The 56,241-nt window shown below is 48.1% G+C and carries 65 protein-coding genes and 1 pseudogene (2 of these 66 running past the window's edge); 4 read left to right on the plus strand and 62 right to left on the minus strand.

Going from position 1 to position 56,241, the window contains the following annotated elements:
* The 5 genes from ACTOY7_RS05955 to ACTOY7_RS05975 all read right to left on the minus strand — a co-directional run.
* A protein-coding gene (locus ACTOY7_RS05955; RefSeq protein WP_300822790.1) for an amino acid ABC transporter ATP-binding protein crosses the window boundary here: on the minus strand, positions 1–524 show its 5' portion. 223 nt of this gene lie to the left of the window's left edge; 524 of the gene's 747 nt are visible here — the first part of the coding sequence; the start codon lies at positions 522–524; the stop codon falls past the left edge of the window.
* Complete coding sequence (locus tag ACTOY7_RS05960; RefSeq protein WP_160283618.1) at positions 514–1,206, minus strand: amino acid ABC transporter permease; 693 nt, start codon at positions 1,204–1,206, stop codon at positions 514–516. Before ACTOY7_RS05960 ends, ACTOY7_RS05955 begins: the two co-directional genes overlap by 11 nt.
* Positions 1,207–1,251: 45 nt before the next feature.
* Complete coding sequence (locus ACTOY7_RS05965) at positions 1,252–2,076, minus strand: transporter substrate-binding domain-containing protein (RefSeq protein WP_482670578.1); 825 nt, start codon at positions 2,074–2,076, stop codon at positions 1,252–1,254.
* Between the two features lie 301 nt (positions 2,077–2,377).
* Positions 2,378–3,217 (minus strand): undecaprenyl-diphosphate phosphatase, encoded by an 840-nt coding sequence (locus ACTOY7_RS05970; RefSeq protein WP_160283616.1) that lies wholly within the window; start codon positions 3,215–3,217, stop codon positions 2,378–2,380.
* A 31-nt stretch (positions 3,218–3,248) separates the two neighbouring features.
* Positions 3,249–4,094, minus strand: coding sequence for a Cof-type HAD-IIB family hydrolase (locus ACTOY7_RS05975; RefSeq protein WP_160283615.1), 846 nt, complete (start codon positions 4,092–4,094; stop codon positions 3,249–3,251).
* 155 nt (positions 4,095–4,249) lie between these two features.
* Here ACTOY7_RS05975 and ACTOY7_RS05980 point away from each other — a divergent pair, with 155 nt between their 5' ends.
* Entirely contained in the window at positions 4,250–5,446 is a 1,197-nt protein-coding gene (locus ACTOY7_RS05980; protein ID WP_300884328.1) for a cell wall hydrolase, read from the plus strand.
* A 185-nt stretch (positions 5,447–5,631) separates the two neighbouring features.
* Here the strand turns inward: ACTOY7_RS05980 and ACTOY7_RS05985 are convergent, their stop codons facing one another.
* The 32 genes from ACTOY7_RS05985 to ACTOY7_RS06140 form a co-directional block, all read right to left on the minus strand.
* Positions 5,632–6,168 (minus strand): bL17 family ribosomal protein, encoded by a 537-nt coding sequence (locus tag ACTOY7_RS05985; protein WP_160283613.1) that lies wholly within the window; start codon positions 6,166–6,168, stop codon positions 5,632–5,634.
* A gap of 212 nt (positions 6,169–6,380) precedes the next feature.
* A complete protein-coding gene (locus ACTOY7_RS05990; protein WP_004074891.1) occupies positions 6,381–7,340 on the minus strand; it encodes a DNA-directed RNA polymerase subunit alpha in 960 nt (319 codons plus the stop codon).
* A gap of 68 nt (positions 7,341–7,408) precedes the next feature.
* Positions 7,409–8,002: a 30S ribosomal protein S4 gene (rpsD, locus tag ACTOY7_RS05995; RefSeq protein WP_160283612.1), complete on the minus strand. Its 594-nt coding sequence runs from the start codon at positions 8,000–8,002 to the stop codon at positions 7,409–7,411.
* A gap of 34 nt (positions 8,003–8,036) precedes the next feature.
* Positions 8,037–8,432, minus strand: coding sequence for a 30S ribosomal protein S11 (gene rpsK / locus ACTOY7_RS06000; RefSeq protein ID WP_004074888.1), 396 nt, complete (start codon positions 8,430–8,432; stop codon positions 8,037–8,039).
* 204 nt (positions 8,433–8,636) lie between these two features.
* The gene (rpsM, locus tag ACTOY7_RS06005; protein ID WP_004074887.1) at positions 8,637–9,005 is read right to left on the minus strand and encodes a 30S ribosomal protein S13; all 369 of its coding nucleotides are present in this window, start codon (positions 9,003–9,005) and stop codon (positions 8,637–8,639) included.
* 376 nt (positions 9,006–9,381) lie between these two features.
* Entirely contained in the window at positions 9,382–9,495 is a 114-nt protein-coding gene (gene rpmJ / locus ACTOY7_RS06010; RefSeq protein WP_003497809.1) for a 50S ribosomal protein L36, read from the minus strand.
* A 121-nt stretch (positions 9,496–9,616) separates the two neighbouring features.
* Positions 9,617–9,835, minus strand: a complete 219-nt coding sequence (gene infA, locus ACTOY7_RS06015; protein ID WP_004074886.1) for a translation initiation factor IF-1 — start codon at positions 9,833–9,835, stop codon at positions 9,617–9,619.
* Positions 9,836–9,867: 32 nt separating this feature from the next.
* Positions 9,868–10,128, minus strand: coding sequence for a KOW domain-containing RNA-binding protein (locus ACTOY7_RS06020; RefSeq protein ID WP_160283611.1), 261 nt, complete (start codon positions 10,126–10,128; stop codon positions 9,868–9,870).
* Between the two features lie 179 nt (positions 10,129–10,307).
* The gene (locus tag ACTOY7_RS06025) at positions 10,308–10,949 is read right to left on the minus strand and encodes an adenylate kinase (protein ID WP_300884330.1); all 642 of its coding nucleotides are present in this window, start codon (positions 10,947–10,949) and stop codon (positions 10,308–10,310) included.
* A 130-nt stretch (positions 10,950–11,079) separates the two neighbouring features.
* Positions 11,080–12,435, minus strand: coding sequence for a preprotein translocase subunit SecY (gene secY, locus ACTOY7_RS06030; protein ID WP_482672009.1), 1,356 nt, complete (start codon positions 12,433–12,435; stop codon positions 11,080–11,082).
* Positions 12,435–12,875 carry a 50S ribosomal protein L15 gene (rplO, locus tag ACTOY7_RS06035; protein ID WP_004074878.1) on the minus strand — a complete coding sequence of 147 codons (441 nt, stop codon included), beginning with the start codon at positions 12,873–12,875 and terminating at the stop codon, positions 12,435–12,437. The genes secY and rplO overlap by 1 nt, the downstream gene beginning before the upstream one ends.
* Positions 12,876–12,901: 26 nt before the next feature.
* Complete coding sequence (gene rpmD / locus ACTOY7_RS06040; protein ID WP_004074877.1) at positions 12,902–13,084, minus strand: 50S ribosomal protein L30; 183 nt, start codon at positions 13,082–13,084, stop codon at positions 12,902–12,904.
* Positions 13,085–13,151: 67 nt separating this feature from the next.
* Positions 13,152–13,661 carry a 30S ribosomal protein S5 gene (gene rpsE / locus ACTOY7_RS06045; RefSeq protein WP_482672008.1) on the minus strand — a complete coding sequence of 170 codons (510 nt, stop codon included), beginning with the start codon at positions 13,659–13,661 and terminating at the stop codon, positions 13,152–13,154.
* A gap of 15 nt (positions 13,662–13,676) precedes the next feature.
* The gene (rplR, locus tag ACTOY7_RS06050; protein ID WP_004074873.1) at positions 13,677–14,051 is read right to left on the minus strand and encodes a 50S ribosomal protein L18; all 375 of its coding nucleotides are present in this window, start codon (positions 14,049–14,051) and stop codon (positions 13,677–13,679) included.
* A 17-nt stretch (positions 14,052–14,068) separates the two neighbouring features.
* Entirely contained in the window at positions 14,069–14,611 is a 543-nt protein-coding gene (gene rplF, locus ACTOY7_RS06055; protein ID WP_004074871.1) for a 50S ribosomal protein L6, read from the minus strand.
* Between the two features lie 237 nt (positions 14,612–14,848).
* On the minus strand, positions 14,849–15,250 hold the full coding sequence (gene rpsH, locus ACTOY7_RS06060; RefSeq protein ID WP_004074869.1) for a 30S ribosomal protein S8: 402 nt from the start codon (positions 15,248–15,250) through the stop codon (positions 14,849–14,851).
* Positions 15,251–15,300: 50 nt separating this feature from the next.
* A complete protein-coding gene (locus tag ACTOY7_RS06065) occupies positions 15,301–15,486 on the minus strand; it encodes a type Z 30S ribosomal protein S14 (RefSeq protein ID WP_004074866.1) in 186 nt (61 codons plus the stop codon).
* Between the two features lie 11 nt (positions 15,487–15,497).
* A complete protein-coding gene (rplE, locus tag ACTOY7_RS06070) occupies positions 15,498–16,037 on the minus strand; it encodes a 50S ribosomal protein L5 (RefSeq protein ID WP_004074865.1) in 540 nt (179 codons plus the stop codon).
* A gap of 23 nt (positions 16,038–16,060) precedes the next feature.
* Positions 16,061–16,372 (minus strand): 50S ribosomal protein L24, encoded by a 312-nt coding sequence (rplX, locus tag ACTOY7_RS06075; protein WP_125128617.1) that lies wholly within the window; start codon positions 16,370–16,372, stop codon positions 16,061–16,063.
* Between the two features lie 11 nt (positions 16,373–16,383).
* Complete coding sequence (gene rplN / locus ACTOY7_RS06080; RefSeq protein WP_004074863.1) at positions 16,384–16,752, minus strand: 50S ribosomal protein L14; 369 nt, start codon at positions 16,750–16,752, stop codon at positions 16,384–16,386.
* A gap of 39 nt (positions 16,753–16,791) precedes the next feature.
* The gene (gene rpsQ / locus ACTOY7_RS06085) at positions 16,792–17,049 is read right to left on the minus strand and encodes a 30S ribosomal protein S17 (protein WP_004074862.1); all 258 of its coding nucleotides are present in this window, start codon (positions 17,047–17,049) and stop codon (positions 16,792–16,794) included.
* 119 nt (positions 17,050–17,168) lie between these two features.
* Positions 17,169–17,369 (minus strand): 50S ribosomal protein L29, encoded by a 201-nt coding sequence (gene rpmC / locus ACTOY7_RS06090; protein WP_004074860.1) that lies wholly within the window; start codon positions 17,367–17,369, stop codon positions 17,169–17,171.
* Positions 17,359–17,796 (minus strand): 50S ribosomal protein L16, encoded by a 438-nt coding sequence (gene rplP, locus ACTOY7_RS06095; protein ID WP_004074857.1) that lies wholly within the window; start codon positions 17,794–17,796, stop codon positions 17,359–17,361. Before rplP ends, rpmC begins: the two co-directional genes overlap by 11 nt.
* The gene (gene rpsC / locus ACTOY7_RS06100; RefSeq protein ID WP_004074856.1) at positions 17,796–18,452 is read right to left on the minus strand and encodes a 30S ribosomal protein S3; all 657 of its coding nucleotides are present in this window, start codon (positions 18,450–18,452) and stop codon (positions 17,796–17,798) included. The genes rplP and rpsC overlap by 1 nt, the downstream gene beginning before the upstream one ends.
* Before the next feature lie 11 nt (positions 18,453–18,463).
* Entirely contained in the window at positions 18,464–18,850 is a 387-nt protein-coding gene (rplV, locus tag ACTOY7_RS06105) for a 50S ribosomal protein L22 (RefSeq protein WP_004074855.1), read from the minus strand.
* A 29-nt stretch (positions 18,851–18,879) separates the two neighbouring features.
* On the minus strand, positions 18,880–19,161 hold the full coding sequence (gene rpsS / locus ACTOY7_RS06110; RefSeq protein WP_160283608.1) for a 30S ribosomal protein S19: 282 nt from the start codon (positions 19,159–19,161) through the stop codon (positions 18,880–18,882).
* 25 nt (positions 19,162–19,186) lie between these two features.
* Positions 19,187–20,029, minus strand: coding sequence for a 50S ribosomal protein L2 (gene rplB / locus ACTOY7_RS06115; protein ID WP_004074853.1), 843 nt, complete (start codon positions 20,027–20,029; stop codon positions 19,187–19,189).
* 325 nt (positions 20,030–20,354) lie between these two features.
* Positions 20,355–20,654: a 50S ribosomal protein L23 gene (gene rplW, locus ACTOY7_RS06120; RefSeq protein WP_160283607.1), complete on the minus strand. Its 300-nt coding sequence runs from the start codon at positions 20,652–20,654 to the stop codon at positions 20,355–20,357.
* A complete protein-coding gene (gene rplD, locus ACTOY7_RS06125; protein ID WP_160283606.1) occupies positions 20,654–21,274 on the minus strand; it encodes a 50S ribosomal protein L4 in 621 nt (206 codons plus the stop codon). Before rplD ends, rplW begins: the two co-directional genes overlap by 1 nt.
* Before the next feature lie 30 nt (positions 21,275–21,304).
* Positions 21,305–21,988: a 50S ribosomal protein L3 gene (gene rplC / locus ACTOY7_RS06130; RefSeq protein WP_160283605.1), complete on the minus strand. Its 684-nt coding sequence runs from the start codon at positions 21,986–21,988 to the stop codon at positions 21,305–21,307.
* Positions 21,989–22,059: 71 nt separating this feature from the next.
* Positions 22,060–22,377, minus strand: coding sequence for a 30S ribosomal protein S10 (rpsJ, locus tag ACTOY7_RS06135; protein ID WP_016297796.1), 318 nt, complete (start codon positions 22,375–22,377; stop codon positions 22,060–22,062).
* A gap of 286 nt (positions 22,378–22,663) precedes the next feature.
* Positions 22,664–25,267 carry an ATP-binding protein gene (locus ACTOY7_RS06140; protein WP_482671202.1) on the minus strand — a complete coding sequence of 868 codons (2,604 nt, stop codon included), beginning with the start codon at positions 25,265–25,267 and terminating at the stop codon, positions 22,664–22,666.
* Between the two features lie 250 nt (positions 25,268–25,517).
* On the opposite strand from ACTOY7_RS06140, the gene ACTOY7_RS06145 reads away from it, so the two are divergent.
* Complete coding sequence (locus ACTOY7_RS06145; protein WP_482671201.1) at positions 25,518–26,381, plus strand: class I SAM-dependent methyltransferase; 864 nt, start codon at positions 25,518–25,520, stop codon at positions 26,379–26,381.
* 176 nt (positions 26,382–26,557) lie between these two features.
* Here ACTOY7_RS06145 and ACTOY7_RS06150 read toward each other — a convergent pair whose 3' ends face one another.
* The 7 genes from ACTOY7_RS06150 to ACTOY7_RS06180 all read right to left on the minus strand — a co-directional run bounded on the left by ACTOY7_RS06150 (position 26,558) and on the right by ACTOY7_RS06180 (position 33,875).
* Positions 26,558–27,145, minus strand: a complete 588-nt coding sequence (locus ACTOY7_RS06150) for an ATPase (RefSeq protein ID WP_300885977.1) — start codon at positions 27,143–27,145, stop codon at positions 26,558–26,560.
* Positions 27,126–27,347, minus strand: a complete 222-nt coding sequence (locus ACTOY7_RS06155) for a hypothetical protein (protein WP_160282748.1) — start codon at positions 27,345–27,347, stop codon at positions 27,126–27,128. Before ACTOY7_RS06155 ends, ACTOY7_RS06150 begins: the two co-directional genes overlap by 20 nt.
* 29 nt (positions 27,348–27,376) lie before the next feature.
* Positions 27,377–28,300, minus strand: a complete 924-nt coding sequence (gene trxB / locus ACTOY7_RS06160) for a thioredoxin-disulfide reductase (protein ID WP_160282753.1) — start codon at positions 28,298–28,300, stop codon at positions 27,377–27,379.
* A 283-nt stretch (positions 28,301–28,583) separates the two neighbouring features.
* On the minus strand, positions 28,584–30,971 hold the full coding sequence (locus ACTOY7_RS06165; RefSeq protein WP_482671200.1) for a ribonucleoside triphosphate reductase: 2,388 nt from the start codon (positions 30,969–30,971) through the stop codon (positions 28,584–28,586).
* Positions 30,972–31,703: 732 nt separating this feature from the next.
* Complete coding sequence (locus ACTOY7_RS06170) at positions 31,704–32,399, minus strand: anaerobic ribonucleoside-triphosphate reductase activating protein (protein ID WP_300885979.1); 696 nt, start codon at positions 32,397–32,399, stop codon at positions 31,704–31,706.
* A 106-nt stretch (positions 32,400–32,505) separates the two neighbouring features.
* Positions 32,506–33,300: a pyrroline-5-carboxylate reductase gene (proC, locus tag ACTOY7_RS06175; protein ID WP_160282745.1), complete on the minus strand. Its 795-nt coding sequence runs from the start codon at positions 33,298–33,300 to the stop codon at positions 32,506–32,508.
* A gap of 305 nt (positions 33,301–33,605) precedes the next feature.
* Positions 33,606–33,875: an acylphosphatase gene (locus ACTOY7_RS06180; RefSeq protein ID WP_300885980.1), complete on the minus strand. Its 270-nt coding sequence runs from the start codon at positions 33,873–33,875 to the stop codon at positions 33,606–33,608.
* 198 nt (positions 33,876–34,073) lie between these two features.
* Between ACTOY7_RS06180 and ACTOY7_RS06185 the strand changes: the two genes are divergently transcribed.
* Positions 34,074–34,694 carry a M48 family metallopeptidase gene (locus ACTOY7_RS06185; RefSeq protein WP_394684469.1) on the plus strand — a complete coding sequence of 207 codons (621 nt, stop codon included), beginning with the start codon at positions 34,074–34,076 and terminating at the stop codon, positions 34,692–34,694.
* Between the two features lie 182 nt (positions 34,695–34,876).
* Here the strand turns inward: ACTOY7_RS06185 and ACTOY7_RS06190 are convergent, their stop codons facing one another.
* The 13 genes from ACTOY7_RS06190 to ACTOY7_RS06250 form a co-directional block, all read right to left on the minus strand.
* Positions 34,877–35,992, minus strand: a complete 1,116-nt coding sequence (locus ACTOY7_RS06190; protein WP_482671199.1) for an ABC transporter permease — start codon at positions 35,990–35,992, stop codon at positions 34,877–34,879.
* A gap of 46 nt (positions 35,993–36,038) precedes the next feature.
* Entirely contained in the window at positions 36,039–36,956 is a 918-nt protein-coding gene (locus ACTOY7_RS06195) for an ABC transporter ATP-binding protein (protein ID WP_482671198.1), read from the minus strand.
* Positions 36,944–37,798, minus strand: coding sequence for a hypothetical protein (locus ACTOY7_RS06200; RefSeq protein WP_482671197.1), 855 nt, complete (start codon positions 37,796–37,798; stop codon positions 36,944–36,946). The genes ACTOY7_RS06195 and ACTOY7_RS06200 overlap by 13 nt, the downstream gene beginning before the upstream one ends.
* Positions 37,791–38,333, minus strand: a complete 543-nt coding sequence (locus tag ACTOY7_RS06205) for an RNA polymerase sigma factor (RefSeq protein ID WP_482672007.1) — start codon at positions 38,331–38,333, stop codon at positions 37,791–37,793. The genes ACTOY7_RS06200 and ACTOY7_RS06205 overlap by 8 nt, the downstream gene beginning before the upstream one ends.
* 298 nt (positions 38,334–38,631) lie before the next feature.
* Positions 38,632–40,629 carry a glycoside hydrolase family 20 zincin-like fold domain-containing protein gene (locus tag ACTOY7_RS06210; protein WP_482671196.1) on the minus strand — a complete coding sequence of 666 codons (1,998 nt, stop codon included), beginning with the start codon at positions 40,627–40,629 and terminating at the stop codon, positions 38,632–38,634.
* Between the two features lie 60 nt (positions 40,630–40,689).
* Positions 40,690–42,687: a family 20 glycosylhydrolase gene (locus tag ACTOY7_RS06215; RefSeq protein WP_004075511.1), complete on the minus strand. Its 1,998-nt coding sequence runs from the start codon at positions 42,685–42,687 to the stop codon at positions 40,690–40,692.
* A 55-nt stretch (positions 42,688–42,742) separates the two neighbouring features.
* The gene (locus ACTOY7_RS06220; protein ID WP_482672006.1) at positions 42,743–44,506 is read right to left on the minus strand and encodes an ABC transporter substrate-binding protein; all 1,764 of its coding nucleotides are present in this window, start codon (positions 44,504–44,506) and stop codon (positions 42,743–42,745) included.
* A 4-nt stretch (positions 44,507–44,510) separates the two neighbouring features.
* Positions 44,511–44,711, minus strand: coding sequence for a hypothetical protein (locus ACTOY7_RS06225; protein ID WP_160282736.1), 201 nt, complete (start codon positions 44,709–44,711; stop codon positions 44,511–44,513).
* Positions 44,708–45,700: an ABC transporter ATP-binding protein gene (locus tag ACTOY7_RS06230; RefSeq protein ID WP_482671448.1), complete on the minus strand. Its 993-nt coding sequence runs from the start codon at positions 45,698–45,700 to the stop codon at positions 44,708–44,710. The genes ACTOY7_RS06225 and ACTOY7_RS06230 overlap by 4 nt, the downstream gene beginning before the upstream one ends.
* Positions 45,693–46,712 (minus strand): ABC transporter ATP-binding protein, encoded by a 1,020-nt coding sequence (locus tag ACTOY7_RS06235; protein ID WP_482671447.1) that lies wholly within the window; start codon positions 46,710–46,712, stop codon positions 45,693–45,695. The genes ACTOY7_RS06230 and ACTOY7_RS06235 overlap by 8 nt, the downstream gene beginning before the upstream one ends.
* 13 nt (positions 46,713–46,725) lie before the next feature.
* Positions 46,726–47,619 (minus strand): ABC transporter permease, encoded by an 894-nt coding sequence (locus tag ACTOY7_RS06240; protein ID WP_482671446.1) that lies wholly within the window; start codon positions 47,617–47,619, stop codon positions 46,726–46,728.
* Positions 47,620–48,516: an ABC transporter permease gene (locus tag ACTOY7_RS06245; protein ID WP_482672428.1), complete on the minus strand. Its 897-nt coding sequence runs from the start codon at positions 48,514–48,516 to the stop codon at positions 47,620–47,622.
* 137 nt (positions 48,517–48,653) lie between these two features.
* A complete protein-coding gene (locus tag ACTOY7_RS06250) occupies positions 48,654–49,628 on the minus strand; it encodes an ROK family protein (RefSeq protein WP_482671444.1) in 975 nt (324 codons plus the stop codon).
* Between the two features lie 295 nt (positions 49,629–49,923).
* On the opposite strand from ACTOY7_RS06250, the pseudogene ACTOY7_RS06255 reads away from it, so the two are divergent.
* Positions 49,924–50,048: pseudogene (locus ACTOY7_RS06255) on the plus strand (transposase); the annotation flags it as partial.
* 82 nt (positions 50,049–50,130) lie between these two features.
* Here ACTOY7_RS06255 and ACTOY7_RS06260 read toward each other — a convergent pair.
* The 5 genes from ACTOY7_RS06260 to ACTOY7_RS06280 form a co-directional block, all read right to left on the minus strand.
* Complete coding sequence (locus ACTOY7_RS06260) at positions 50,131–51,312, minus strand: ABC transporter permease (RefSeq protein ID WP_482671443.1); 1,182 nt, start codon at positions 51,310–51,312, stop codon at positions 50,131–50,133.
* Positions 51,313–51,317: 5 nt separating this feature from the next.
* Positions 51,318–52,841, minus strand: coding sequence for an efflux RND transporter periplasmic adaptor subunit (locus tag ACTOY7_RS06265; RefSeq protein ID WP_482671442.1), 1,524 nt, complete (start codon positions 52,839–52,841; stop codon positions 51,318–51,320).
* A gap of 28 nt (positions 52,842–52,869) precedes the next feature.
* Positions 52,870–53,691 (minus strand): carbohydrate ABC transporter permease, encoded by an 822-nt coding sequence (locus ACTOY7_RS06270; protein ID WP_482671450.1) that lies wholly within the window; start codon positions 53,689–53,691, stop codon positions 52,870–52,872.
* 163 nt (positions 53,692–53,854) lie between these two features.
* Positions 53,855–54,880 (minus strand): carbohydrate ABC transporter permease, encoded by a 1,026-nt coding sequence (locus ACTOY7_RS06275; RefSeq protein ID WP_394683790.1) that lies wholly within the window; start codon positions 54,878–54,880, stop codon positions 53,855–53,857.
* A protein-coding gene (locus ACTOY7_RS06280; RefSeq protein ID WP_482671441.1) for an ABC transporter substrate-binding protein crosses the window boundary here: on the minus strand, positions 54,822–56,241 show its 3' portion. Its footprint extends 854 nt past the window's final position; the window shows 1,420 of its 2,274 coding nt (coding positions 855–2,274); its start codon lies off the right edge, out of view; its stop codon occupies positions 54,822–54,824. Before ACTOY7_RS06280 ends, ACTOY7_RS06275 begins: the two co-directional genes overlap by 59 nt.

Here is a 56,241-nt window from a genome sequence, read left to right on the forward strand (position 1 = left end):
AGCGCGGAGGTCGGCTCGTCAAACAGCATCACGTCCGGGTTCATTGCCAGGGAACGGACGATCGCGATCCTCTGCTTCTGTCCGCCGGAGAGCTGGGACGGATACGCATCCGCCTTCTCCTCCAGTCCCACCTTCCGCAGAAGCTTCATTGCCTCGGCATCTGCTTCCTCCTTGCTTTTTTTCAGAAGCTTGGTGGGCGCCAGCGTGATATTTTCTAATATGGTCTTATGGGGAAACAGGTTGAAATGCTGAAATACCATCCCCATCTTCTGGCGGTGCTTGTCAATATTGGTCTGCTTTCCTGTGATATCTACTCCCTCAAAATAAATATGCCCGGTTGTAGGAACCTCCAGGAGGTTCAAAGACCGCAGAAACGTAGATTTTCCGGAACCGGAGGGTCCCACGATCACAACCACCTCGCCTTTTGAGATCTCCTCCGAGACACCGTTCAGCGCGTGCAGGCTGTCATCGAAAACCTTGTGGATATCCTCCACCCTGATCAATACATCTCCATTAATGATCACTGCTCCTCAGCCTCCTCTCCAGTATATTCACCAGTTTTGTAAATATCATGACCATGACCAGATAGATCAGCGCCACGGCCAGAAGAGGCATAAATGCGTCATATGTACGGCTTCGGATGATATCGCCGCCCTTTGTCAGATCCTGCAGCGCGATATAGCCTGACACCGAGGTCTCCTTCAGCAGAACGATAAACTCGTTGCCGAGCGCCGGAAGGACATTTTTAAATGCCTGGGGCATGATGATATACCGCATGGTCTGTGTATAATTGAAGCCGAGGCTCCGTCCGGCCTCAAACTGCCCATTATCAATCGACATGATCCCGGACCGGAAGATCTCTGCTACATAGGCGCCGGAATTGATTCCAAACGCCATGATCGCGACTACGATCTTGTTGATGTCCACACTGCCGAAGATCACGAAATAAATGATCAAAAGCTGTACGACCACCGGGGTTCCCCGGATCACCGTGAGATAGACGCTGCAGATAAAGTTTAGTATCTTCATCTTTCCGGTCTTGTCGTAGGTGGATCGGATAATGGCGATCAAAAATCCGATCACGATTCCCAGGATGACTGCAAACAATGTGACACGCAATGTCACGGTCAGCCCTTCCCAGATATAATTCCAACGGTCGTCTTGTATAAAATTATCGTAAAACCTCTCCTGAAATGTCTGAAGCATTCTTTATTTCCTCTTATTTAATCGTAAATGGTATTGCCGCAGCCATTACTCATCTGCAGAGATATACTTTGCAACGATCTCATCCAGCTTGCCGGAATCCTTCAGGCTTGTCAGCGCGGTATTCACCTTTTCCAGCAGTTCGTCGTTGTCCTTTGCGATCGCGATGGCATATTCTTCCTCAGTCAGAGGCTCATCCAGCACTTTCAGACCTTCGTTCTCCGCCACATAGACCTTCGCCGGTTCCCCGTCGATCACGACTGCGTCGATCTTATCCTGCAGCAGCGCCTGAACAGCTTCCATTCCCTTGTTGTAGCGCTCTATTTCCGCATCCTCGATATCCTCCGCATAGATATCTCCTGTGGTTCCAAGCTGAACCCCGATCTTCTTTCCAGTCAGATCATCCGGGCCTGCTGTCTCGCTGCCTTCCTTCACGATGATCACCTGAGCCGCGGTTGCATAAGTATCTGAAAAATTAACATTCTTCTCACGGTCCGGATTCACGGTCATACCTGCAAGACCCATATCCGCCTTTCCTCCGGAAACCGCGGTAATGATGGAATCAAATGCCATATCCTCAATCTTCAGCTCCATCCCCAGCTCTTCCGCGATCGCCGCCGCGATCTCTGCGTCGATTCCAACGATCTCATCGCCTTCATGATATTCATACGGCGGGAACTCCGCATTGGTCGCCATGATCAGCGTTCCGCCCTCTCCGGACGCTTCTGCTTCTTCCGCGTCTTCCGTATCGTCTGCTTCACTTGTCTGTGCCGCATTCCCGCTGTCTCCGGCAGAATCGCTTTCGGAACCGCATGCCGCCATAGAAAATACACATGCCGCTGCTAATAAAAGGCTTAACAATTTTTTCTTCATAATCTCTCCTCCAAACTTTTTCATTCCGTATGCCGCGATCCACAAAAGCGCAGGCTGTTGTACGCAGGAGTTCTCTGGTCGTCTTCTTCTGGCCGTGAATTGCAGCATATGTATAATCATACACACAGTTTTATATTTTATCAGATTTCTGCAAAAATACAAGACTTATCCATCAAATTTATTCAAAATAAATACTTCCAAAAAACCAAATTCCCAAATGAAGGAACTCTTTCTATACGTAAAAATCACCGGCCAGCCCTCAAAATACTGTCCGGTGATTTTTTGTAATCGCTTTATTACACTACGCCGCAAGCAGTCCGGAAACGCCAAAATAGATCAGCACAACCACACCCAGGACGATCCTGTAATATCCGAATGCTTTGAAATCATGGTTCTTGATATACTGCATCAAAAACTTGATCGCAAAGATCGATACGCCGAATGACACGCCGCAGCCGAGCAGGAGCAGAAAAATTTCACTGCCAGCAATGCTTGCACCATCCTTCAGAAACTTAATGATCTTCAAAAAGCTGGCTCCGAACATGACCGGGATTCCCAGGAAAAAGGTAAATTCCGCCGCAACGCCTCTTGCAGTCCCGATCAAAAGCGCGCCAATGATCGTCGCTCCTGAACGCGAGGTCCCCGGGATCAGCGCAAGCACCTGGAATACGCCGATGACCAGCACCATCGGTATAGTCAGTCTGGACAGCTTCGTCACCTTAGGCTGCTTATTCTTGTGGCTCTCCTCCACGATGATGAATAAAATTCCGTAGATGATCAGAGTTGCCGCTACCACATATGCATTCATAAACTTGGCTTCGATCATGTCATCGAACAAAAGCCCGATCACCGCGGCCGGAACTGCCGCGATCGCCACCTTCACCCAGAGCTGAATCGTCAGCATCTTCTGCTTCTGCGTCTTGGTCGGCGAAAATGGATTCAGCTTGTGAAAATAGATCACAACAACGGCCATGATCGCGCCGAGCTGGATGACTACATTGAACATCTCGATGAATGCCTCGCTCAGCTCCAGCTTGATAAATTCCTCCACCAGGATCAGATGCCCTGTGCTGCTGATGGGAAGCCACTCCGTGATCCCTTCCACAATCCCCAAAATAATGACCTTTAATGCGTCTAACATTGTTTTCCTCCTGTTTTAAAAAGTCTTTAAACTATTGCTGTTCTGAGTCATTGCAAAATGCATATTTCACAATCGCCTTTGCGGCCCCCTCATGATCATTTGTTTCTGCTATGTAATCCGCGGCAGCCTTTACATTTTCCCCGGCGTTTCCCATGGCAACGCCGACTCCCGCCAGCTCCAGCATGCGGATGTCGTTATCTCCGTCCCCGCAGGCCATGATCTCCTCCGGGCGGATCCCCAGCAGCGCTCCAAGTTCCATCAGACCTGTGCCTTTATCTACACCGGCCGCATTAATCTCAATGTTGTATCCAAGGGATGAGACCAGTACAAGTTCCCTGTACCGCTCCAGTTCCTTCCACGCCCGCGCAAGCTCCTCCATATCCGCAAACAGAGCCTGAACCTTATCCATGTCCCGGTTCTCCCGCTCGATCAGCTCTGTCAGGCTGGGAACAGGCTTTCTGGAGCTCCGGACATATTCCCACATATGGGGATTGTGGTGGTATCTGGAGATCCTATCCAGCTTATCAGCCTCCGCGTAACCCTGTCCTTCAAAATATACCTCTTGTAATGTATCATACTTCCGTAAAATTTCCAATGCCTTTTTCGCACTTTTCAGCGGAAGCAGATGCTCGATCAGCACCTTTCCTGTCTGTGTATCCAGAATGCGCGCGCCGTTGGAGCTCAGTGCATAGCGTATACCCGGAAAATCGCGCAGCTCCTTGGGGATGCCCGTGTAAGGACGTCCGGTTGCCATGAGTACCAGGATTCCCCGCCTGATCGCCTCTGCGATCACCTGCCTGGTATAAGGCAGTAATTTTTTATCCGATGTCAGCAATGTTCCGTCCAGATCCAGTCCGATCATTTTTATCTGATGCATATTCTCTAAGTTCCTTCCTGAATATTACTATTCACAGTCTATTTTTGTTACAAACTTTTTACAAAAATATAATAACAAAAATTGATTAATTTTGCAATTTATAGTATACTATCATAGGCAATTCTTTTATTAAATGTTTGAAAGGAAATTATTTTATGAAACATCATATAACACAAAAGAGAAACACGGGGCTGGCGCCTTTCCGAAGAAGGGCTGTATGCCATGTGGGAGCGCCGGGCAGAGGATGCCCTTTGGGGATACTGATCTGCTCTCTGATCCTTATCTGCTCTCCGCTCTCCGTGCATGCGACGAATATCGCAGATCTGGAAAACAGGACCAGCTCACTGAACAGCCAGCTTGAAGGCATCAATCAGGAAATGGTCAAGATCAGCGATGAGATTGCCTCCGCAAAGAACCAGATTGAGATCATCCACAGCGAGATCCTCCGTACCCGGGATTCTCTTGCGGATGCCCAGGCAGACGAATCACAGCGTTATGAGGCGATGAAGGCCCGCATTAAATATATGTACGAAGTGGGCAATGAATCACTGTTGGAAATGCTTTTTTCTGCGGACAGTATGACTGATTTTCTGAATAAAGCGGAATTTATTGAGAATATCAGCAGCTATGACCGCGATATGCTTGATAAGCTGCGGACAATACGGGAAGATATCGCAGAGCGGGAACAGGTGCTCCTGAACCAGGAGGCCTCTCTGGAAGATCTGCAGGAGCAGCTGGAACAGCGGAGAGTAGAACTTAACGCGACTGCAAAGGCGACCTCCACAGATCTTGCCACATTCAACGCGCAGCTTGCTCTGCTTCGTGAGGAGGAAGCCCGACAGGCGGAAGCGGCGAGAAAGGCCGAGGAAGCGAAAAAGAACGCACAGAAGCCGATTACGGTGCCGACTGTGTCAGAAGTCGAAAAACCCGGCGAGGATAAAAAAACGGAAGAAGAAGTAAACGACAGTACCATTGTGAACGGCGGCGCGGCAAATGTCTCCGGCAGTGAGCTGGATATTTTTGCGGCCATATTGGAATGTGAAGCCATGCAGGAGCATGATTCGCTGCTGGCTGTTGCTACCGTAATCATGAACCGGATGAGCAGTTCCATCTTCCCAAATACGATCAAAGAGATCGTGTATGCAGAGGGACAGTTTGAACCAGTATGGACAGGCCGTCTGGATACGGTACTTGCCAGAGGCCCCAGCGATCTCTCCTATCAGGTGGCGCAGGAGGCTTTGAACGGAGCAAGACTTTCGGCTGTTGCGGATTGCTATTATTTCCTGTATGCAGGCGCCACCGACCGGGTCGGAGTCAATGTAGGAAACAACCTGTTTTTCCAGTCCTGGTAAACTGCAAAAGCGGCAGTCAGGAAATGGCTTTTTCTTCGGGATCTTGCTGTGATCCTATTTCTTCACAGCAAGATCCTAAGCCAATAGCCTTTCCCGACAGCCTTTTTTTGTACAAAAAAACCTGTTTCAGCAACAGGTTTTTTCGTCTTATTACATATTTTACAGATTATAAAAGTTATTTTAAATTATACTAACTCAAGAAGCACTTCCAAAGCAGCATCACCCTTGCGCTGGCCGATCTTCACGATTCTTGTGTAGCCGCCCTTGCGGTTCTCGTACTTCGGAGCGATCTCGGTAAATAACTTATCTACCAGGTCTACCTTCTTGGTATTCTTTTTCTTTCCTGCCGCGGCAGCCGGAATTTCTGTTACAGGGTAGAGAACCTTGAGCATCTCTCTTCTGGCATGAAGTCTGCTCGGCATATCTTTCTTGATCTTCTTCTCTACTTCATCATATACGGTAACTTTCTTTCCGTCAACGACTTCCTTTACTCTCTTGCCGTCCTTGTCCTTGCGCGCAACCTTTGCCTTTACGGTCACTTCTTCGTAGTTATCTTTTTCCTTGACAGCCTTTGCGATCAAGCCCTCCGCAACCTTGCGGATCTCTTTTGCCTTCGCTTCTGTGGTCACGATCTTTCCATTGTAAAGCAACGCGGTTACCTGGTTTCTGATCAAAGCTTTTCTCTGGCTGGATGTTCTGCCAAGTTTTCTATATTTTGCCATTATTCTTATCCTCCATTCATTTGCCTATGAGACTGTTTTGTCATTACAGCTGGCTGTAAACTCTCTCCGCCTCATAAGCCGCACATTTGGTTATGCAATCTTCGGGCTTATTAATCAAATGCTCCTGCCATGCGCTTCGGGCTTACTGGCCGGATATTTGGATCGTTTATGATCATTCACGGCTTCCTGCCATAGAACGATCATCCTCTATTTTATTCCTCACCTGAATTTAACTCCAGATTGAGTTCTTTCAGTTTCGCAAGGACTTCCTCCAGGGACTTGCGTCCCAGGTTCCGTACCTTCATCATGTCTTCCGGCGTCTTATTCGTAAGCTCTTCCACGGTATTGATACCTGCTCTCTTGAGGCAGTTGTATGAACGGACAGATAATTCCAATTCATCAATACTCATCTCCAGAACCTTCTCTTTTTCATCATCTTCTTTTTCGATCATGACCTCAGCAGCCTGCGCGACTTCTGACAGGTCGATGAATAATTTCAGATGTTCGCTGAGTACCTTTGCGGCAAGGCTGACCGCTTCGTCCGGAAGCAATGTACCTCTTGTCCATACGTCCAGCGTGAGCTTATCGTAATCGGTTATCTGTCCGACACGTGTATTTTCTACTGACATGTTTACACGGTCAACAGGCGTATAGATAGAATCTATCAGGATGACGCCGATCGGAATATCCTCTCCCTTGTTCTTATCCGCGCTGATATAACCTCTTCCCTTTGTGATCGTAAGCTCCATGTACAGCTTGCTGTCCTTACCGCCGCTTAATGTAGCGATGACCTGATCCGGATTCATAATCTCAATATCGGCATCCGCCTGGATGTCGGCGCCTGTTACAACACCTTCTCCCTCGAATTCGATATATGCAGTCTTCACTTCGTCTGATTCCGATGTATTCTTGATTGCCAGACATTTCAGATTCATGATAATCTCGGTCACATCTTCTTTCACGCCCGGTATGGAACTGAATTCGTGCAGTACTCCGTCAATCTTCACGGAGCTGATCGCCGCGCCCGGAAGAGAAGAAAGCATAATTCTTCTCAGGGAATTACCCAATGTGATTCCATATCCCCGCTCCAAAGGCTCTACAACGAATCTTCCATACTTCTTATCTTCTGAAATTTCTGTAATTTCAATATTCGGTTTATTAAAATCAAACACTACACGACCCTCCTTATGGGTTAAAAAATATTGAGGGGTACTTTTCAATCATGCTATATCCGAATGAATTACTTAGAATACAGCTCGACGATCAACATCTCGTCAACAGGAACATCTATTGCGTCTCTCTTCGGAAGCTCTTTGACTTCACCTTTCAGATTCTCGGCATCCACTTCCAGCCAGTTCGGAATCATGTTGCCGCCGGTCACTTCCAGGATATCCTTGTATCTCTGGCTGCCTTTGTTCTTTTCTTTGATCTCGATCACATCGCCGGCTTTTACAAGGTAGGAAGGAACCTTTACCTGCTTGCCGTTCACCAGTACATGCCTGTGGCCTACGATCTGTCTTGCTTCTCTTCTGGTTCTTGCAAAGCCCATACGGAACATCACGTTGTCCAGTCTGGTCTCCAGAAGGATCATCAGGTTCTCACCTGTCATACCTTCCTGCTGCTTTGCCTTCTCGAAATAATTTCTGAAAGGTTTCTCCAATACTCCGTAGATGAATTTTGCTTTCTGCTTCTCGCGTAACTGAAGACCGTATTCACTCATCTTTCTGTTGGATCTCTTTAACTGTCTTTTTGACTTTTTATTAATTCCTAAATAGATTGGGTCCATACCTAATGAACGGCATCTCTTAAGAACCGGGACTCTGTTTACTGCCATTTTCTTAATTCCTCCTAATAATATGCGGTATTGGTTATACTCTTCTGCGTTTCGGCGGACGGCATCCGTTATGAGGTACCGGTGTCACGTCCTTGATACTGATCACGTCAATGCCGCATGCCTGCAGCGCACGGATTGCCGCTTCTCTTCCTGAACCTGGACCCTTAACGAAAACATCTACTGTTTTCAGACCATGAATCAATGCTGCTTTAGCCGCTGTCTCAGCTGCCATCTGTGCCGCGTATGGAGTAGATTTCCTTGAACCTCTAAAACCCAGACCGCCCGCGCTTGCCCATGAAAGAGCATTGCCCTGCGCATCCGTCAATGTTACGATCGTATTATTAAAAGATGACTGGATGTGAGCCTGTCCTCGTTCAACGTTTTTCTTGACACGTTTTTTTGTCACTTTTTTGGTAACTTTCTTCGCCATTTAAACTAACCTACTTTCTCATTTTATTATCTGTTTACGGGATGTTCGATTCGCTTTGCTCTTCGAACAAAGTTCGCGCCAAGCTCATGCCGCGCTTAACAGCTTGCATTCGCTAAGTGCACGGGATGTTCGATTCGCTTTGCTCTTCGAACAAAGTTCGCACTAAACTCATGCCGCGCTTAACAGCTTGCATTCGCTAAGTGCTCACTTTTTCTTATTCGCTACTGTTCTCTTTGGTCCTTTACAGGTTCTCGCGTTTGTCTTCGTCTTCTGACCGCGTACCGGAAGTCCTTTTCTGTGACGGATTCCGCGGTAGCATCCGATCTCTTTCAGTCTCTTGATGTTCAGCTGGATCTCTCTTCTGAGATCACCTTCTACCATCTGAGTCGCGTCAATGACTTCACTGATCTTTTTTACTTCCTCACTTGTCAAATCTCTTACACGGGTATCAGGATTCACTCCTGCTTCTGCTAAAATACGGTTTGAGCTTGTTCTTCCAATTCCATAAATATAAGTCAAGCCGATTTCTACACGTTTGTCTCTTGGTAAGTCTACACCTGCAATACGAGCCATGTGTCTTTCCTCCATTTAAATAATTATAATATTGTCCCTAACTGGGGTACATCGGGTATCTGTCGGAAGACAACATATCTTCCCGATCTACCCAGGCATATTCTCTATGCCCTTTCCCGGCAGCGCCTGAAGCTACGCCCTTTGATCCGGGTATTATAAGCAATATACATTTGCGCAAAACGCGCAACGGCCACCTGCCTCGTCGGTACCTGATTCACGAGCCGGATGTATCCTTACTGTATATTAAACAGTTCCACACACCTCCTGGCGTGTCATACTGTCAGCCGCCTAATTTTAACAAACAACTCCAAAACCGGAACAATGTCCATGCGCGTAAAAACTCTGCCTGGTGCCGCGCATTTCCATCTCCACTGTCCTAGCCTTGTCTCTGTTTGTGCTTCGGATTCTCGCAGATTACCCGGATACTTCCTTTTCTCTTGATAATCTTGCACTTTTCACAGATCGGTTTTACTGATGATCTAACCTTCATGTCAAATCCTCCTTCTATCCTTTGCTGAAAACCTTGGGGCTACTGCCGTTTTTGGGCACACCAAACCAAAGACGGCTATTTCATAGTATAACATCAAGCCTCCTGCAAAGTCAACACCTTTTTATTTATCTCTCCAGACAATTCGTCCTTTGCTGAGATCGTACGGAGACATCTCCAACGTTACTTTGTCCCCAGGTAAGATCTTGATAAAGTTCATACGCAGCTTTCCGCTGATATGGGCCAGTACGATATGCCCATTTTCCAGTTCTACCTTGAACATTGCGTTGGGCAGTTTTTCTACTACCACTCCTTCGATTTCGATCACGTCAGCCTTTGACATACTTAATCCTCCTGTGCCTTTCTCTGCACTTCTTATTCTCTCACCTCTGCATCCAGATGACTCATATAGCCTCTGATCACACGCCGGATCTCATCATCGTCAGATACGGAATCACAGCGCGCCTTACTGATCGGCTGCACATGTTTACAGTTTTTTTTCTTTGCCTGGCAGACGGGTCTCTTCTTCCCGTCCGCCAGATATACATATTCATCATTGACAGAAATTATGACGTATATACAATCTTTATCTCTTCCCGCTTTTGATTTTGCAAGTATTCCAGGCTCTATAAGCATAAAACGCCTCCATTATTTTATGTAGTTCTTTTCGCTAAACTCGATAGAGCCTCGCTAATCTCAAAGAACGGCTTCGCACTAAGCTCTGGCGAAGATATTCCTCTCTCCGTTCGGAATATGTGCTTTCTTACTAGACTCGATAATACCTCGCCAAGTATTCAATGCATCGCGAAGTGCTCTCAGCCAAGAATTTTCACAATCTCGGCAAATACATCGTTGATGTCAATGGTACCGTCTACTTCTTTGAGGATCCCGGCTTCCGTATAGTAGTCGATCAGAGGCTGTGTCTGATCATGGTAAACGCCGAGACGCTTTTTCACGGTCTCCGGCTTGTCATCATCTCTCAGGATGAGACCGCCGCCGCATTTATCGCAGATGCCTTCCTTCTCTGTCGGCGCATATACCATGTGGTAGGTTGCCCCGCAGTCCACACATGCGCGGCGTCCGGACATACGGTTTACAATATTGTCATCCGGCACTTCTACGTTGATCGCATAGTCCATTTTCTGATCCAGAGCTGCCAGCGCTTTGTCCAGCGCCTCTGCCTGGGGGATTGTTCTCGGGAAACCGTCCAGTACGTATCCGCCTGCGCAGTCTTCCTGATTCACCCGGTCTACTACCAGGTCTACCACCAGCTCGTCCGGTACAAGCAGTCCCTGATCCATATAGGTCTTGGCTTTCTTTCCAAGCTCCGTCCCGTTTTTGATATTTGCTCTGAAAATGTCTCCTGTAGAGATGTGAGGAATCGAATATTTTTCGGCAATTTTCTTTGCCTGTGTTCCTTTGCCCGCTCCGGGAGCGCCTAACATAATGATCTTCATATCTTTTACCTCCATTTTCATCAGCCGGGGCAGTCCTCAAGGCTGCGGCGCGCCGGCTGATTTATCCATATAGCACTTTAACCCGCTGTGATTATTCCGGCATGAATAACCACAACGAGCTAAATTTCTGTCAATACCCAAGGAATCCCCCGCCTTTTGCAGCGCTTCCTTTGCTGTTCAGGAATCCGGTATAATTGCGTACCAGCATCTGTGATTCAATCTGCTTGATGGTCTCAAGCACAACTCCTACGATGATGATGAGCGAGGTTCCTCCGAAAGAAACATTTGCCCCGAACACACCGTTAAAGAAGAACGGAATCACCTGTACGATCACCAGTCCGCAGGCTCCGATAAAGATGATATAGTTGAGAATCTTCGTCATATAATCTACCGTCGGCCTGCCGGGACGGATACCTGGAACAAATCCGCCGTTTTTCTTCATATTGTTTGCGATCTCTAACGGATTGAATGTAATCGAAGTGTAGAAATATGCAAAGAATATGGTAAGGGCGATATAAAACAGCAATCCTATGGAGTATACTATATTCTCAGGGTCACACCAGTTGTTTGAATTTAATCCTCTCAGTATATGGCCTCCGATGCCTCCGCTGTTCCCTTTGCCCATTGCTGTGGCAACAAGGGACGGGATCTGCATGAGAGATGAGGAAAAGATAACCGGGATAACGCCTGCGGTATTTACCTTAAGTGGAATGTGCGTGGATTGTCCGCCGTATGTCTTTCTTCCCTTTACTTTCTGAGAATACTGCACCATGATCCTGCGTTCGCCGCCCTGAAGTACAATAACGAATACAACGACTATCAGCAGGACAACCAGGATGATCACCGCAGCCAGCAGTCCTTTCGCAGGGGTCTTGCTCTGGATGAACTGTGTATACAGTTTGAAGAAATCATCCGGTATACGGGAAACAATATTGATCAGCAGGACAATGGAAATCCCATTTCCAACGCCTTTTTCCGTGATTCGCTCGCCGATCCACATCAGAAATGCGGAGCCTGCGGTCAGCGTGCATACTACGATTGCGGCATTGACAAAGTTGAACTCTGTCAGAAGCCCCTGACGGCCGAAGCCGACAGCCATTGCAGTGGACTCAAACAGCGCAAGTCCTACTGTAACATAACGTGTGATCGCCGCAATCTTTTTTCTTCCGTCGGCACCTTCCTTCTGCATCTCTTCCAGTTTTGGAATCGCGATGGTCAGAAGCTGCATAATGATAGAAGATGTGATATATGGTGTAATGCTTAATGCAAATACAGACATCTGGGTAAAGGAACCGCCGGTAAATGCATCAAAAAAATTGAATGCATCCCCGGTCTGGTTCGCAAAAAAGTTCTGGATATAAGCCGGATTTACTCCCGGTGTCGGCAGTTGAGATCCGAGCCTTACAACGACCAGCATCATGAACGTGTAAAGTATCCTTTTACGGACATCTTCTACCCGAAATGCTTTTCGTACTGTTTCTAGCATTAGATCACCTCTGCTTTTCCGCCAAGAGCCTCGATTTTTTCAGCCGCTTTCGCGCTGAACGCATTTACCTGTACAGTGAGCTTCTTAGTCAATTCTCCGTCTCCGAGGATTTTTACTCCATCCCTTGGATTCTTTACGATGCCTTTTTCCATTAATGTTTCAACAGAAACAACAGCACCGTCTTCAAATACTTCAAGCGCACTCATATTAATGCCGACGATCTTCTTGGAGTTTCTGCAGGTAAAGCCTCTTTTGGGTATTCTTCTGTATAAAGGCATCTGTCCGCCTTCAAATCCCGGCCTCGGCGCTCCTGAACGTGCCTTCTGGCCTTTGTGTCCCTTACCGGCTGTCTTACCATTCCCGGAACCATGTCCCCGGCCTCTTCTGAAGTTATTGCTGTGCTTAGAACCATCTGCCGGTCTCAAGTTTGATAAGTCCATGCTGCTACCTCCTTATCTTTTTTTATTTATGCTTCTTCTTCAACCTTCACTAAATGTCTAACCTGCTGTACCATACCTCTGGTAGCTGCATTGTCCGGCAGCACAACCGTCTTGTTGAGTTTTCTTAATCCCAGAGCTTCAACGGTCTTTCTATGCTTTGGCACAGCACCAATGGTAGACTTTACTAACGTAATTTTTAAATTTGCCATTTTTACCTACCTCCTACGCGATAAAACAGCTCCATCTGCTTATGCGACAGAGCATAGCTCTATCTTCTTAGCCTACGATTTCTTCGATTGATTTGCCGCGGAGCCTTGCAACTTCCTCAGGAGTCTTGATCCCCTTCAGACCTTCGATTGTGGCAAGCACTACATTCTGCTTGTTGTTAGAGCCTAATGATTTTGTACGGATATTCTTGATTCCTGCCATCTCGATTACCGCACGCGCCGGACCTCCGGCGATCACTCCGGTACCGTCCGGAGCCTTCTTCAGTAATACGGAAGCGCTTCCGAATTTTCCGATGGTATCGTGTGTTACACTGTCGTTATCATCCAGGGAAACTTCGATGAGTTTCTTAGCCGCATCCTCTTTTCCTTTGCGGATCGCTTCCGGAATTTCGGTAGCCTTTCCTAAACCTGCACCAACATGGCCTTTTCCATCGCCGACAACTACTAAAGCTGTGAATCTCATGTTACGACCACCTTTTACGACCTTGGTAACACGTTTGATTGATACCACTTTTTCTTCTAACTCTAACTGACCAGCATCAATACGTTCCTGTCTCATATGTGTTCTCCCTTCCTAGAAATTCAGCCCAGCTTCTCTTGCTGCGTCTGCCAATGCTTTGATCTTTCCCTGATAGATAAAGCCGCCTCTGTCAAAGACAACGTCGGTAATTCCTTTTTCCTTTGCCTTCTCAGCAATGACTTTTCCAAGGTATGCTGCAGCCGCAACATTATTTGTCTTTTCTAATTCTGCTTTCACGTCTTTCTGAAGAGTGGACGCTGCTACCAGTGTTTTGCTGCTGCCATCGGTATCGTCAATAATCTGTGCATACATATGATTATTGCTTCTAAACACAGCCAGACGCGGCCTCTCAGCGGTACCGCTGAAACGGTTACGTAATTTCATGTGCTTTTTTCTGCGAACTTCACTTCTTGATTTTTTACTAACCATTTTCACACCCTCCTTATTTATTTTTTACCAGTCTTACCAACCTTGCGGCGGATCACTTCATCAGCGTACTTGATTCCCTTGCCCTTGTACGGCTCCGGTCTTCTCTTGTCTCTGATCTCTGCTGCATACTGGCCAACTTTTTCTTTGTCGATCCCTTTTACCGTGATCTTGTTCTGGCCTTCCAGAACTGTCTCGATCCCTTCCGGATCAACCATCTCAACAGGATGTGAATATCCAAGGCTGAGGGTCAGCTTGTTGCCGGACTTCGCTGCTCTGTAACCAACACCGTTTACTTCCAGAACCTTTTCATAACCCTGGCTGACACCGATTACCATGTTGTTGATCAGTGTACGTGTCAGGCCGTGAAGGGATTTCATCCTCTTTAAGTCGTTTGGCCTGGTGACAACAATTTCTTCGCCTTCCTGCTTGATTTCCATTTCAACCGGGAGTTCTCTTACGAGAGTTCCCTTCGGACCTTTTACGGTCACTACATTATGCTCAGCAATCTCTACAGTTACACCTGCAGGGACTGCGATCGGCAGTCTTCCTATACGTGACATACCTTTGTCCTCCTAACTTAAATTTTCGGAGCAGAGGCTTGAGTCTGCTCTGTTTTCAGTTTATCTGTTCTTTTCGCTAAGCTCTGTCGAAGATATTCCTCTCTTCGTTCGGAATATCTGCTTTCATACTAGGCTCGATAATACCTCGCCAAGTATTCAATGCATCGCTAAGCTCAAAGAACGACCTCGCACTAAGTTCATCTCTCGCTTACGCTTGGATTCACCAAGTGCTTCCGGTCACCACACAAAGCAAAGAACTTCCCCGCCTACGCCGAGCTTTCTTGCTTCTTTGTCGGTAACAACGCCTTTATTTGTAGATACGATTGCAATTCCGAGTCCACCCAGCACCTTCGGCATCTCTTCGCTGTTTGCGTATACGCGGAGACCTGGCTTGGAAATTCTCTTAAGGCCGGAAATTACTTTTTCGTTCTTATCCGCACCGTATTTTAATGTGATGTGGATCGTCTTAAATGTTCCGTCTTCTACGATGTCATATTTTTTGATGTAGCCTTCATTTAAAAGAATATCTGCAATCGCGGTTTTCATCTTTGATGCGGGTACATCTACTGTATCATGTTTAGCAGTATTTGCATTACGGATTCTTGTAAGCATATCTGCGATTGGATCACTCATAGTCATGTCGAAGCATCCTCCTTCTATATCAATTTATCTGTTATGGCACCGGCAGATTACCAACTAGCCTTCTTCACTCCCGGTATCTCACCTTTATATGCCAATTCACGGAAGCAGATACGGCAGATTCCATATTTTCTTAAATATGCATGCGGACGGCCGCAGATACGGCAGCGGCTGTATTCTCTGGTAGAGAATTTTGGTTTGCGCTGCTGTTTGATTTTCATTGATGTCTTAGCCATGATTTCCCTCCTTACTTTTTGAATGGCATATTGAACTGTGCCAGCAATTCACGTGCTTCTTCATCCGTCTTGGCGGTTGTGACAAAGATCACATCCATACCTCTGACCTTGTCGATCTTATCGTATTCGATCTCCGGGAAGATCAACTGCTCTTTAATTCCGAGCGCATAGTTTCCTCTTCCATCGAACGCATTCGGATTCACGCCTCTGAAGTCACGTACACGAGGGAGCGCAAGGTTGATCAGGCGGTCAACAAATTCGTACATTCTCTCGCCTCTCAACGTCACCTTGCATCCGATTGCCATACCTTCTCTGATTTTGAAGTTGGCTACGGAATTTTTTGCCTTTGTGATCACTGCCTTCTGACCTGAGATTTTTTCAAGATCAGCCATCGCAGATTCCAGTAATTTCGCGTTTTCCTTTGCTTCACCTACGCCCATGTTGATTACAACTTTATCAAGCTTCGGCACTTCCATTACATTTTTATATCCAAATTTTTTTGTCATTGCATCAACAATCTCATTCTGATATTGTTCTCTCAATCTACTCAAAGTCCTGGACCTCCTTTCCTGGATTAATCAATCACTTCACCTGTTGACTTCGCAACACGTACTTTTTTGTCCCCGTCCATCTTGAAACCGATTCTTGTAGCTTTTCCCTTATGGATATACATTACGTTGGAAATGTCAATCGGTCCCTCCTGGTGTACGATACCGCCATTCTGATTTGCCATGGTGGGTTTTGTGTGCTTTGTCAGCATGTTGACGCCTTCAACCAGGACTTTTCCGTCTTTTTTATTTACAGCAAGTACTTTGCCTTCTTTGTCTTTATCTGCTCCGGCAATGACTCTTACCATATCGTCTTTTTTAATCTTCATAGTTGACATATCGGCACCTCCTACAGTACTTCCGGAGCCAGGGAAACGATCTTCATGAAATGCTTCTCTCTCAGCTCTCTGGCTACAGGTCCAAAAATACGTGTTCCACGCGGATTCAAATCATCTCTTATGATTACAGCAGCATTTTCATCGAATCTGATATAGGAACCGTCTTTACGGCGGGCACCCTTTACAGTACGAACAACTACGGCCTTCACTACGTCGCCTTTTTTAACAACGCCGCCTGGCGTTGCATCTTTAACAGTCGCAACGATCACATCTCCGATGCTGGCATATCTTCTGGTAGAACCGCCAAGTACACGGATGCAAAGTAATTCCTTAGCGCCTGTATTATCTGCTACTCTAAGTCTACTTTCCTGTTGTATCATGCAGGTAAACCTCCTTCAATTCTCTTAAGGCATAAAAAATTATTTTGCCTTTTCCATGATCTCCACAAGTCTCCATCTCTTGTCCTTGGACAGAGGTCTTGTCTCCATTACTTTAACGGTATCGCCGATACGGCACTCATTATTCTCGTCATGCGCTTTTAACTTGTAGGTTTTCTTTACAATCTTCTTATAAAGCGGATGCTTAACGTGGTTTTCAACGGCAACAACGATTGTCTTGTCCATCTTGTCGCTGACAACCTTGCCGGTACGGGTTTTTCTCAAATTTCTCTCTTCCACGGTGATACTCCTTTCAATTATTATGCAGATGTTCTTTTCGCTAGGCTCGATAATACCTCGCCAATCTCAAAGAACGACTTTCGCACTAAGTTCGAAAAAACCTCACTAAGTGCTCAATGTCAGTTCCCTGCCTCAGTAATCAGTGTCTGGATACGAGCAATATTTTTTCTCACTTCTTTGATTCTGCTTGTATTGTCTAACTGATTCGTCGCATTCTGGAATCTTAAGTTAAAAAGCTCTTTTTTAGCAGCTACTAATTCTTCTTTCAATTCTTCTACGGATTTTCCTCTTAATTCGTTTACAAATGTATTAATTTTCACTGTTATCACCGCCTTCTAATTCTGCGCGAGAAACGATTTTGCATTTGCAAGGTAATTTGTGCATTGCAAGACGAAGAGCCTCTTTCGCTACTTCCTCAGGAACGCCTGCGATCTCAAACATTACACGTCCTGGCTTTACAACCGCTACCCAGTACTCTAATGCACCTTTTCCGCTACCCATACGAGTTTCTGCTGGTTTTGCTGTCACTGGTTTGTCCGGGAAGATCTTGATCCAGACTTTACCGCCACGCTTGATATAACGTGTCATGGCAACACGGGCCGCCTCGATCTGATTGGACTTGATCCAGCATGGCTCCGCTGCGATGATGCCATATTCACCATAGGTAATCGTGTTTCCTCTGAGGGCTTTTCCCTTCATAGAGCCACGGAACTGTTTACGACGTTTTACTCTTTTTGGCATTAACATTATTTATCGCTCCCTTCCTTATCAGCTTTCGTCGGAAGAATCTCGCCTTTGTAAATCCAGACTTTCACACCGACCTTCCCGTAAGTTGTGTCAGCTTCTGCGAATCCATAATCAATGTCAGCTCTCAGTGTCTGAAGCGGAATGGTTCCTTCGCTGTAGAATTCAGTACGCGCCATGTCGGCTCCGCCGAGACGTCCTGCTACCGCAGTCTTTACACCGAGCGCGCCGGATTTCATTGTTCTGGACATGCAGGACTTCATAGCACGCCGGAATGAAATACGGTTTTCGAGCTGCTGCGCAATATTTTCAGCTACAAGCTGGGCATCCTTGTCAGGTCTCTTCACTTCCTTGATGTCCACGATCAGCTTTTTGTCTGTATACTTCGCGAGCTCGCCTTTTACCTTCTCGATCTCTGCGCCGCCCTTGCCGATCACAACGCCCGGCTTTGCTGTATAAACGATGATTTTCACACGGTCAGAAGCTCTTTCAATCTCGATCCTGGAGATTCCGGCACTGTATAATCTCTTTTTAAGAAATTTTCTGATCTCATGATCCTCCACAAGGTTGTCGGCGAAATCTTTTTCCGCATACCATTTGGAGTCCCAGTCTTTGATAATTCCGACTCTTAAGCCGTGAGGATTAACTTTCTGTCCCATTATTGCCCTCCTTATCTCTCATTCAGCACGATTGTGATGTGGCTCATTCTCTTTTCGATCCTGTAAGCCCTGCCCTGTGCCCTTGGTCTGATTCTCTTCATCGTCGGCCCTTTATTTGCGTAACACTCTTCAATATAAAGGTTCTCCGTACTCATACCGTTGTTGTTTTCAGCATTTGCGATGGCTGATTTTAATAATTTTTCTATAATGCTGGAAGCGTATCTTGGGTTATAAGCCAAAATACCAAGCGCAGTCTTAACATCCTTGCCTCTGATGGCATCCAACACGAAGCATGCTTTCTGAACAGATACCCGCGCATAGGAAATCTTTGCTGACGGCCGTGTATCTTTCTGCTCATTTCTATCTCTTTTGATCTGGGATCTATGTCCTTTTGCCATGGATAAACCCTCCTTTCAAATACTTGTTCTTATCTTACTTTGGATTTTTTCTCGTCTTTACCATGTCCCCTGTACGTCCTGGTTGCTACGAACTCTCCGAGCTTGTGTCCAACCATGTCTTCCGTAACATATACCGGCACATGTCTTCTTCCGTCATGTACGGCGAATGTATGGCCGACAAATGACGGGAAAATCGTAGAACGACGTGACCATGTCTTTATAACTGATTTACTGCCGGATGCGTTCAAAGCATCGACTTTTTTCAGTAAACTTTCATCTGCAAATGGTCCTTTTTTAAGTGAACGAGCCATAGGTTCTAACCTCCTTGTAAACTAATTATTTGATAGCTTTTCCATCTCTTCTTCTTACGATCAGCTTGTTAGAAGCTTTGTTCTTCTTACGTGTCTTAAGACCCAGCGCCGGCTTGCCCCATGGTGTTGACGGACCCGGACGGCCAATGCCTGTCTTGCCTTCACCACCACCGTGCGGATGGTCGTTGGGGTTCATTACGGAACCACGTACTGTAGGTCTGATGCCCATATGGCGTTTACGTCCTGCTTTACCGATGTTGATCAGGTTGTGCTCTCCATTGCCTACGACACCTACGGATGCTCTGCAGATGATCGGAACCATTCTCATTTCGCCTGAAGGAAGACGTAAGGTCGCGTACTTTCCTTCTTTTGCCATAAGCTGCGCGCTGTTTCCAGCGGAGCGTACAAGCTGTCCGCCTTTTCCCGGATACAGCTCAATGTTGTGGATCTGTGTACCAACCGGAATATTTACCAGCGGCAGGCAGTTTCCAATTCTTACCTCTGCTTCCGGTCCGTTCATGATCTTCATTCCATCCTTCAGTCCTTCCGGAGCCAGGATGTAAGCCTTCTCTCCGTCCGCGTAGCAGATCAGCGCGATATTGGCTGTTCTGTTCGGATCGTATTCGATCCCGATTACGGTTGCCGGGATGCCGTCTTTCTTTCTCTTGAAATCGACAATTCTATATTTTTTCTTAGCGCCGCCTCCGCGATGCCTTACTGTGATCTTACCCTGATTGTTGCGGCCGGCTGTTCTCTTCTTAGATGAGAGAAGGGATTTCTCAGGTGTTGTCTTTGTGATCTCTGAGAAATCAGAGCCAGTCATCTGTCTTCTGGAAGGTGTATATGGGTTGTATGTTTTGATTCCCATTACTGTCTCTCCTTTCGTTTGCTCTAATTATTAGTTTCACGGACTTGCACCGTATATATTGAACACTTAGCGAGGTTTTTCCGAGCTTAGTGTGAAAATACACTCGATCCACTTAGTGAGGTCCTTTCGAACTTAGTGGGCGTAGTGTTTCCTTATTACTGAACACTTAGCGAGGTCTTTCCGAGCTTAGTGTGAAAATACACTCGGTCCACTTAGTGAGGTCCTTTCGAACTTAGTGGGCGTAGTGTTTTCTTGATTTATTTTGTTCAGAGGGTGTACATGTTCGACTAAAACTCAATCTGCGCTTCGCTTGCTTTCGTTAAGTCTACAGGCCCTGGAAGATCTCAATCTCTGCGCTGTCCTCTGTCAACTGCACGATCGCCTTCTTTGTCTTGGCAGTCTTTCCGTATACCATGCCGCGTCTCTTTTTCTTTCCTTCGAGGTTCATTGTATTTACGCTTGCTACCTTTGTTCCGGAAAACATCTTTTCAACGGCTTCCTTGATCTGGGACTTTGTAGCTTCTGTGTGTACCAGAAACGTGTACTTCTTGTCGCCCATGATCTCCATGCTCTTCTCTGTAATGACCGGTTTCTGGATCACATCATAATATTTGATATCAGCCATTATGCGTACACCTCCTCAATCGCCGCAACAACAGCTTTCGTAGCGATCACTGTGTTGTATTTCAGGATATCGTAAACATTGATTGTGTTGGTGCGCGCAGTCTTCACATCCGGAATATTTCTTGCGGAAAGCTCCGCGTTCTTGTTGTCGTCCTCCAGCACTACCAATGCCTTGTTGATCTTCAGGTTATCCAGAACTGTCTGGAACTTCTTTGTCTTGATCTCATCGAAATTGATCTCGTCGATCACGATGAACTTCTTCTCTTCTACTCTGGAAGAAAGCGCGGACTTCAATGCAGCCCTCTTTTCCTTCTTATTCATCTTTACAGAATAATCTCTCGGAACCGGAGCGAATACGATACCGCCGCCAGTCCACTGGGGAGCTCTGGTGGAACCCTGTCTTGCGTGACCTGTTCCCTTCTGTCTCCATGGCTTCCTTCCGCCGCCGGAAACTTCAGCGCGTGTCTTTGCCTTCTGTGTTCCCTGACGGTTATTTGCAAGCTGGCCCACAACTGCTTTGTGTACAAGGTGATCATTGACCTCGACACCAAACACGGAATCGTTCAGATCGATCGTACCAACTTCTTTACCTTCGATATTATAAACAGATACTGTTGCCATCTGTGTGTTCCTCCTTTCTATGTTGTCAGATTATTTCTCAGCCTTTACTGTTTCTTTGACCGTTACGAGGCACTTCTTCGGTCCCGGTACAGAACCCTTGATCAGCAGCAGGTTATTCTCTACGTCAACCCTTACCACTTCCAGATTCTGAACAGTAATCTGCTTGTTTCCCATCTGACCAGGCATCTTCTTTCCCTTGAATACCTTGCTTGGATCGGATGCCGCGCCGTTAGAACCAGCATGACGGTGATACTTGGAACCATGAGTCATAGGTCCTCTGCTCTGTCCGTGACGCTTGATCGCGCCCTGGAACCCTTTACCTTTTGAGATCGCTGTCGCGTCTACTCTGTCGCCTGCCGCGAAGATGTCTGCCTTGATCTCCTGTGCCGGCGCATATTCTTCCGCGTCTTCAAAACGGAATTCCTTTACAAATCTCTTGGAGGAAACGCCTGCCTTCTGGAAATGGCCTGCCTCAGCCTTGGTCGCGCCGTTTCTGTGAGCAACTTCCTTCTTGCCGCTCTTGTCCTTGCTGACGATCTTGTCTTTCATGTCAACAAATCCAACCTGTACAGCACTGTAGCCGTCGTTTTCCTCTGTCTTCACCTGTGTCACCACGCAGGGGCCTGCCTGGAGCACGGTTACCGGAATCAGGACTCCGTCTTCGTCGAAGATCTGAGTCATTCCAACTTTTGTAGCCAAAATAGCTTTCTTCATATTATTACCTCCTGTGATTTACAGCGGAGCACATCTGTGCTCATCCTAAATTTTAGGATTCTGCTCATGAATTACTTGTTTTTCATCTTGATATCAATATACACACCTGCCGGCATCTCCAGTCTGGATAATGCGTCTACTGTCTTCTGGGTCGGTGTGATGATATCGATCAGTCTTTTATGAGTTCTCTGCTCGAATTGCTCCCTGGAGTCCTTGTACTTGTGTACCGCCCGCAGGATTGTAACTACTTCCTTCTTGGTCGGAAGTGGTACCGGACCGCTCACCTGGGATCCGTTTTTCTTAACAGTTTCGATGATTTTTCTGGCAGATGCATCAACAAGCTGATGATCATATGCCTTCAATGTGATTCTCATTACTTGACTTGCCATAAAAAAAGTCGCCTCCTTTTCGTACTATTCACTTCAGTACGACAAGCGGTGACTGTACACTCTCCCGTGTGTGTCGTGAGAAACATACACGTTACTTCTTACTGCGCCTTACGGCAGACCAGTAGTCTGTTGTGATTCGTACAGTGACTTGTCGCCAGTTTCCTAACTTGACATTCGCTCCACGGAAAACCTGCCATCCTGCACAGTTCATGCACTTGGCAGCAACCTCACGCTTCATCGCTATCATGCCACAGCTTTTTTAGTATAACGAATAGTTCTGGAAAATTCAAGTGGTTTTTTTGATTTTTTTCATAAAATTTTGCCGGCACATCACCCGGAACATTTTGTTGATATCCACCGGCTTCGCCAGATGTTCATTCATCCCGGCGTCCTTTGCCATTGCAATGTCTTCATCAAACGCATTGGCCGACAGCGCTATGATGGGCACGTCTTTTGCGTCCGGCCGTTCCAGGCCGCGGATCACGCGTGCCGCCTCATATCCGCTCATAACCGGCATCATCAGATCCATGAGCACACAGTCAAACGTCCACGGATCGGATGCCGCGAACGCATCCACGGCGGCTTTTCCATCGTTCGCAGTCACAACCTTCGCGCCTGCATCCTCCAGCATAAATTCCACGATCTCGCAGTTGATCTCATTGTCCTCCACCAGAAGGACACGCATCCCTGCAATATCGGCCTTCACATTCCGCTCTGTATCCACAGGCCGGGTGCTCCACGCCTTATCGATCCGAATGGGAAGCGTGACCTCAAACACGCTCCCTCTGCCGATCCGGCTGTCAACCTCAATGGTCCCCTCCATCTGGTCTACCAGCTTCTTGGCTACGGACATGCCAAGCCCAACGCCGTTATAGTTGGTTCTTGCGTCCTGGTGTTCCTGGGTAAAAGGCTCAAAAATATGCTTTTTGAAGTCTTCCCCTATGCCGATTCCGGTATCCTCGATCACAAACCGATATTTTCCGATGCCGCCCTGGCAGGCAGTCTCCTTTACCTGAACAAATACAGAACCATTGGTCCGGTTATATTTGAGCGCATTGTCCAGAATATTCATCAGAATCTGCTTTAAATGCAGCGGATTTCCGATCAGCCTGCTGTGCTGCAGCTGAACCTCCTCCAACACCAGTCGGATTCCTGCTTCCTCCGCCTGGACTGATAAAATTGATATACAATTTTCCAATATATCATGAAGCTCAAAGGGTTCCTCTGTCTCTGCTGTTATTCCTCTATCCAACTTGCTGACCTGAAGTACATCATTGACCAGGGACAGCAGATGCTCCGTTGACATACGGATCTTCTCCTGGCATGCTCTCTGCCGCTTCGGATCATCCTGACTCTTCTCCATGATCGCCAGCATTCCCAAAATCCCGTTGATGGGGGTGCGGAGATCATGGGACATATGGGATAAGAATTCACTCTTCGCCGAGTTTGCGCGCCGAACCTTTTCCAGCAGCTCTATGATGGCCTGCTCCTGCTTCTTCCTCGTCACCATGGTCTCCGTGATATCCTGATGGTATCCGTTCAGGCAGACACCCGGCTTTTTAAATTTTTTGTCCGGCACACCGCCGCAGCGGACATAGATTTCCCCAAGCTCCGGATGCTTCCAGGGATAGACCACCTCAGAGCGCCTGCCCTCCGCCATCTCCCGCACCGCTTCCTGCACCATCTCCACATAGCCCGGCTTAATGTTTTCAAACCAGTGCCGATAGCATTCCTCCGGCTCGATCATATCCGATACTCCCAGAAGGATGCGCATGGTCCGATCCGCATACATCCTTGGCCGGCAGCCTTCTTCCAGCTCGATGGTCCAGATGCCGGTCCTGGCTCCCTCCAGGATGTCCTCCAGGCTCTGCCTTGCCTCCAGCCTGTACTTCTCCTCCTGCTCCACCACGGCATTGACATCCCGGTAGGCAAAGATCACGCTGTTCTCCTCCGCATTCTCCGCAGCGGAAAAATGGAGCTCCAGGTATTTCAGGCCATAGGAATTGTCTTCTACCTGGTAGCGGATATCGAACTTTTTCTTTCTCTCAAGCTGAGCCAGCACGTAGTCCTTCTTCGTTACAAGTCGGAGCCTTTCCTGATCCCGCGGTACTACATACCGGGAAATGTACTGCTCCATCGCTCTCTGATAGCCGTCCTCAAAATTAACGTTCCAGTCCTCTTTGATCCGCTCGTTGTCCCGGTATACCACACATTCGCCTGTGTCAAAGTTTACCTGATAGATGCCCAGATAATCCACGCTGAGGGCATGAAGAACATTATAGCTCCGCTTTTGAAGCTCACGGACCAAATTGCGCCGTTTCAGCGAGGATACGATAAAGTATGCCGCTGTCTGGAGCATATTCGATGCGTACTCCAGCGACTTCACAGGCGGATTGTCCACGCCGTAAAAACCAATCAGATTTTTCTTATCATAAAGCGGGACTACTACAAGGGAATGGATATTCTGCCGTTTGAGGGTGGTATACATCAGAGGGTCACTCTCCCGGATCTCTTCCAGGTTCTGAATGACATTATGCCTGCCGACCGTAAAGTTCCGATACCAGACCGCACATACCTCCGGAGGGACATTTTGCAAATTCTCCTTTTCCCGCTCCACACCGTCTGCTACCCACTCATAGGTGTTGTCGTCGCCGCCGGACCCGTTCCGCTCAAATATGTAGGTCCGCGCCCCGTTCAACGCTTTTCCCAGATGCTCCAGCAGTACCTCCAGCGACTGATCCGGTGTCTCTTCCAGCAGGGCAACGCGGAGTCCCTCATTGATGACAGCCTCCAGATTCTGAACGCTCTGCATACCGCTGTGCCGTTCACAGGCCCAGGCGTCCGGCGCACCTTCACCGGTCCGTTCAAAAAACTCCTTTGGATCATGCATAAACTTTTCCTCCGTATGTTCTAAAAATCACACTGCTGGCGGCTGCCGCAGTGTATCTTCATGCCAACACATTCCTTTTCGTCTTAAAATGTCTCTTTTATGAAAATTTTATTTGTTATGATTACATCTTAACATGCAGGACCAGCTTTATCAATACTAACAAAATTTATTGAATTCCCCTCGGAAAAATGATAGTCTATTTATACAAAGTGATGTAACTGCAAATTTCTGAAAGAATGAGGATTTTATCATGTGGATTGCGGACCAATGGAAGGATTATGAGATCATAGATTGTTCAAAGGGGGAAAAACTGGAGCGATGGGGAAATTATACCCTGATCCGGCCGGATCCGCAGGTGATCTGGGATTTTCCCAAGGAGGCTCCTGGCTGGAAGCGGTGGAACGGGCATTACCACCGGAGCAAAAAGGGCGGCGGAGAATGGGAATTTTCCAGACTGCCGGAGCAGTGGCAGATTCATTACGGATCCCTGACTTTTAATTTAAAGCCGTTTAATTTTAAGCATACCGGACTGTTTCCGGAGCAGGCCGCAAACTGGGACTGGTTTTCGAAGCTGATCCGCGACACGAAGCATCCTGTCAAGGTCCTGAACCTGTTCGCATATACAGGAGGCGCTACATTGGCAGCGGCCGCAGCCGGGGCGCAGGTTACCCATGTGGACGCTTCCAAAGGGATGGTTGCCTGGGCGAAGGAAAACGCGGTGTCCTCCGGCCTGAAGGATGCGCCCATCCGATGGCTGGTGGACGATTGTGTGAAGTTCGTAGAACGGGAGATCCGGCGGGGAAATGTCTATGACGCGATCATCATGGATCCGCCTTCTTACGGGCGGGGGCCCAAGGGGGAAGTCTGGAAGATTGAGGATATGATTCATCCGCTGATCAGACTGTGCACACAGATCCTGTCGGAAAACGCGCTGTTCTTCCTGGTCAACTCCTATACGACCGGGCTGGCTCCGGCGGTGCTTACTTACATGATCGGCGCGGAGCTGAAAAGTCAGAACGGCCATGTGGAATCCCAGGAGATTGGACTGCCGGTAAAGAGTACCGGGCTGGTCCTGCCGTGCGGGGCTTCCGGAAGGTGGAGTGCAGAGCTCTAACTAAGGAACTGTGCAAAAATAACTTGCCTTTTTGCACAGTTCCCAAACAGATTTCTCATGCCTGTTCAATACAGTTATTTTAAAAAGGGTTGCTCACCGCAGCCCCTTTTTACAGTCATTTTATGCATCCTGGCATTCCATTCCTATTATCTTTCATCGAACAAAACCGAAGAATTTTAATTTAAGTCCTTTCTTTCTATATTAGATATATCCGTCAGCAGCCTGATATCTTCAAAACTCCAGTCACTGCACTCATCATAAAAGACCTCATCTTTTCGCTTTTTAAAGATTCGAAATGGTTTCGTTCCGGAATTATCATAAATATGACACACATCGCAAACTTTAACTAAGTCTTTTATTAAACTCAGCGCCCTGTCGTATCTTGCAATTATCTTTTCTTCCGGAACATCATGTCCTCCCGATTCCACCCTTGATCTCACACGCCAGACATTGATCGTAGGATCAGAAGTAAGGATATAATAACAGCGGATAAAATAACCTGCTCCTTTCGCCTTCTCCAGCAACTTCAAATTACGTTCTGTTGACAGCACTGTTTCAAAGCAAAATTCTTTCATTTGCTCTATATGATCCTCTCTTTGCTTTTCTGCCAGCTGTGCCGCTTCTATGTCAGAACATTTCAGACTTTTTTTGATTTCATCGGCATTGATATAATCCATTGGCGGCTTTAATAATTCTGTAAACGTACTTTTTCCAGAACCATTTGGTCCCGCAAAAACGATCACCTCAGGTTTTTTCTCTGACACGCTCGCTATAACGCTCCTTCCTCATCCTTTTGCCCACTTCTATTCTGGATCCGTCACTATATTCTTTATATATAATCTGCGTTTTACTATCGTATACAATAATAGGAATATCCATCGCCCTTTTTTTTTCAAGCTCAATTCTTACTGCTTCATTTGCGCGTTTTACCACCGCTTCATCCGAAATATACTCTTCGCGCTTCATGATCTGTCCTCCTTCTCATATACTCTATATTATACTAACAGCCGAGGAAATCTGCCAATATACCTGCATGCCGCCAGCGCCGCCACGGCTCCGTCCGCCGCCGCGGTCGTAAGCTGGCGCACTTCCTTTGTACGGCAGTCCCCCGCTGCGAATATGCCCTCACAGGATGTCACGCAATCCTCCGACGCCTCTACAAAACCGGACTCATCCAGCCTGACCAGCCCTGCAAATGCCTGATTCTCCGGAACCTGTCCGATCGCCACGAATACACCAGACACGGAGATTTGAAAATCTTCTCCCGTCTTTTTATTATTTAATACCAGCCCTTCCACTACATTTTCTCCGACCAGCTCTTTTACGGTCGCACTCAGAACAAATTCTACATTCTCTTTTCTTTTCAGAGGCTCAACCAGTCCGGCTTCCCCGCGGAACTCGTCCCGGCGGTGTACCAGATAGACTTTATTGCAGTAATTGGAAAGAAATTCCGCATCCTGCAGAGCCGTATTGCCCCCGCCGATCACAGCCACATCTCTGCCCTTAAAAAATGCCCCGTCACAGGTGGCGCAGTAGGACACCCCGGCTCCCACAAGCTTTTCTTCCTTTTCCAGCCCCAGATGCCGGTGGGTCACTCCTGTAGCAATGATCACTGTGCGGCAGGGATATTCCTTCCCTTCCGTCTCGATCACCTTGATGCCGTCCTCCTCCCGGATCCCTGTCACCTGCTCCAGCTCTGTCTCTGCCCCCAGCTTCATGGCCTGATCCAGCAGGTTCATGGAAAATTCCGCCCCGCTGACACTGGCAATCCCTGGATAATTCTCCACATTGGGAGAAGATGTGATCTGCCCGCCGTAATTCATCGCCTCTATGATAACCGTCCGCTTTCCGGCGCGCTGTCCATAAATTGCTGCTGTCATTCCGGCGGTTCCTCCGCCTATGATTCCAATATCGTACATCATTTCTTTCACCTCTCTGCTTTCATTCTTTGACGGCCGCAGCCCTGTCCTTACCATTTGCAGTCACTTCAATACGGATTGTTCCTGCTGCCTTTCCATATAGAGAAAGCCTGCCGCTGGCAGTCTTTCTGCATACATGGTATTTATATTGAATACGCAGGAATCCTTTCGGCTCCCTGCGCATTCATTTTTTTTCAAACTGTCATAAAATTCCTCCGACCGTGCGGTTGGATACTTCTTCACATAGAAGATGCCGATGCTCTTTCATGACAATTCCAAAATCTCATTCTTTATTATTCTCAGCATATGCTTTTATATTCGACGCGTTTGCCATCTTTTTCACGCCGTCCTCGTCTACGACCACAAGCGTCGGCGCCTGCATCACGCCGTACTTCTTCACCAGTTCTTCATTCTCCTCCGCGTCTACCAGCTCATAGGAAATGTGCGCCTTTTCCAATGATTTTGTGGCGATCCTGCAGTTCGGGCAGGTCTTTGTCGTGAACAGGATCATTTTTGTCCCGTCCTCTCCCCCTTCTCCGGAAAACGACGCGGGCTCTGTTTCCGTCCTCACTGCCGCCTTGGGCTTCATTCGTGAGCCGGAATCGAACACGTCATATACCTTCCGCTCCTTGAACTCCTGGGTCTTGCCGTCATTCCAGTTCTTGACCGGACGGTAATATCCGGTGATCCGGCTGTAGACCTCGGTCTCTTCCCCGCAGCACGGGCAGGTATACTGCTCGCCGCTGATGTAGCCGTGGTTCTTGCAGATGGAATAAGTCGGAGACATCGTATAATATGGAAGCTTGTAATTCTCCGCGATCTTTCTCACCAGAGCTGCCGCCGCCTTCCAATTCGGCAGCTTTTCTCCCAGGAAGGTATGGAATACGGTTCCTGATGTATACAAGGTCTGCAGTTCGTCCTGAATGTCCAGCGCCTCGAACACATCCTCCGTATAGCTCACCGGAAGATGAGAGCTGTTCGTATAATACGGCGTGCCGCATTCCTCCGCTGCTGTGATGATATCCGGGAACTGCTCCACGTCATGCTTGGCCAGACGATACGTGGTAGACTCCGCCGGGGTTGCTTCCAGATTGTACAGGTCTCCGTACATCTCCTGATAATCCGACAGGCGTTCCCGCATATGGTTCAGCACATCCTTCGTAAACTGCTGTGTCTCCGGATGCGTGAGATCCTTTTTGAGCCATTTTGCATTCAGGCCGGCTTCATTCATTCCCACCAGGCCGATGGTGGAAAAATGATTGTCAAAGGAGCCCAGATACCGCTTTGTATATGGATAGAGTCCTTCATCCAGCAGCTTGGAAATGACTTCCCTCTTGATGTGGAGGGAGCGGGCTGAAATGTCCATCAGCCGGTCCAGCCTGGTATAAAATTCCTCTTCATTCTCTGATAAATACGCAATACGCGGCATATTAATCGTCACAACGCCGACAGAGCCGGTGCTCTCCCCGCTTCCGAAGAAGCCGCCGGACTTCTTGCGCAGCTCCCGCAGATCCAGGCGCAGTCGGCAGCACATGCTCCGCACGTCACTGGGTTCCATATCGCTGTTGATATAATTTGAAAAATAGGGCGTACCATATTTTGCAGTCATCTCAAAGAGCAGACGGTTATTCTCTGTCTCAGACCAGTCAAAATCACTGGTAATGGAGTAGGTCGGAATGGGATACTGGAAGCCTCTGCCCTCCGCGTCGCCCTCAATCATGGTCTCGATAAATGCCTTGTTGACCATATCCATCTCTTCTTTACAGTCTCCATAAGTGAAGTCCTGCTCCACTCCGCCTACGATCGCCGGAAGGTTGGCCAGGTCATTCGGTACGGTCCAGTCCAGCGTGATATTGGAGAACGGCGACTGGGTTCCCCATCTGGACGGAATATTCACGCCGAAAACGAAGGATTCGATACACTTCTTCACTTCCGGATAGGTCAGATGATCTGCCTTTACAAACGGCGCCAGATACGTGTCAAATGAAGAAAATGCCTGGGCGCCGGCCCATTCGTTCTGCATGATCCCCAGGAAGTTGACCATCTGGTTGCAGAGCACACTCAGATGCTTTGCCGGAGCCGCCGTGATCCTTCCCACGATGCCGCCCAGCCCTTCCTTGATCAGCTGCTTCAAAGACCAGCCCGCGCAGTACCCGGTCAGCATGGACAGGTCGTGAAGGTGGATGTCTGCATTCTTATGCGCCTTGGCGATCTCTTCGTCATAGATCTCTGACAGCCAGTAATTAGCCGTGATCGCGCCGGAATTGCTCAGGATCAGTCCGCCCACGGAATAGGTCACTGTGGAATTCTCCTTCACGCGCCAGTCCGTCACCTTTACATAACTGTCTACAATATCCTTGTAATCCAGCAGGGTAGAATTCAGATTCCGGATCTTCTCCCTCTGCTTTCTATATAAAATGTATCCCTTAGCCACATCTGCGTAACCTGCCCGGATGAGCATGGATTCCACGCTGTCCTGGATATCCTCCACAGATACAAGTCCCTTCTTGATCTTTGGTTCAAAGTCCGCCGTCACCTTCAATGCCAGCAGATCGATAATGTCCTGATTATACTCCTTCTCTTTCGCCTCAAATGCCTTGCGGATTGCCTCGCTGATCTTGGACAGATCAAACGGCGCAACCTTACCGTCTCTCTTCGTAACCTGATACATATGCGCGCTCCCCTTTCTGTCTTAAACGGTATGCAGGAAATGTAAAAAATGATGACTCACGGTCTGAAACCGTCCCGGTACGAAAAATCAATCCCATACATTCTTGCGAATACAGCTTCAAAACATACAAAATAGACAATGACTGCCCGGCATCTCTGCCAGGCATCCTGCATATTCCAACCGTTATTGTATCCCCCTGTACCCCTGTCACAATGTGTGCGGTACAAGTGTGAACAGTAATTATTCTAACACTATATAATCCTCCTGTCAAATAAAAAAACAACAATATCTTGTGCTGTTTTTAGCGAAAGCAACCAGATATTGTTGTTTTTCTATTATGAAATAATTTATGTATAGTCAGTATCCACAGCAAAACTTTCTTTAATTCTCAATGATCTCGCACAGAAAAACGTAAATTTTCTGATTTTTTCCATTTATTCCATATATTTGCAGATATGGCTGCGGATTTCTACGAAACTCCCATTATTCAATGCTTTTCAGCAGCCTTTTGGTATTAAAAGCCGCATAGCATGTCAAAATCGGATTCGTTGTCAATCCTTTCTAAAAAATTCCCAGAAAATGTAGGAATCTGGGTTCCTGTTTCAAATGAAATGCCAACTTTACGAGCATCCTCTCGACCAGTCAGTGTGGTGATCGCACAGGGTATAACATGTAGCTAAAATGCCTCAGCGCACCTCTGGCCAGGGCATATGGTGTATGAACTTTTGTGATTCATTCCACCCCGCGCAGCTCTGCATTGGGTACATTGCGCTGGACCACCTCCAGCGCCTGGACAAGAATCTCCTTCGTATACGCCCGCAGTCCCGGACGGATCAGGTCGCCGGATACCCGGAAGCTCTGCAGATAATATCGCTGCGCCCCCTTGATCCACCTTCCGATATCGGAAAAGTCCTCCCGCTTGTGAAATTCCCTCACGACCGTGGTGCGAAATTCATAGGGAACCGTTCCTGACATCAGAAAATCCACGCTCCGGAAGATTTCTTCCATATTGTAGTCTGGAATCCCGATGGTGATCCCATATTTCCCAGGAGCATTTTTTATATCCATGGCCACATAGTCCAAAAGCTTTTCCTCTGCCAGATGCTTCAAAAGCCGGGCATTGCTGCCGTTGGTATCCAGCTTCACACTGTAGCCGATCTCCTTGACCCCGCGGATAAAATCCTCCAGCTCCGGCTGCAGCAGCGGCTCTCCTCCTGAAATGCAGATGCCGTCCAGCACCCGCCAGCGTTTTTTCAGGAAATTCATGACCTGCTCGACCGGGATATTCCTTTCCAGGTCAATATGAGTCACCAGAGACGCGTTATGGCAAAACGGGCAGCGGAAATTACAGCCTGCGGTAAATATCGTGCATGCCACTTTTTCTGGATAATCCAAAAGCGTAAGTTTCTGCAGTCCCTGTATGTTCATTCCGCTTCCCCCTTTCATATTTGAGCACTCTTGAAAACTCATTTGCGGCTGTTCAGGACGTCAGATCAAAGGCCCGTTGCTGCCTGTTCTGAATCATTACCCACATTTACAAGTTGCGCGACACCTCCGCGCATGCCTTCATGGACTCGATCAGCGCACTGCGGAAGCCTTTTTTCTCCAGGACGCGCACCGCTTCTATGGTTGTCCCTGCCGGTGAGCAGACCATATCCTTCAATTCGCCCGGATGCCGTCCTGTTTCCAGAACCATTTTTGCGCTTCCATAGACCGCCTGGGCCGCGAACTTATATGCCTGGGCACGGGGCATCCCTTCCGCCACTGCCGCATCCGCCATAGCTTCAATCATGATAAATACATAGGCCGGGGAGCTTCCGCTGACCGCCACCACCGCGTCGATCAGATTTTCCGGGATGACCTCCGTCTCCCCGATCGTCTTGAGGATGCTGACCACGTATTCCAGTTCTTCCTTACTTACACAGTCATTGGGGCAGACAGCGGTCATTCCCTGGCTGACCATGGCCGGGGTATTCGGCATGGTGCGCACAAGCTTGACCGGTTTTCCGAAATGCTCCTCCAGCCACCCGAGCGTCTTGCCCGGAGCAATGCTGATCACGAGCTGCCTGTTGGAGATCACATGCTTGATCTCCGCAATGACGGTCGAATAGTACTGCGGCTTTACACACAGGAATATGACCTCCGCCCGTTCCGCCACCTTGCGGTTGTCCGGTGTGACATAGATCCCATAGATATTCTGCATGTGTTCCCGGCCCGGCGCCGATATATCAGATCCGATGATCTCCTCCGGAGGGATCAGTCCGGTCTTGATGATCCCGCCGATGATCGCTCCGGCCATGTTTCCAGTTCCAATAAAACCTAGTTTCAATATTACTCATCCTTTCTCCATTCCGGGTTTTTATCCTCCGTTCCCTTTGAACGATTATAGCGGAGCGGCAATACTCCGCTTTTTGAACTATGGCTTAATGTCTGCTAAATCTGTAACGCCTAAAATTTCAAGCTGTTTCTCTGTAATCTTGATTTTGTGGTCTCATACTGCATTTTCCTCTTTGTTTGCCGCCTTGATCGTGTAAAGGTCCGCCAACATTTCCAGTAACATGTCTCTCTTTTCATCTACTGTTATATCTTCCATTACCTCCGTCATATTTTTATCTCCTCCTGTCGATTTCAAAATCACCGAACCTTGAAGCAGCTTTCCTGCTCCAGCGGAATCTCCTCTGTGTCCATCCATTCAATCCGTATGAACTGACTGCTGTTCAGTCCTACAAGGAGCTTCTGGATCAGGGGCTCCCTTCCCTGGATCTCCAGCGTCACCGTGCCGTCCCATTCATTTCTCACCCATCCGGTCAAATGCAGGGACAATGCCAGATACTTTGCCGTATACCGGAAGCCCACGCCCTGTACACGGCCGTGGAAGACGATGTGCTTTCTGACTTCTGCCATCTAATCCCTTCTCTCCTGAATACATCCCATCTGTACAGTTGGAATGTATTTTTCTAAAGCAAACTGCCCGCCCTTATCTACATTTTATACTACTTTGCGTAAAAAATCAAAGAATAACAGATACAAAATATATATTTCTATGGTAGAATGGAAACAAAATCAAATTTAGATATAAAATCAAGCAGGAGGGATCATTTTATGGCAATACAGCCTTTTCCCCGTCCTCTGGCGGACAGGCTTCCGCAGCTTGCGGAGCGTTCCGGCACACAATACCCGGACGGATATGAACTCATCTACAGCTCCAGAAGGACTCTGGCTGTCCAGATCACTTCCGGCGGACAGGTCAAGGTACGTGCCCCGAGGCGCACATCGAGGGCCGCGGTCGAACGTTTTCTGATTGAAAAGCAGGAGTGGATCCTGAAGTATCTGACAAAAGCCGCCGCGCAGGCAGCACCGGCTCCGCCGCCGCTGCCGGAAAGTGAGCGCCGCCGCTATGTGGAAACGGCCCGGGATATTTTTACACGGAAGGCTGCTTACTATGCTTCGATCATGCGGGTGACATACGGGCGCATTTCTATCCGGGAGCAGAAGACCCGGTGGGGAAGCTGCAGCAGCAAGGGGAATCTGAATTTTAACTGGCGGCTGATCTTCGCGCCGGAGGATGTGCTGGATTATATCGTGGTGCATGAACTGGCACACAGGAAGGAGATGAACCACTCTCCCGCTTTTTATGCCGTTGTGGCATCCGTGCTGCCGGATTATAAGACGGCGCAGAGATGGCTCAGAGAGCATGGAGAAAGCCTGTGGAACGTTGTGTGAATGTTCCGCAGGCTTTCTTTTTGCTTAATATATAGTAAGCGCTTCATTTAATTTTTTGGATCCCAAGCTGCCTTTCCAGCCTTTTCAATGTATCATAGGACAGCTTCGGTTCCTGGTTTTCGTCCAGTACACCGGCTTCATTCCCCCCTTGTTGTTTTTTGTGAATATATCAGGCACTCCCCTCACCCCTGATACCCCCGATACCGCCAATACCCCAGCCACACACCAGCCACTCCCACCGCCAGCGCGATCGCCAGATGCATCATGACCTGTTCTGCCGGGAACCCGAAGTCCCAGGTCATAGTCAGATAAACCGGCATGGAAGCCATAAAATGTGAGACCGCTTTTGTCACCGTATGCCCAAAGATCCGCATAGGGCCGATCAGCTTCAGCCATACCACTGGGATGAGGTACAGCGTCAGGGACAGCACCACCGCCAGAAATGCATTTTTACAGAGGGCGGAAACCGCCAGAACTACAGCGGTCAGAAGAATCATCCCGGCAAGCCCCAGCCAGAACTGGTACAGGAGAAAGCCAGCCACCGTATCCGGGCAGTATCCCCAACGATTGCCCCACCCGATCATGACGGAAGACGCATCCAGCCCCTGGGTTCCGAATACGTTCAGATAAATTGCCCACACATAGACTGTGACCGCAAAATAAATAGACAGTGTAAATCCAAAGGCCGCAGCCGCTTTCATCCAGATTCCGCCGCCCTTCCCCCGCCGGGTAGTCAGAAGGATGTCCGCCGTTTTCAAAGAATATTCTTCAGAAAATACCGACGATAATCCGATCATAAATAAAGCGGAAAGACAAAAGATCACCATGATACCGTACGTTTCTGCCAGATCGTCCCATCCATATACATAATCGAATCGAAGGCCGTCTTCCAACAGATACGCCGCATTGTTTTCCCAGTCACTGCCCTGATAGAACTGGATATCATCCAGAGCCGGTTCTTCCAACTGCCTGCTGTTAGTCATCCGCTCCGTGATGAAACGACTACAGTAGTTTCCATTCTGTTCCCCTGTTTCACTGTTAATATAGAAAAATCCGTATTTTTCATAAATAGTCTGAACTTTTTCCTCTGTCAGAGGCCCCGCATACTGTGCGGTCAGCTCCTGATCCTTTGCGATCGCTTCTTTTCCGCAGATTGTTTCCCGGCCGGTCGTCATGGTGTACTCATCCACAACCATTGCCAGCCGGTATCTTACGAAACCCAGCAGGCAGAACAGTCCGATCCAGACAATCTTTTTGGACGCGATCTTATAAAACTCTTCCTGAAATATTTTCCACATGTTTCATTCTCCTTTGCCTGACAAATATCCATACAGCATCATGATCTCATTGATGCATATCTCGCAGAAAAATACTCCTGTCCGCGTTCCTGCATATTTCGTCCGTCCCAAAATAATACAGATAGACATCCTCCAGCCCCGGTTCTGCCGGCGCGGCGCCCTCACATGGGCAGGTGTCGGAAACTATCCGGAGATACACCCTGTCGCCTTCATTTTTCAGATTGCTGACCGCAAACGTGTCGTTCATCCGGTCCGCCTCCTCCGGCCCCGCCATGTACTCCCACACCTTCCCCCGGACGCTGCCGGTCACCTCCCGGCAGGTTCCCTGCTCCACGATGCAGCCCTGCTTCATGAGCAGGATCTGGTCCGAGATAAATTCCACGTCGGATACGATATGGGTGGACAGGATCACGATCCTTCCCTTGGAAAGGGCGCTGATGATATTGCGGAAACGGATCCTCTCCTTAGGATCCAGCCCGGAGGTAGGTTCGTCCAGTATGAGGATCTCCGGGTCATTCAAAAGTGCCTGGGCAATTCCCAGCCTGCGGATCATGCCGCCGGAAAAGGTTTTGATCTTCTGCTTCTGTTCTCCCTCCAGCCCCACAAGCCGGAGCATTTCCTGTACTTTTTCTTTTGCAAGATCTTTGGGGACCGCTTTGCAGGCGGCCAGATATTCCAGATATCGCTTTGCGGTAAAATCTGGATAATATCCGAAATCCTGGGGCAGATATCCCAGAAGGAAACGGTATTCCCCGTCCAGCATGCGGATTTCCGTTCCGTTGCAGCGGATCTCCCCCGAGGTGGGCTTTAACACGCCGCAGAGCATCCGCAGGAGTGTGGTCTTCCCGGCTCCATTTGCCCCCAGGAATCCGTAGACTCCGTTGCGCAGGCGCAGGGAAACGGTGTCCACCGCGATTTTATGTTTAAATCGTTTTGTTACTCTGTCGATCACTAATTCAGGCATAAGCTGTCTCCTCCTTCGATTTTTCCCAGAATCCCATAGATTTCCGCTCCCAGCAGCAATGCGCCTGCCAGCCCGAATGCGCGCCACCAGGGCAGGGCCGCCGCCTCATATGCATCCTCCAGCATCACCGGAAACAGCGCGAGAAGGCCGCACAGGATTCCGGCAGAGATCTGCCGATAGCCGGCCAGTCCGTTCCGAAAGGCAGTCAGCATGTGCAGATAGAGGACATCCGACCAGAGGAACGGAACCAGCATGTACAAAAGATACGCCCCTGTCCCCGCACTGTTGAACCGGCCTGTCAGTCCGGTCAGAATATACAGGATCACCAGATCCAGAATCCCGGCTTCCAGCATCCGGATGCAGACCATTTGTTTCAGGTTCAGGTACAGCGTCTGCTCCAGCTCCGCCATGTGCCGGGAAAACAGACGGGCAACACCACTCAGGCAGATATTTCCGGCAAATACGAGAAATACCGAGCAGACGGTGATGGAATCGGTATCCGCGATCTGCTTCTGGTTCAGCCAGACCGACAGAAGCATGGCCGACAAAAGCACTGCCCCCTGGGCCGCACGGCTCTTCCAGGACTGGAAGCGGAACTGATTCCACAGATTGGTGGCGAAAGAGGGGTAACGGCTGAGCTGCTTTGCCTCCGCGGCCTGGCGGATTGCGGCAAGGCTGTTTTCTTTTTTCGATTCGTCCAGCGGCAAGCGCCATGCTTCATGCCGTATCCTGTCCATTTTTGATTCCTTCCATGACGGTCCGGACTGCTCTTGCGTCATACTGCCATCCCTTGATCTGTCCGGTGAAAGCTTCCATTTTTCCGTTTTCATCTTATCATCCATAGAAATCCTCCCTGTTTAAAAGCTGCTGCAGTTTTTCAATTCCCTGCCTGACCCGTGACTTGACCGCACTGTAGGAAGCGCCTGTCATGCGGGAAATCTCCCGGTTCTTATAGCCGTAAAAATGGTGAAGGAGCACGGCTTCCCTCTGGATCTCCGGTAGCTTTTGCAGCGCTGCCGCCAGGAGCAGGCTATTCTCCCGGTTTTCAAACTCTCTGCCGTCGGAAGCGGCGTTTTCCTCTTCTCCGCTGTCCCCAGCTTCGTGTGTGTAAAGTTCTGGCTGAACGGGGATTTTGCCGGTATCACAGACGTAATTCCGGCAGAGGTTCATGGCAATGGTCAGGAGATAACCTTTCAGATTCCGATATTGGTAGCGGTCTACGTACCGGATGAAACGTAGAAAGGTTTCCTGGGCCAGGTCATAGGCATCCTCACGGCTGCCGGTCTGGTAGCAGCAGAAATAGTAGATGTCGTTGTAGTATTTTTCGGCGATCACGTTCAGGTATTGCTTCTGTCCGTTTTGGATCCGCCGGATCATCTCCCGGTCCTCCAAAGGGCATCACACTCCTTCCTGCTGGTTTTATTGGATATACCGTCATGATACAGTGCTTGATTTCAACTTTTCGCGATATCCGGATTGAAGCAAATCAAGTGCTCTTATTTAATATAACTTGATATGCGTGGAAAAGGATTTAAAATTTTGAAGATATTATTTCACGAAAACGTTTCTAAATTAAAAAGGCTGCCGCTTCACAATTTTTCAAATGTAAAAGCAGTAGCCTCTTGGGAATTGCAGGCTTCGAACCCACGCTGTCTTTATGGTGAGAGAAACCGTCTTAATATGTAGGCAACGTCTCATAACCTGCCGTCTCATATGTCACAAACTGGTAATCGGGTTCTCTGGATTGCGCAATCTTTTCCCTCTGGGCAGAGAGCCAATCCATCAGATAGTCTAAACGCTCAATGACATGCGCAAAGTGTACCATAGAAATCTCAATTTCCGATACTCTCGCAATCTCCTGCCATTGTTTTATATAGGACATTTCTAGCCTTACAAACCGCCGGATCAAACGCCTAACACTGTCTTCCATATCAAGCAGAACCTCTTTGTCAATCGCTTTTTTCTCAAAAGCAGAAAGAATGGTACGGCTGACTTCCATCTTATCCAGCATCAGGGAAAACGCATCCAGAATATAGCGCATCTGCCCCTTTATCATCCCTTCCTTCATCGTATCACAAATCGCTTCTGCATCTGCAACCACCTTTTCAATACTTCCGCAAACGTCTTCTGAAATCTGGAAATACGGTCTGAGCGGGTGCTGAGAATGCTTTTCCAACACGCTTTTTACACCGTCAGGCAAATTCACGTCATAAGCCCGCAGCCCTTTTGGCGGTATTCTTCCTCTGATCCCTTTTCCAAAAATAGGTTCATCAAAAAGGGCCATTACACACTCGCTCCGGTTTTTGGACCACAATGGCGGAATCTGATATATTTCCGCAAGCTTTCGCACCATCCGCGCATACCCTTTGATCCCAATATACCGGTCTGAATGCCGATCTACATATTCACTGCCCGGATCTTTCCCGTGCCAGGCCGCTGCCGCGCCATATACATAAATATAATATCCCGGGGCAGGCTGCGTATAGGCGCCATGATCATTCCAATCTGTCAAAAGCATTCCCTGTGCCCTGTGTTCGCATCCTTCCCGTACCAGATTGACAACATTCGTAATCGCCCCATCCAAACGTGGAAACAGTGTGTTCCAGTTTCCGGTTCCCGGGCATACCCAATACAACACACCGCTGTTATACAGAATCTCCGGAGTCCCATACCTTTCCTTCGGGTCATAAATCCAGTCCAGACAGATGATGTCCTTGGGCAGTTTTGAAAAAAGTTCCGGATTTCTGCAGAATACATCCCCAAATATCATTATCTTTTTTCCGTATTTTGCAGCCAGCGCATGAATTTTCAACACATATTCCAAATATAATTCTTCCTCTGTTTTTCCGCTGCCTTTATTTTTACCTGCCCCAATATCATAAGGCTCATCCAATCCTGCATTGAAATATTCATTCTCAAACAAAGGCAGATATTCCCCATAAAGATCATCGAGAAGCTCTGTCACTTCTTCCGATGCCAAATTCAATGACCAATACATATCGCTTTCCGCAAGCCCCCTATATGCTTTTCTTGTTAAAAGCCTTCTGCAGTGTCCCAGTGACTGCAGATTTGCCTGCAGTTGTATCCCTTTTTCCTTACATTTTTCCTGCAGTATCCTTATATCCTCCGCCGTAATTGGATCAGATCCCTCGCAAATTTCCGGATGCTTCTTAAAATCAAAGGTGTGTTCCACATATAGCTGAAGGACATTATATCTCAACGCAGAAAGCAGTTCCGTCAGCTTTGTCAGATACTCCCCTGTAAAAACTTTTCCTCTGGAAATATCAAGCATTAGTCCGCGCTGCTTGAGCATCGGATAATCATAAATTGTCAGGCATTCCACCTCGTCTCCCGCCTGTTTCAAAATCTGCTCCAGAGTATCCAGCCCATAGCGAAGCCCGCTCTCATCCCCTGCACAAAGGTATATTCCCTTTTCACTCACAGACAGCCTATATCCCTGCTCCTCCATCACTTCCTCTTTTAAATTCAAATCATTGGTATAAAATACATATCCATCCTCCGCTTTTACGAATGGATATTTACCCAGCTTTGCGCTCTCAATCGGTATCGCGCATGCTACCGTCCGAATAGAAAGCAGCGAAAATCGCCCTTCCCCATAACAAATTTCCTTTATCGGCGGAAATACCTCATACCTCTCTCTACCTGTATTCAAATCCCGCATCTGCCTTATTATGCTCCCTTCCTGCATTTTCTTATGTTCCATCATTCCGGATTACTGCCACGGGTAAGCCCGATCCCACATATTTTTAAAATCTCCGGTCCACAAAATACCATAGTCTTTCCCTGCCAGGTAGGTTTCCAGCTCCCCGTCCGCAGTTTTTCCTTCCAAAACCGCTTCCCGCTGCAGCGCAAGCCACTCTGCAGTCTTTTTAAGCTGCATCCCTGCCCCGTCAAAGAGAGAAAGGCTGGATTCAATTCCACTTCTTTTCGAGCGCAGAAGCCACACCTCTTGGAAAAAGTCTCTGATTTCCAGCCATTTTGCATATAAACAACGGATATCCCATATTTGCCTCAGAATGATTTCCGGCCGGACTTCTTTTTTCCGGAGATTTTTTTTGATTTCATATGCGAGCATCCCTTTTTTTCCTGTAAACCAAGTCATCCATGCCGAAAGCTTCAATTCATACAAGAATTTTTCTCCAAAAAGCTCCTTCCAGCTTTGGTCTATATACTTTGTACTTTCCCAGATTTTTTCATCCAGTAGTTCATCCAGAAGTTGGCAGGCTTTTTCTCCCTGTTCCGCCAATGTATGAAATGACTCCTCCGGAATATACGGATAGCGGCTGTTCCCATGCATGGAAAGCCCATCCATCATATCATCAAAGAAATAATAGATCGTCATCGTTTTAAATCCGGTCTGTAAACCAGGAGACAAATTCGAATCCATCAGCAAGCGGAATGCCCTGCGCAGCCGTTTGTCCTGAAAAATCGCCGGCCACATCTTTTTTTCAAATAATTTTGCATCTATCCTTTCCGCATGAAATGCCTGACACCCGCCCAGAAGATAACCATACAAACTCAGCCCCAAAGGCTGACAGTGCCCATAATCGCCCCAGTCCGTAAGCATAAAGCCCTCGGCCCCCATTTCCTTCGCCTGGCTGGAATATACAATGATATTCTGGTACATATTGTATACTCTGGGAAAAATAGAATTCCACGTACTCACTCCTGCCGCCGCCCAAAATTCATGCCTTCCTTCATGGAAGGCATTCAAAGACGGATACTCCGACTGCGGATTATAATTCCAGTCTATCAGGATTACATCGTCCGGAAGCTGCTCTTGCAGCTCCGGATACTTGACCACGCCATCTCCCCACATCATGACCTTTTCCGCGCCCTGCCTTTCGGCAATTTCAATCACCCGTTTGATATGCTCGGCAAATACCGCCGTCTTTCCTTTTTTTTCAACAGATTCTCTGGAATGTCCGGTTCCCAGATCATAGGCTTCGTCCATCGTAATATTTACTGTTTTAGATGAAAACCACGGAAGAACCTCTGCCAGTTCTTCCTCCAGAAATTCATAGACCTCCTCCTTTCCTGCCGCCAGGGAAAACAAGTCCTGATTTTCGCTGAGCATCTCGTATCCGGGAGTACGCAGAACTCCATGCATGTGCGAATACGTCTGGATGCATGGCTGGAGTTCCATAAAATGACGGCAACAGTGCCGATCCAACTCCCGGATCTCCGCTTCCGTATAAGCACCCGTCAGTTTTCCAAGATTCGGGTGTTTCGGTAGAAACAGTTTATCCTCACAATAAATCTGTAAAATATTATATCCAAGATCTGATAGAACGCAGACCAGATGCTTTAAATATTCAATCTCCGGCATTTTCCCGCGGGATACGTCCAGCATAACAGCCCTGTTTGCAAAATCCGGTTCCTCCCTGATCGTGCCATAAGTCAGAACATGACCTCCAAATCCAAGAAGAAGCTTCAAAGCCTTAATTCCAAAATAGGCCCCTTTTAAATTGTCCGCCTGGATTTCTACCGTGTGCTTTGCAATCCTCATTTCGTATGACTCGGAATCCCGGGCTTTTTTATTTTTAATTCTTATCCTTAACGTCTTCTCTGAATGTTCATCTGTTGGAATGTGCTTTAGCGCTGATTCCAGTCTTTTTTGAACCTGCTTCTCCATATCCAGCTTGAATGCCGCAAATTCTTCCCCTTTTTCTCCTTTTTGCACCCATCTTAATTCATGTTTACATTTCATATATAGTCTTCCTCCGGTTCCATGCCAGAACTGCACAGAACCGGATTTTTTCCTCCTATTTTGCAGGCTTCAATTCCCCGTTCAAAATCTTAATCACAGCAAAGTTGTCATCTCCCGCACTGTTTTTATAGACACTATCATCCGTTCCCCAATCAGTTCTCATTCCATTACTTGTAATATACTTAGACCATTTTGTATAAACCGGAAGATACGGTACGGTTTCATTTACAGTCAGCACAAGCTTCTCTACCGCGTCCCGCTGGCTTTCCTCTTCCCATCCGCTGGTAGCCTCTGTCAGCAGCACATTCAGATCAACCTGTCCGCAGCTATCTGTATCCTGTACCATTTCATAGCTCAGTCCTTTGCCGCTCATGACCAGAGGAGTCTCATAAGAGAACATTGGATGAGGCTGTCCTGAGCCAAAGAAGGACATCGCCATTTGATAATCGCCCTCATTGATCTTACTCTGCCTCATGGATTCGTCAATTCCTTCCACAGTCGTCTTAATACCAAATGCCGTGAGCTGCTGGGCTATTTCACTTGCCGCAGTGGATGCGTCTGCCCATGTCATCGGACATTGAAGGCTGAGTGTAAATACCGTTCCGTCTTCCCTCATCCACTGTCCGCTGCTGTTTTTACTGAGTCCTGCTTTCTGAAGCAATTCTTCTGCCTTTGTTTCGTCTGCGGAATAGTCAATCAGTTTCGAAACATCTACCCACTCTTCTGTCAGGCTGTCTCCCAGCCCGGATACATATTTTGTCCCGCGTGAAACCTCCGGAAGCGCCAGCTCTCCAACCTGATTCCTGTCAATCACATATGCCAGCGCCTGACGCACCTCTTTCCTGTCCAGGGGTTTTACCGCTTCATTAAAATATACGGCCATGCCATCGACTCCCGGTACCTGTAACGTCTCATAACCCATCTGCTCAAATGTCGCCATTGTAGAAACCGGAAACTGATGTGTAAGAAAATCAACTTCCCCATTCATAACAAGCGGTGTCAGATCTGCCACATCACCGTTATAAACGATGACTTTATCAAACTGAACGGTATCTGCAAGAAAGGATTTTTCATTTTTCAGCAATTCGATATTCGACTCGCTGATATTGGCCTTATCCAGATAATACGGTCCGGTGGCATTCACGCAATCGGGTCTATAGAGATTAAAATCGTTTGCCAGCTCTGTCCATTCCTCTGAATCTTCCGTTTTTCCTTCATCCAAAAGCGTCTGCACCTTATCTGCGTATTCTCCATATGTAAGGTAGTCCACCATTGGTTTTCTAAGGACATATCTGAGAATCAATGTAGTCGGCTTCTTCACAAAAAATACGATTTCATTGTCCGAAACGATTTCCATATCGCTGACATAATTCCATACCGGATTTCCTACCAGACGGTATATCATAAATGTTGTCCATACATCTTTTGAGGTAAATGATTCTTCTGTTCTCCATGAGACGTCCTCCCTAAGCTTTACCCGAAACTCTGTCCCATCCTCCGAAATTTCCCAGCTTTCTGCCAGCATCGGTTCATATGCGTCTTCCGATGCAACATATGTGGCAAGAGGAAGCTGATGCAGTTCCCTGTAGAACTTCAGTTCAATCGCATTGGCGCTAAACATATTAAAATGTCCTGTCGGCATCGTGGAATATGGCCATCCGCCGACAAATGCTGCTTTTGCGCTGTTCTGTTCCACTGCTGTCTGTGTATTTGTATTCTCATCGGAAACTTCATTCCCGCTTTTTCCGCACCCTGCCAACATTGCATTTGCCAGCATCACACATGCGATTCCAAGAGCAATTCTTCTTTTTTTCATCATTTTGTCATTTCCTCCTTTTATTTTGTTTGTGGTGGTTGTATTTCAAATAAAAGCCTGATGTCAGGAGCATCGTGACCCCCAGTATCACATTTATAACGTTCATATAGTATTCCGGTTCGCCTTTTTTCAGATAAACTCCGAATAAAATGGAGCAAAAGCAAATCAGCGCCCCGACTGTAAATATAAACTTTGCAAACCTAATCATCTCTGCCTTTCCTCCTCGTATAAATGGCATCTCACATAATGCTCCTGTTCTGCTTTGGCAGATTCCGGTATTTTTACGTCACATGTCCCCGCTATTTTCTGAGGGCATCTCGGATGCAGCGGACAGCCTGACGGAAGATTTTTGAATGAAGGGTTATCCGTACCTGTAAGCCTGTATTTTTTTCCCTGATCCTTTTCCAAAATATCACTGCTTCCAACCGCTGCCGAGAGGATCGCCTTTGTATAAGGATGACAGGGATATTCGACCAATCGCTCCATCGAACATTCCTCAACGATTTGTCCAAGATACATGATGACCGCCTTCTGTCCCTGCGCAAAATATTTCCCGAGCGCAAGGTCATGCGTTATAAAGAAATAAGAGACGCCTGTCTCCTCCTGAATCTTTTTTAAAGTACCCAGCAAGCTGATTCTCAGTGACGTATCTACCATGCTTGTTGCTTCATCTACTACGATCAGCTTCGGATTCATTGCCAGAGTCCTGGCAATTGACACTCTCTGCCTTTGCCCGCCGGAAAGAAAGGCCGGATACTTATCCACAAAATCTTCTACCGGCGTCAAACCTACTGTTTCTAACAGCTCTGTCACCTTCTCATAAAGTTCTTCTATTTTCACAATCTTGTGGTGGCGCCGGATGGGATTTGCTATGATATCAAAAACCATCATCGTAGGATTTAAGGATTCGTAGGGATTCTGATGGATCATCTGCACGCTGTTTCTGAATTGATTCCGCTCTTCCTTTGACATCTCAGAGACTTCTTTTCCCTGAAATCTATAAGAGCCTGCCGTATAGTCTGAGACGCCTGCCACAATCCTTCCCAGGGTGGTTTTCCCGCAGCCGGATTCTCCCAGAACACACACGGTCTCCCCCTCCCCCATGGTAATCGTAATATTCCTTAAGATCGTGATCTCATTCCTCTGTCTCTGCGGAAAAGCTTTTCCAAGCCCGCAAAGCCGCATCAAATCACCCATTACTCAGAACTCCTTTCTCTGGATGCCAACACGCGCAGAGATGTTCTCTTGTCCCCGCACACTGCATTTCCGGCATTTCTTTATTGCAGATATCTTCCCTTCGGCTGCAGCGAGGATAAAATGGGCATCCTGGCAGGTCGTCGATCATATCCGGAGGTGATCCCGGAATAGAATACAGCTCCGAATTTTCTGTTGTCAGCCTTGGAATCGCTTTGATCAGTCCCCGGCTGTAAGGATGGGCTGCTTCCTTGAAAAACTCCCGGACCGGAACCTTTTCTATAATCCTGCCCGCATACATCGTCACAACATAATCCGCCAGTTCCGATACGATGCCCAGGTCATGCGTAATAAAAAGCAGGCTGAAATTCATCTGTGCCTTTAACCGCTTCAACAGCTCCAGAATCTTTTCCTGTGTCAGAAGGTCCAACGCTGTTGTTGGCTCATCCAGAATAACAAGCCGAGGGTCCAGCAAAAGCGCCAATGCGATCAACGTTCTCTGTTTCATGCCGCCTGATATTTCATGGGGATATGCATTGAGGATCTTGTCCGGTTCCAGCATAACCATTTCCAGAATCTCACCGGATTTTTTCAGAATCTCTTCCTTACTTTTTTCCGGATTATGCGCCTTTACCGTATCAATAAACTGAGTGCTGATTTTCCGCACCGGATTAAAAGAGCTCTGAGACGCCTGAAACACCATAGAAATATCGCTCCACAAAACCCGCCTCATTTTTTTCCTATTCAGATCCAGCAGGTTCACTCCCTGTCCATCCTGTTTACGGAATAATAATCTGCCGTCAGTTACTGACGCAGCGTTTGGCAATGCCCTTACTATCGAAGATGCCAGCGTAGTTTTTCCGCAGCCGGATTCCCCAATCAACGCTGCCGCCTCTCCGGACCGTATCGAAAAAGAGGCCCCCTGTACAGCTTTGAGAAGTCCCCGCTTTGTTTTGTAAGAAATACTGATATTTTCCGCCTGAAACAGGAAGGAATTTTTATCTATACTGCTCATATTTTGTCACCTCCTACTTTCTAAGCGCAGGATTGAAAACATCTTCCAGTGCTTTTCCTACCCATACTAAGGACATGATCAGCAGGCAGATCATTATGGTCGGCGCAAGAATATACGCCAATGAATCCGAATTGTAAATTGCCCCCTGTGTCCATGCCTGATTGATCATCACACCCCAATTCTGCTCCAGCGGAAGCAATCCCAAAAATACCAGGCCGACCTGCGAATAGATAGCCGCACGCATGGAAAGTGTAAAATTGACTACAATAAATCCCATCAGATTCGGCATGATTTCTTTTAAAATGATATGTCTCTTACTAAGATTCTGCATGAACGCCGCCTCTACAAATTCTCTTTCTTTCAGAGAAAGCACCTCTGCGCGAACGGTTCTGTACAGACCTGCCCAGGACAAAATCCCCAATACGATCGCCAGGGTCAGACTGTTTAATCTCATAAAACCAGACATCACCACGAGAAGCGGAAATCTTGGAATGGAAAGCCAAACATCAGCAAAAAAGCTTAATAACTCATCAAATATTCCACCGACCACTGCTGAAAACGCGCCCAGAAACGCACCCAGAATGATTCCGATCAATGCTGCAATCAAAGAAAAAATTATCAGTTCCCTTCCTCCGTTCGCGATCTGTGCCCAGATATCTCTTCCAAGATAATCCGTTCCAAGAATATGCTGTAAGCTTGGCTGCATCATGATTTTCGAAGGGTCTGACCGTGTATCCAAAGGAAATACGACCGGTGACAGAAACGAAATGACAATGATAACAGCCAAAATGCAAAATCCGGCGAATCCGGCCTTGTCATGCAATATCGCAAATTTCATCTGGGTCAGTATTTTCTTCAATCTGCTTGATTGAGAAATCGTCGTGTAATTCGACTTTCTTTTATCCATTTATGTTCCCTCCACTTTAATTCTTGGGTCAAGCACAACGTAAAAAACCTCTGCCAAAAAATTGCATACTACGATTGAAATTGTCATGATCAAAAATACTCCCTGCATCAATGGATAGTCTCTCCCATTTGTCGCATTCAGCAGCTCCAGACCAATTCCCTGATAGACAAATAATTGTTCTACAATCAGCGCGCCCCCGACAATAAATCCCAGGCGCATTGCGAACTCTGTTACAATAGGAAGCATTGCATTCCGCCCAATATAGGAAAATAGTATTCTCCCTGAACTAAGCCCCCTGATCTTCGCAACGGTTACATAGTCTGTATTCAAACAACTTGTGGTACACCCCTTCATCAGCAGCACCCAGATTCCGATCTGAGAAAGCATATACGTAAAAACAGGGAGTGCTGCATGTAGCAAAATATCTTTGATAAACGGCAGATTCCATCCTGGGCTGACTTCCATGCTGTAATTTCCTCTCAACATGAAAATCGGAACCAAGGTCCCTTTTCCTCCCCATTCAATCACCCCAAAAATCAAGAGCAGTGTAATTGCTATAAGAAAATCCGGAACAGAACTGAGAAAAGATGCAATTCCGCTGATCACCGGTTCATACCATTTGTCACGTTTAAATGCCATAGCAGCTCCGATCGTAACACCTACGATAAAAGAAAGCAGAAGGCCCGTCCCTACTGTGAACAATGTCCACGGAAGCCTTGCGGCAATGATCGTCATTACGGGCACTCCCGGCGAAAGCAGCGAATCTCCAAAGTCCAGACGAACCACTTTGCCCAGATATTCAAAATACTGGCTGACCAAAGGCTTGTCCAAATCCATGGAGAACAAAAAGGATGCCCGCATCTGTGCATCTTCATACGTAAGGCCATACTGGACCATCTGCTCCTCTATGTACTGTTGTACCGGGTTTGAAGGCATCAGTCGTATCAAGAAAAAAATAATAGTTGTAACCACAAATACTGTTACTAGCATCTTTATCAACTTTTTTAAAAGATATACTGCTGTCGCCTTATACTTCACCGTTGTGTCACCTCCCCGACCAGATCCGCCGCATACCGGTCAATCGCAAAAAGTGCTGCTCCCTGTGCCGGATTCAGCAGATCCTGTCCTGACAATATTTCCACTTTTACAGGCACATCCTCGAGCATCTTTCTGATTATTTCCAATTCCTGATCTGTTATTTTTTCAAAACAACTGCCTGTCAGGACAATACAATTCGGATTCAGAAGATATCCCGTTGTCAGTATGTGCGGCATAACGGCCTGTATCATTGTCTCCGTATTCTGCTGTCCTACATTCCTGTCTCCGGCAAGGCTTCTCATCAATCCACCTTTTTCGAAAATTTCACCTGCCGAGCCATTTCCCCCCCTGTATAACTGGCCGCGTAAAATCAAACCGCACCCTATTCCGAATGGCATTTGATTCAACAGATACGTCACACAATTCGAATAAATTCTTTTCGTGTTATAGTGAAACAGTTCCGCCGCACAATTGGCATCATTTTCGACGATGAATGGAATTTCTGAAAACTGCTTCTTCAAGTCATTTGCAAGCCCCTCAAAATTCCAGGCGTCTTTCCCATCCCAGTTTCCATATCTTTTCCCCGATTTAATTGTCCCATCTGTCTGAACAATCCCTTTGACCGCAACTCCGATTCCTTTGATACTTCCGTGAGCAGACATATTATATTGGATCGTCTCAATAATAGAGCTTTCTACAGAATTTTCTCCATATTTTTCTCTTTTATACTCCAATATCCTTCCGTCAATCCCGATCCAATATGTATCAATCCAGTTATCTTCCACATACAGCCCCAGAAAGGAAGCCATATCATTATTCAGAGCTAAAAGGTTTCCCGGCTTTCCAACCTTACCTTCCCGCTGCTCCTGCTCCGCGTCTTTGATCAGCCCGCATTTTTTCAGATCATTGACCAAATATGAAATTGTAGACGCCTGTAAATCACAGTATTCCTTTAACCTTGCCTGTGACATAACCCCATACCTTCTGAGCATTTCAATTACTAGCATCAAATTGTGTTTTTTCTCTACTTTCTTATTAATATAAATTCACTCCATTCTGTTATATAATTAATTCGTTCAAACTATGAATTAATTATAACATCTTATATTTTTAATGTCAATAAGATCACTTTATGCATATTTAACATAATTGAATAGGCATTTATGGGCAACATGTCTAATATTCCTCCGCCACAAGATCCGACTGGCTTTTTCCGGGGCAGAAACAGGGATGCCACATTTCGACCCAGTCCATTTATAACGTGCCTATGTCAAGTCAAACCTTTGTGATCCTGATACGGTGGTAACATATATCAGTAGGTATCTTAGACATCCACCATCGCCTCTTCCAGAATTGATTCCTATGATGGCGAGAACGTGACTTTTCATTTCAAATGGAGAAGTTTCTAATAGAACAAAAAACCGAGCAGGTGTCTCTACTGAAACACGCCTGCTCAGCCAATCATTGCCAATTTCATTTTTCCATCATTCCGAAAACTGAAATGATACACAGCACACAATCAAAAATCCCAGCCTCGATCACCTGCTGCCACGCCCGAAAAATATTCTGCCAGACGGGAAATTCCTGATGCAGGGCGAGTTCCCCGATCTGTCTTGCTTTTTCCTGGAAAATGCGGCTGAAAAATTCGAAGTCAGACCAGTAGGTTGGCAGATAATCGCTGCCGGGCGCGGCGTACCGGATTCCCAGCCACAGGATCCCCACTGCTGCCGCCATGCCTGCCGCAGTCATCCATTTCTGACGCGTCCTCCTTCCCCAAGCGATTCCTGCAATCATAAAAATCAGCCCGAGTATGCCGAAATAAATAAAGCATGCTGTCACATGATACAGCTGGCCGTCCATCCTCTGGCCCCCCGAGCTGCCGAATAATGCCTCTATCCGGCTAAATGTCAAATTGGAGGACTGTCCGATTTCCTTTTTCCGCACTGCCGCTCCGTCAAAGCCGCCTCCTGCATTTCCGGTCATTGCCGCTCCTCCGGAGCCAGAATTTCCTCCGGCGGCTAATCCCCCGCCACTTTCTCCGAGTCTAACGTTTTCTCCTGTGGCTGACCCTCCGCCATTTCCTCCATTTCCACCGCTGTCTCCCCCGGAAACTGCCCCTTCTGAAACTGGCTCTCTGCCGGATTTCCCGGAGGGAATCACGCAGATCGCCCGGTCTCCGTCCAGCACTCCCATGATCTGCCATCCTGCTCCATTGATCCGAACCTCCATTCCCAATACATCCTCCGAGCCAAATAATTTCCGAACGGTATCCCGATCCAGGAGGCAGACATGGTCCTCATTTTCCACGAAATATCTTCCGCAGACCAGTTCCTTCCCCAAAACCGCTGCGGTCTGTCCCCTGATCTGATAGCAGGAAACCTTTTGCTTACGCCCGGTCTGTTCCTCTGAAACCGTGATCTCTCGCAGGGATTTCCAGATCCCCGCCTGGGAGAACAGCTCTTTTTGTTTCTCCTCCTCATCTACGTCATTTTGCTCGAACTGCTCCCAGGCGGATGCCGGAAGAGTTCCCTCCGGATAACACAGGGCGATCAGATCCGCATAGTCTTTCAGGAACAGCAGCCGGGACGCCGCGAAAATATTTGCAGAGATAAAAAGCAGCAGCACAAGGAGCATATATCTGTGTTTTTGAAGCATCTCCTTCATTCTTTGATCCGAACCCGTTCTCCTTCCTCTACATATTTTTCTGATGAAGCAATGATCTGGTCTGATTCTTTCAGAGTGGAAGTGACTGCCGCCTTCTGCGCGTCCTTTTCCAATACGGTTACAGGAATCCGCTTTGCAGTCTGCACCGTTCCCAGCATGTTTTTTTCTTCCAAAAGGATCAGGCAGAATGCCCCGGCAGTGTCCTCCCGCAGCGCGCTGAGCGGAATGATCTGCTCGTATTCCTGATCCGAGGCGGCATTCACATTCCAGGTAAATGTATTTCCATTTTCTGCCGCAGTATTTTCCGGCAGGCGGGCATACCAGCAGAACTGCAGGGACCCGGAATCTGATCCGCTTCCTCCTGCTCCGCCTTCCGAACCTTCGGATCGCTCCGCCGAGACAGACTCAATCCTTACCGTTCTCTTCTTCCCCGCGCCCAGACGGATCTCAGCTTCCGTCCCAGCCTTCAGCTTCTCTTTATCCTTCGCATCCGCAAATCCCTTCAGCTTCCAGCCCCCGATACCAGTTACCATAACCTCCGCGCCTGTGGTAAATGTCCCTGTCTGCACACCGGACATTAAGACGGTACAGTCCTCCTCTGCGCAGATCCTTCCGCCTGCGTTCTGATAGGCGGTCAGTTCCTCCAATTCCCGCCTTGCCTTATCAGCCTGCACATGCAAAGACTGGACGCCCAGCTGCGCAGACTGGATGGAATTGGCTTCATTGGTATTCTGGGCGGAATCCTCTTTTAATGCAAACTGATACTCTGTCCGGGCCTGGTCGGCAGCCTGCCGAGCCGCTTCCACATCTGCCTGAGCCTGCTCCAGCGCTGCTTTCAACTCCTGCTGCCGGGATGAGATATCACTGGAATTGTCCGGGAGCACGTTCCCTGGATCCTCTTCGGAATTGTCGGGATCCTGAATACCAGGCATCTCTTCAGACGTTTCTGGATTTCGGCCTCCAATTACTCCTCCAGATTGACCCGCACTCTCCCCGAACCGTCCACTGGATACTCCGGCCAACCCGCTTCCGTCAAACTGATCATATTCCTCCCGCGCCTTCATTTCCTTCTCCTGGGCATCTTCCAGCTTCTTCTGCGCATCCTCCAGATTTTGGAGCGCCCTCTCCGCCGACGACACCCGCACGGTTCCCCTGGCCGCAATCTCCTGCTGCCGCACCTGGATCTCCAATTGCGCCAGCTCTGCCTGCTTGCTCCGGATGGTCTGCTGTAGATATTCCATACGGAATTGGATCAGGCATTCCCCGGCCTTCACCGCGCTTCCTGTCTCCGCCGCCCATTCTACCTGCTGGCCCGCCCATAAAAATATGGTTTTTTCCTGTTCCGGCACTACAGTCCCATTTCCGCCGTAAGAGTACGACAGCTTCCCTCGCCCCAGCTTTTCTACCTGAACCTGGGCCACCAGCACGGATGCCGCTGCCCTGGAAAGAATGGTACAGATTATCATCATGATCAGGAATCCGGCCAGCACCCATGCTCTCCGTTTTATTTTTCTGTCCAAATCCGCAAATCCTCCTACTGTTTTTGGCTTACCTACTCTCCGCTTTTTTCAGCTTACCCGCCCTCTCCATTCCGGATGCCGCGATTCCCTGCTCCAGATATTCCTGGCCTGACAAAAATAAGAGCACTGCCGGGAGCAGCGTTACGATGGATGCGGCAAACACGGAGGCCGTCTCTGCGCTGACCATCTGAGGCAGATACAGAGAAAGTGGCCACCTCGCCTCTGTTTTCAGATAGGTCATCGGCTGCTCGATGGCATTCCAGTATTCCAGAAATCCCAGGATCAGGATGGAAAATATTCCCGGCATCCCGAGGGGAAGCCCGATATTCAGAAAAATCCGCACATTTCCCGCGCCGTCCAGTCTGGCCGCCTCCACCACTTCCCCGGGAAGCCCGGCAAATGTTTTCCGCAGGATGAACACCGGCAGCGTGGAAAATATTCCCGGAAGGATGACCGCCCAGTGGGTGTCCATGAGCCGCACCCCGCTTAAGACCAGGTAGCCCGAAACCATAGTCACCTGAAAGGGCAGGATCATCAGCAGCATATACAAAAACCAGAGCATTTTTTTCCCGGGAAACCGGAATCTCGCAAATGCCCATGCCGCAGGAACCGCGGTCAAAAGCTGCCCTGCCAGCACGCCCATCGTCTGCAGCATGGAATTCCAGAACGCGGTAAAATATTCCGGAGAATCCAGCAGCAGGCGGACATAGGCCCTCAGTGTCGGATAACTTGGAAAAAAGCGGAATCCGGCCCTTTCTCCCTGACCCGCAAGCACGGCTCCGCAGATCTCCTCCAGCTCCCGGCTTCCCATCAGGGAATCCGAGCACAGCATCAGCAGAGGCAGCACCATGATTCCGGCAAATGTACATAACAGGATCCATACTGCCCATTTTGCGGCCCTGTGCTTCCCTTTTTCCGCCAAATCCGTCACCTTCCCTTACACATCATTTTAAAGCACTTGCCATGCGAGAAACATCCTACGCTTTCTGATCCGGCAGCCATCTTACCTCTCTTCATCCGTCCCCGCCTCCCGTTCTCCGAAATCCGAACAGTACTGCCCCCGTACCGATCACCAGCATAACCGCAGCCGCAGTCATTTTCTGGATATCCAGATTGACGAACCAGTTGTTGAACAGATGCTGCAGCATATAAATGCTTTCATGCGGATATTCGCCTGCCAGCAGGTAGGCTTCCCGGAACACCCGAAATGCATTGACAAAAGAAAGCAGCGCCGTAACGAACAGTGTTTCCTTTAGCTGGGGCAGCGTGATATAGCGAAAACAGGCCCATGCCCCGGCTCCCTGCACCTTCGCGGCCTCGTACTGCTCTTCCGGGATGGCCCCCAGCCCGGCCAGCCAGAGGATCATGTCATATCCCAGGTTTTTCCAGATATAACAGGCCGACAGCACCCAGAACGCCCGCCCGGAGGTAAGCCAGTCCTGCCCGGCCAGCCCCATCTGCCGCAGGAGCAGATTCAGCCAGCCCTTCTGGTCAAACAGCATTCGGAAAAAGATAACCACGGATGCTGCCGGAATCGCCATAGGCATAAGAAATCCAGTCTTGATCCACCTTTGAAAATGAGTGACCTGGCAGACCAGGACCGCCATGCACAGGGACAATGCCAGCAGGATGGGAAGGCAGAACAGCATAAACCGGGCCGTATTGCCCGCCGCCCGGCGAAATGCTTCGTTGGTCAGGACCTGACGGTAATTTTCCATCCCCACAAATCCGCTTCCAACGGCCCGCAAAAAGGATCTCCGGAATACATCCAGAAACGGAATCAGGACAAAGATGCCTGTACCCAGGAGGCTGGGAAGCAGGAAGAGATATCCGCTCCATGCCTCCCTCAATTCCCGATAGGAGAGTCCTCTGCTCCCGGATTTTCCCAGATGTCGGCCGGGCAGACCTCTGCTCCCCGATTCTCCTGAACTTTGCCGGTACAGCGCATCCCGACATCGTATGTACCGGTGCGGCATCTTCTCACTCCGCAAGGTAGGTATCCACCTTCCGGGCGATATTTTCCGCTGCTGTTTCTGCATCACTCTCGCCTCCCAGATATTGATCTGCTTCCTCCTGATACAGATTCCAGATGATCCGCTCCTGCTCCGCCGGCCTGGTCAATGTGCCGCACATTTCGATAAAGCCTTCCACCTCTTCCACGGTCGGGAAATTGGCTTCCAGTTCCAACTTTTCCCCTTCAAAATTCCAGCTGCTCATCATATAAAAGCTGGATGCGTAGTCACTGTTTACTTCATCTTTTTTATCCTGCAGCGCAGACTCCAAAATCGGAAATCCGTCGTCAAGCTGTGCGGACTGTACCTCCTGGGAAAGCAGATATGTTACAAATTCCTTCGCCGTTTCCATTTGAGCCGTATTCTGGTTGATTCCCACCACTCCAACCGGCTGATAGAATCCCCGGATTGTTTCCGGCGTCAGGCTTTTCTGCCGCATGACCGTATATGGGATCATCATATCAGTAGCGCTGTGAATGCTGGCGGTAGCTGCCCCTTCCGGATGATTGAGGATTCCCTCCGCACCGAGATTGGTAAATGGATCCCTGCTATAGCCTGACTCGTCTTCTCTCAGATTTTCCTCAAACAAGGATGCTTTCGCATTTTCCACAATTTTTCCTGCCAGTTCCAGGAGCTCCGCCAGTTTTTCCTGATCCACCTTGCCGTCCTCTCCAAACAGCTCGTCCTGATAGATCTGGAACAGAAAGTCCCGGATATATTCTCTGTCCGCCAGACCAAACACGCTGGCCTGAGGGTCCTTTTCCAGAAACGCTTTCAGGCTGTCAAAGGATTCCAGTGCTTTTTTTGCATCCTCATTACCATATAAAACGGGTACGCCGAATTTGATCGGAAGCCCGTAAAGCTTTCCGTCCTTTTGAGCGGTATTTTTCAAAATATCTTCCAGATACGTGTCGGCTTCCATGATCTCCTCTGCTGTCTCCGACAGATCCGCAAGGATTCCTTTTTCAATATAGGCATTCATCGGAAGTCCGTCCAGCAGAAGCACATCCGCGCCGTTTCCGCTGAGCAGCTCTGTATTCAGCGTGCGGATATCGTCTGACGTCACTTCCCCGGCCTGTTTTCCGGAGGTGGTAAACTCGACCTTCACGTCCGGATGCTTTTTCTGGAAACCGATGGCTGCCTCGCGGACCGTATCACTGTCCGACAGTCCGAATACCTGCAATGTAGTTTCCGGAACCGCCGCGGCCTCAGGGTCATATACATAGCGTTTTAGGCTGTGGGTGCCTGCTTTTTGCTGATAGTAAAGAATATAAAAATCATCCTCATTTCCCCGGACAGCACCCATAACTTGATTCACAGTGGAGCCCATGGCGCCCAGGCTGCCGTCCATGATCACTTCCTGGGTATCATTTCCCAAGGTAAGCCGG

It is taken from the genome of Schaedlerella sp. (assembly GCF_056796775.1).

Excerpts from the sequence above, each read along its gene's own strand:
- ACTOY7_RS06215 (WP_004075511.1), bottom strand. The coding sequence starts at position 42,687 with ATGAAATGTAAACATGAATTAAGATGGGTGCAAAAAGGAGAAAAAGGG.
- ACTOY7_RS06155 (WP_160282748.1), bottom strand. The coding sequence starts at position 27,347 with ATGAAGCGCGAAGAGTATATTTCGGATGAAGCGGTGGTAAAACGCGCA.
- trxB (WP_160282753.1), bottom strand. The coding sequence starts at position 28,300 with ATGTACGATATTGGAATCATAGGCGGAGGAACCGCCGGAATGACAGCA.
- rpmJ (WP_003497809.1), bottom strand. The coding sequence starts at position 9,495 with ATGAAGGTTAGATCATCAGTAAAACCGATCTGTGAAAAGTGCAAGATT.
- ACTOY7_RS06180 (WP_300885980.1), bottom strand. The coding sequence starts at position 33,875 with ATGGCAGAAGTCAGAAAGCACATCGTCTTCCACGGCCGTGTACAGGGC.
- ACTOY7_RS06245 (WP_482672428.1), bottom strand. The coding sequence starts at position 48,516 with ATGGTCCAGTATGGCCTTACGTATGAAGATGCACAGATGCGGGCATCC.
- rplR (WP_004074873.1), bottom strand. The coding sequence starts at position 14,051 with ATGGTTAGTAAAAAATCAAGAAGTGAAGTTCGCAGAAAAAAGCACATG.
- ACTOY7_RS06270 (WP_482671450.1), bottom strand. The coding sequence starts at position 53,691 with ATGGTGCTGCCTCTGCTGATGCTGTGCTCGGATTCCCTGATGGGAAGC.
- rplW (WP_160283607.1), bottom strand. The coding sequence starts at position 20,654 with ATGGCTGATATCAAATATTATGATGTGATCCAGAAACCGGTCATTACA.
- ACTOY7_RS05970 (WP_160283616.1), bottom strand. The coding sequence starts at position 3,217 with ATGTTAGACGCATTAAAGGTCATTATTTTGGGGATTGTGGAAGGGATC.
- rpsS (WP_160283608.1), bottom strand. The coding sequence starts at position 19,161 with ATGGCTCGTTCACTTAAAAAAGGACCATTTGCAGATGAAAGTTTACTG.
- ACTOY7_RS05960 (WP_160283618.1), bottom strand. The coding sequence starts at position 1,206 with ATGCTTCAGACATTTCAGGAGAGGTTTTACGATAATTTTATACAAGAC.
- ACTOY7_RS06145 (WP_482671201.1), top strand. The coding sequence starts at position 25,518 with ATGTGGATTGCGGACCAATGGAAGGATTATGAGATCATAGATTGTTCA.
- rplC (WP_160283605.1), bottom strand. The coding sequence starts at position 21,988 with ATGAAGAAAGCTATTTTGGCTACAAAAGTTGGAATGACTCAGATCTTC.
- rplV (WP_004074855.1), bottom strand. The coding sequence starts at position 18,850 with ATGGCAAAAGGACATAGATCCCAGATCAAAAGAGATAGAAATGAGCAG.
- ACTOY7_RS06220 (WP_482672006.1), bottom strand. The coding sequence starts at position 44,506 with ATGATGAAAAAAAGAAGAATTGCTCTTGGAATCGCATGTGTGATGCTG.
- ACTOY7_RS05965 (WP_482670578.1), bottom strand. The coding sequence starts at position 2,076 with ATGAAGAAAAAATTGTTAAGCCTTTTATTAGCAGCGGCATGTGTATTT.
- ACTOY7_RS06195 (WP_482671198.1), bottom strand. The coding sequence starts at position 36,956 with ATGCCTGAATTAGTGATCGACAGAGTAACAAAACGATTTAAACATAAA.
- ACTOY7_RS06260 (WP_482671443.1), bottom strand. The coding sequence starts at position 51,312 with ATGCTTCAAAAACACAGATATATGCTCCTTGTGCTGCTGCTTTTTATC.
- rpmD (WP_004074877.1), bottom strand. The coding sequence starts at position 13,084 with ATGGCAAATTTAAAAATTACGTTAGTAAAGTCTACCATTGGTGCTGTG.
- ACTOY7_RS06240 (WP_482671446.1), bottom strand. The coding sequence starts at position 47,619 with ATGGATAAAAGAAAGTCGAATTACACGACGATTTCTCAATCAAGCAGA.
- rplF (WP_004074871.1), bottom strand. The coding sequence starts at position 14,611 with ATGTCACGTATAGGAAGACTGCCGATCGCAGTCCCTGCAGGTGTAACT.
- ACTOY7_RS06225 (WP_160282736.1), bottom strand. The coding sequence starts at position 44,711 with ATGATTAGGTTTGCAAAGTTTATATTTACAGTCGGGGCGCTGATTTGC.
- rplX (WP_125128617.1), bottom strand. The coding sequence starts at position 16,372 with ATGTCAACTATGAAGATTAAAAAAGACGATATGGTAAGAGTCATTGCC.
- ACTOY7_RS06020 (WP_160283611.1), bottom strand. The coding sequence starts at position 10,128 with ATGCTTATAGAGCCTGGAATACTTGCAAAATCAAAAGCGGGAAGAGAT.
- secY (WP_482672009.1), bottom strand. The coding sequence starts at position 12,435 with ATGCTAGAAACAGTACGAAAAGCATTTCGGGTAGAAGATGTCCGTAAA.
- ACTOY7_RS06200 (WP_482671197.1), bottom strand. The coding sequence starts at position 37,798 with ATGGATGATAAGATGAAAACGGAAAAATGGAAGCTTTCACCGGACAGA.
- ACTOY7_RS05975 (WP_160283615.1), bottom strand. The coding sequence starts at position 4,094 with ATGCATCAGATAAAAATGATCGGACTGGATCTGGACGGAACATTGCTG.
- rpsK (WP_004074888.1), bottom strand. The coding sequence starts at position 8,432 with ATGGCGAAGAAAGTTACCAAAAAAGTGACAAAAAAACGTGTCAAGAAA.
- ACTOY7_RS06025 (WP_300884330.1), bottom strand. The coding sequence starts at position 10,949 with ATGAAGATCATTATGTTAGGCGCTCCCGGAGCGGGCAAAGGAACACAG.
- rplP (WP_004074857.1), bottom strand. The coding sequence starts at position 17,796 with ATGTTAATGCCAAAAAGAGTAAAACGTCGTAAACAGTTCCGTGGCTCT.
- rplB (WP_004074853.1), bottom strand. The coding sequence starts at position 20,029 with ATGGGAATCAAAACATACAACCCATATACACCTTCCAGAAGACAGATG.
- rpsC (WP_004074856.1), bottom strand. The coding sequence starts at position 18,452 with ATGGGACAGAAAGTTAATCCTCACGGCTTAAGAGTCGGAATTATCAAA.
- rpsE (WP_482672008.1), bottom strand. The coding sequence starts at position 13,661 with ATGAGACAGGAACGTATTGATGCTGGTCAGTTAGAGTTAGAAGAAAAA.
- ACTOY7_RS06140 (WP_482671202.1), bottom strand. The coding sequence starts at position 25,267 with ATGCATGATCCAAAGGAGTTTTTTGAACGGACCGGTGAAGGTGCGCCG.
- ACTOY7_RS06230 (WP_482671448.1), bottom strand. The coding sequence starts at position 45,700 with ATGGGTGATTTGATGCGGCTTTGCGGGCTTGGAAAAGCTTTTCCGCAG.
- rpsD (WP_160283612.1), bottom strand. The coding sequence starts at position 8,002 with ATGGCAGTAAACAGAGTCCCGGTTCTTAAGAGATGCCGTTCATTAGGT.
- rpsJ (WP_016297796.1), bottom strand. The coding sequence starts at position 22,377 with ATGGCAAGTCAAGTAATGAGAATCACATTGAAGGCATATGATCATCAG.
- ACTOY7_RS06235 (WP_482671447.1), bottom strand. The coding sequence starts at position 46,712 with ATGAGCAGTATAGATAAAAATTCCTTCCTGTTTCAGGCGGAAAATATC.
- rpsH (WP_004074869.1), bottom strand. The coding sequence starts at position 15,250 with ATGACTATGAGTGATCCAATCGCAGATATGCTTACAAGAATCCGTAAT.
- ACTOY7_RS06185 (WP_394684469.1), top strand. The coding sequence starts at position 34,074 with ATGGCAATACAGCCTTTTCCCCGTCCTCTGGCGGACAGGCTTCCGCAG.
- rplN (WP_004074863.1), bottom strand. The coding sequence starts at position 16,752 with ATGATACAACAGGAAAGTAGACTTAGAGTAGCAGATAATACAGGCGCT.
- ACTOY7_RS06205 (WP_482672007.1), bottom strand. The coding sequence starts at position 38,333 with ATGATCCGGCGGATCCAAAACGGACAGAAGCAATACCTGAACGTGATC.
- ACTOY7_RS06065 (WP_004074866.1), bottom strand. The coding sequence starts at position 15,486 with ATGGCTAAGACATCAATGAAAATCAAACAGCAGCGCAAACCAAAATTC.
- ACTOY7_RS05985 (WP_160283613.1), bottom strand. The coding sequence starts at position 6,168 with ATGGCAAAATATAGAAAACTTGGCAGAACATCCAGCCAGAGAAAAGCT.
- rpsM (WP_004074887.1), bottom strand. The coding sequence starts at position 9,005 with ATGGCTCGTATTGCAGGTGTAGACTTACCAAGAGACAAACGTGTAGAA.
- ACTOY7_RS05980 (WP_300884328.1), top strand. The coding sequence starts at position 4,250 with ATGAAACATCATATAACACAAAAGAGAAACACGGGGCTGGCGCCTTTC.
- infA (WP_004074886.1), bottom strand. The coding sequence starts at position 9,835 with ATGTCAAAGGCTGACGTGATCGAAATCGAAGGAGTGGTAGTAGAAAAA.
- ACTOY7_RS06170 (WP_300885979.1), bottom strand. The coding sequence starts at position 32,399 with ATGAACATACAGGGACTGCAGAAACTTACGCTTTTGGATTATCCAGAA.
- ACTOY7_RS06250 (WP_482671444.1), bottom strand. The coding sequence starts at position 49,628 with ATGTCACAGGCAAGGTTAAAGGAATACTGTGATTTACAGGCGTCTACA.
- ACTOY7_RS06275 (WP_394683790.1), bottom strand. The coding sequence starts at position 54,880 with ATGCAGAAACAGCAGCGGAAAATATCGCCCGGAAGGTGGATACCTACC.
- rplO (WP_004074878.1), bottom strand. The coding sequence starts at position 12,875 with ATGGACTTATCAAACTTGAGACCGGCAGATGGTTCTAAGCACAGCAAT.
- ACTOY7_RS06165 (WP_482671200.1), bottom strand. The coding sequence starts at position 30,971 with ATGTATCAGGTTACGAAGAGAGACGGTAAGGTTGCGCCGTTTGATCTG.
- rplD (WP_160283606.1), bottom strand. The coding sequence starts at position 21,274 with ATGGCAACAGTATCTGTTTATAATATCGAAGGTAAAGAAGTTGGTACG.
- ACTOY7_RS06190 (WP_482671199.1), bottom strand. The coding sequence starts at position 35,992 with ATGTGGAAAATATTTCAGGAAGAGTTTTATAAGATCGCGTCCAAAAAG.